This is a genomic window from Pseudomonas sp. SWRI179, from assembly GCF_014268705.1.
In the GTDB taxonomy this organism is placed as follows: Bacteria; Pseudomonadota; Gammaproteobacteria; order Pseudomonadales; family Pseudomonadaceae; genus Aquipseudomonas; species Aquipseudomonas zanjanensis.
In genome coordinates this window covers 115,344-173,014 of the sequence record NZ_JABWRA010000002.1, presented here as the reverse complement: position 1 = coordinate 173,014, position 57,671 = coordinate 115,344, and the positions used below count along the sequence as shown (strand labels likewise).

General features: G+C 63.0%; 45 protein-coding genes (2 of these 45 cut by a window edge). 30 read left to right on the top strand and 15 right to left on the bottom strand.

Features of this window, described 5'->3' with window-relative positions; genetic code table 11:
- Both HU767_RS02105 and HU767_RS02100 read left to right on the top strand, forming a co-directional pair.
- Positions 1-1,576, top strand: partial view of an autotransporter serine protease gene (locus tag HU767_RS02105; RefSeq protein WP_238349402.1) — the 3' portion only. 1,445 nt of this gene lie to the left of the window's left edge; the window shows 1,576 of its 3,021 coding nt (coding positions 1,446-3,021); its start codon lies off the left edge, out of view; it ends in the stop codon at positions 1,574-1,576.
- 243 nt (positions 1,577-1,819) lie between these two features.
- Positions 1,820-3,673 carry a polyurethanase gene (locus HU767_RS02100; RefSeq protein ID WP_186728374.1) on the top strand — a complete coding sequence of 618 codons (1,854 nt, stop codon included), beginning with the start codon at positions 1,820-1,822 and terminating at the stop codon, positions 3,671-3,673.
- A gap of 382 nt (positions 3,674-4,055) precedes the next feature.
- On the opposite strand, the gene HU767_RS02095 is transcribed toward HU767_RS02100, so the two are convergent.
- Positions 4,056-4,280: a YgdI/YgdR family lipoprotein gene (locus HU767_RS02095; RefSeq protein WP_186706770.1), complete on the bottom strand. Its 225-nt coding sequence runs from the start codon at positions 4,278-4,280 to the stop codon at positions 4,056-4,058.
- A gap of 223 nt (positions 4,281-4,503) precedes the next feature.
- Here HU767_RS02095 and HU767_RS02090 point away from each other — a divergent pair, with 223 nt between their 5' ends.
- From HU767_RS02090 to HU767_RS02080, 3 genes are all read left to right on the top strand, one after another.
- Positions 4,504-6,258, top strand: coding sequence for a VRR-NUC domain-containing protein (locus HU767_RS02090; RefSeq protein WP_186728373.1), 1,755 nt, complete (start codon positions 4,504-4,506; stop codon positions 6,256-6,258).
- Positions 6,255-8,597, top strand: coding sequence for an ATP-dependent DNA helicase (locus HU767_RS02085; RefSeq protein WP_186728372.1), 2,343 nt, complete (start codon positions 6,255-6,257; stop codon positions 8,595-8,597). Before HU767_RS02090 ends, HU767_RS02085 begins: the two co-directional genes overlap by 4 nt.
- 192 nt (positions 8,598-8,789) lie before the next feature.
- Positions 8,790-10,718, top strand: a complete 1,929-nt coding sequence (locus HU767_RS02080) for a PAS domain-containing sensor histidine kinase (RefSeq protein WP_186706775.1) — start codon at positions 8,790-8,792, stop codon at positions 10,716-10,718.
- Between the two features lie 131 nt (positions 10,719-10,849).
- Here HU767_RS02080 and HU767_RS02075 read toward each other — a convergent pair whose 3' ends face one another.
- Positions 10,850-11,080 (bottom strand): hypothetical protein, encoded by a 231-nt coding sequence (locus HU767_RS02075; protein ID WP_186706776.1) that lies wholly within the window; start codon positions 11,078-11,080, stop codon positions 10,850-10,852.
- Positions 11,081-11,234: 154 nt separating this feature from the next.
- On the opposite strand from HU767_RS02075, the gene HU767_RS02070 reads away from it, so the two are divergent.
- On the top strand, positions 11,235-11,771 hold the full coding sequence (locus tag HU767_RS02070) for a hypothetical protein (protein ID WP_186706778.1): 537 nt from the start codon (positions 11,235-11,237) through the stop codon (positions 11,769-11,771).
- A gap of 147 nt (positions 11,772-11,918) precedes the next feature.
- On the opposite strand, the gene HU767_RS02065 is transcribed toward HU767_RS02070, so the two are convergent.
- Complete coding sequence (locus HU767_RS02065; protein WP_186728371.1) at positions 11,919-13,256, bottom strand: cation:proton antiporter; 1,338 nt, start codon at positions 13,254-13,256, stop codon at positions 11,919-11,921.
- A gap of 321 nt (positions 13,257-13,577) precedes the next feature.
- Between HU767_RS02065 and HU767_RS02060 the strand changes: the two genes are divergently transcribed.
- From HU767_RS02060 to HU767_RS02035, 6 genes are all read left to right on the top strand, one after another.
- Positions 13,578-14,963, top strand: coding sequence for an iron-containing redox enzyme family protein (locus HU767_RS02060; protein ID WP_186728370.1), 1,386 nt, complete (start codon positions 13,578-13,580; stop codon positions 14,961-14,963).
- Positions 14,964-14,973: 10 nt separating this feature from the next.
- The gene (locus HU767_RS02055; protein ID WP_186706783.1) at positions 14,974-15,987 is read left to right on the top strand and encodes a class I SAM-dependent methyltransferase; all 1,014 of its coding nucleotides are present in this window, start codon (positions 14,974-14,976) and stop codon (positions 15,985-15,987) included.
- The gene (locus HU767_RS02050; RefSeq protein ID WP_186706784.1) at positions 15,959-17,122 is read left to right on the top strand and encodes a carboxylate-amine ligase; all 1,164 of its coding nucleotides are present in this window, start codon (positions 15,959-15,961) and stop codon (positions 17,120-17,122) included. The genes HU767_RS02055 and HU767_RS02050 overlap by 29 nt, the downstream gene beginning before the upstream one ends.
- Complete coding sequence (gene ligD, locus HU767_RS02045) at positions 17,119-19,734, top strand: DNA ligase D (protein WP_186728369.1); 2,616 nt, start codon at positions 17,119-17,121, stop codon at positions 19,732-19,734. The genes HU767_RS02050 and ligD overlap by 4 nt, the downstream gene beginning before the upstream one ends.
- A gap of 319 nt (positions 19,735-20,053) precedes the next feature.
- The gene (locus tag HU767_RS02040; RefSeq protein ID WP_186706788.1) at positions 20,054-21,580 is read left to right on the top strand and encodes an alpha-amylase family glycosyl hydrolase; all 1,527 of its coding nucleotides are present in this window, start codon (positions 20,054-20,056) and stop codon (positions 21,578-21,580) included.
- 10 nt (positions 21,581-21,590) lie between these two features.
- A complete protein-coding gene (locus HU767_RS02035) occupies positions 21,591-23,198 on the top strand; it encodes an alpha-amylase family protein (RefSeq protein ID WP_186728368.1) in 1,608 nt (535 codons plus the stop codon).
- Here HU767_RS02035 and HU767_RS02030 read toward each other — a convergent pair.
- Positions 23,187-24,170, bottom strand: coding sequence for an SDR family oxidoreductase (locus tag HU767_RS02030; RefSeq protein ID WP_186728367.1), 984 nt, complete (start codon positions 24,168-24,170; stop codon positions 23,187-23,189). The genes HU767_RS02035 and HU767_RS02030 overlap by 12 nt on opposite strands.
- A 29-nt stretch (positions 24,171-24,199) precedes the next feature.
- Positions 24,200-24,613, bottom strand: coding sequence for a CBS domain-containing protein (locus HU767_RS02025; RefSeq protein WP_053119301.1), 414 nt, complete (start codon positions 24,611-24,613; stop codon positions 24,200-24,202).
- Positions 24,614-25,171: 558 nt separating this feature from the next.
- Between HU767_RS02025 and nirB the strand changes: the two genes are divergently transcribed.
- The 3 genes from nirB to HU767_RS02010 all read left to right on the top strand — a co-directional run bounded on the left by nirB (position 25,172) and on the right by HU767_RS02010 (position 28,718).
- Positions 25,172-27,733, top strand: a complete 2,562-nt coding sequence (nirB, locus tag HU767_RS02020) for a nitrite reductase large subunit NirB (RefSeq protein WP_186728366.1) — start codon at positions 25,172-25,174, stop codon at positions 27,731-27,733.
- Positions 27,733-28,104 carry a nitrite reductase small subunit NirD gene (nirD, locus tag HU767_RS02015; RefSeq protein WP_186706795.1) on the top strand — a complete coding sequence of 124 codons (372 nt, stop codon included), beginning with the start codon at positions 27,733-27,735 and terminating at the stop codon, positions 28,102-28,104. Before nirB ends, nirD begins: the two co-directional genes overlap by 1 nt.
- A gap of 173 nt (positions 28,105-28,277) precedes the next feature.
- Positions 28,278-28,718 carry a CBS domain-containing protein gene (locus tag HU767_RS02010; RefSeq protein ID WP_186728365.1) on the top strand — a complete coding sequence of 147 codons (441 nt, stop codon included), beginning with the start codon at positions 28,278-28,280 and terminating at the stop codon, positions 28,716-28,718.
- A 198-nt stretch (positions 28,719-28,916) separates the two neighbouring features.
- Here the strand turns inward: HU767_RS02010 and HU767_RS02005 are convergent, their stop codons facing one another.
- Positions 28,917-29,954, bottom strand: a complete 1,038-nt coding sequence (locus HU767_RS02005) for an AraC family transcriptional regulator (protein WP_186728364.1) — start codon at positions 29,952-29,954, stop codon at positions 28,917-28,919.
- Entirely contained in the window at positions 29,951-30,865 is a 915-nt protein-coding gene (locus tag HU767_RS02000; protein ID WP_186706798.1) for a GGDEF domain-containing protein, read from the bottom strand. The genes HU767_RS02005 and HU767_RS02000 overlap by 4 nt, the downstream gene beginning before the upstream one ends.
- Positions 30,866-31,321: 456 nt before the next feature.
- Here HU767_RS02000 and HU767_RS01995 point away from each other — a divergent pair, with 456 nt between their 5' ends.
- The 5 genes from HU767_RS01995 (at position 31,322) to HU767_RS01975 (ending at position 37,979) form a co-directional block, all read left to right on the top strand.
- Positions 31,322-33,850: a TonB-dependent receptor gene (locus HU767_RS01995; RefSeq protein WP_186728363.1), complete on the top strand. Its 2,529-nt coding sequence runs from the start codon at positions 31,322-31,324 to the stop codon at positions 33,848-33,850.
- A 171-nt stretch (positions 33,851-34,021) separates the two neighbouring features.
- Complete coding sequence (locus HU767_RS01990; RefSeq protein WP_186728401.1) at positions 34,022-35,938, top strand: phytase; 1,917 nt, start codon at positions 34,022-34,024, stop codon at positions 35,936-35,938.
- A 64-nt stretch (positions 35,939-36,002) separates the two neighbouring features.
- Positions 36,003-36,710 carry a protein TolQ gene (tolQ, locus tag HU767_RS01985; protein ID WP_186706802.1) on the top strand — a complete coding sequence of 236 codons (708 nt, stop codon included), beginning with the start codon at positions 36,003-36,005 and terminating at the stop codon, positions 36,708-36,710.
- A 13-nt stretch (positions 36,711-36,723) separates the two neighbouring features.
- Positions 36,724-37,170 (top strand): protein TolR, encoded by a 447-nt coding sequence (gene tolR, locus HU767_RS01980; RefSeq protein WP_186706804.1) that lies wholly within the window; start codon positions 36,724-36,726, stop codon positions 37,168-37,170.
- Positions 37,167-37,979, top strand: coding sequence for an energy transducer TonB (locus tag HU767_RS01975; protein WP_186728362.1), 813 nt, complete (start codon positions 37,167-37,169; stop codon positions 37,977-37,979). Before tolR ends, HU767_RS01975 begins: the two co-directional genes overlap by 4 nt.
- Positions 37,980-38,138: 159 nt before the next feature.
- On the opposite strand, the gene HU767_RS01970 is transcribed toward HU767_RS01975, so the two are convergent.
- The 5 genes from HU767_RS01970 to HU767_RS01950 are packed head-to-tail and all read right to left on the bottom strand — an operon-like array spanning position 38,139 to position 43,690.
- Positions 38,139-39,035 carry a helix-turn-helix domain-containing protein gene (locus HU767_RS01970; RefSeq protein ID WP_186706807.1) on the bottom strand — a complete coding sequence of 299 codons (897 nt, stop codon included), beginning with the start codon at positions 39,033-39,035 and terminating at the stop codon, positions 38,139-38,141.
- Between the two features lie 32 nt (positions 39,036-39,067).
- Positions 39,068-39,535: a response regulator gene (locus tag HU767_RS01965; RefSeq protein ID WP_053187808.1), complete on the bottom strand. Its 468-nt coding sequence runs from the start codon at positions 39,533-39,535 to the stop codon at positions 39,068-39,070.
- On the bottom strand, positions 39,532-41,844 hold the full coding sequence (locus HU767_RS01960) for an ATP-binding protein (protein WP_186728361.1): 2,313 nt from the start codon (positions 41,842-41,844) through the stop codon (positions 39,532-39,534). The genes HU767_RS01965 and HU767_RS01960 overlap by 4 nt, the downstream gene beginning before the upstream one ends.
- Positions 41,841-42,509, bottom strand: coding sequence for a response regulator transcription factor (locus tag HU767_RS01955; protein ID WP_186728360.1), 669 nt, complete (start codon positions 42,507-42,509; stop codon positions 41,841-41,843). Before HU767_RS01955 ends, HU767_RS01960 begins: the two co-directional genes overlap by 4 nt.
- A complete protein-coding gene (locus HU767_RS01950) occupies positions 42,506-43,690 on the bottom strand; it encodes a sensor histidine kinase (protein ID WP_186728400.1) in 1,185 nt (394 codons plus the stop codon). The genes HU767_RS01955 and HU767_RS01950 overlap by 4 nt, the downstream gene beginning before the upstream one ends.
- A gap of 171 nt (positions 43,691-43,861) precedes the next feature.
- On the opposite strand from HU767_RS01950, the gene HU767_RS01945 reads away from it, so the two are divergent.
- From HU767_RS01945 to HU767_RS01930, 4 genes are all read left to right on the top strand, one after another.
- Complete coding sequence (locus tag HU767_RS01945; RefSeq protein WP_186728359.1) at positions 43,862-44,383, top strand: SgcJ/EcaC family oxidoreductase; 522 nt, start codon at positions 43,862-43,864, stop codon at positions 44,381-44,383.
- A gap of 233 nt (positions 44,384-44,616) precedes the next feature.
- Positions 44,617-45,126 carry a sigma-70 family RNA polymerase sigma factor gene (locus HU767_RS01940; protein WP_186706814.1) on the top strand — a complete coding sequence of 170 codons (510 nt, stop codon included), beginning with the start codon at positions 44,617-44,619 and terminating at the stop codon, positions 45,124-45,126.
- A complete protein-coding gene (locus HU767_RS01935; protein ID WP_186728358.1) occupies positions 45,126-46,070 on the top strand; it encodes a FecR domain-containing protein in 945 nt (314 codons plus the stop codon). The genes HU767_RS01940 and HU767_RS01935 overlap by 1 nt, the downstream gene beginning before the upstream one ends.
- A gap of 277 nt (positions 46,071-46,347) precedes the next feature.
- Positions 46,348-48,771 carry a TonB-dependent receptor gene (locus tag HU767_RS01930; RefSeq protein WP_186728357.1) on the top strand — a complete coding sequence of 808 codons (2,424 nt, stop codon included), beginning with the start codon at positions 46,348-46,350 and terminating at the stop codon, positions 48,769-48,771.
- Positions 48,772-48,807: 36 nt separating this feature from the next.
- Here HU767_RS01930 and HU767_RS01925 read toward each other — a convergent pair whose 3' ends face one another.
- The 3 genes from HU767_RS01925 to HU767_RS01915 form a co-directional block, all read right to left on the bottom strand.
- Complete coding sequence (locus HU767_RS01925) at positions 48,808-49,209, bottom strand: hypothetical protein (RefSeq protein WP_186706818.1); 402 nt, start codon at positions 49,207-49,209, stop codon at positions 48,808-48,810.
- A gap of 326 nt (positions 49,210-49,535) precedes the next feature.
- Positions 49,536-50,015: a nuclear transport factor 2 family protein gene (locus HU767_RS01920; RefSeq protein WP_186705576.1), complete on the bottom strand. Its 480-nt coding sequence runs from the start codon at positions 50,013-50,015 to the stop codon at positions 49,536-49,538.
- A 44-nt stretch (positions 50,016-50,059) separates the two neighbouring features.
- Positions 50,060-50,623, bottom strand: coding sequence for a TetR/AcrR family transcriptional regulator (locus HU767_RS01915; RefSeq protein ID WP_186705577.1), 564 nt, complete (start codon positions 50,621-50,623; stop codon positions 50,060-50,062).
- Between the two features lie 121 nt (positions 50,624-50,744).
- Here HU767_RS01915 and pssA point away from each other — a divergent pair, with 121 nt between their 5' ends.
- From pssA to HU767_RS01885, 6 genes are all read left to right on the top strand, one after another.
- Complete coding sequence (gene pssA, locus HU767_RS01910; RefSeq protein WP_186705578.1) at positions 50,745-52,088, top strand: CDP-diacylglycerol--serine O-phosphatidyltransferase; 1,344 nt, start codon at positions 50,745-50,747, stop codon at positions 52,086-52,088.
- Positions 52,089-52,099: 11 nt separating this feature from the next.
- Positions 52,100-53,116, top strand: coding sequence for an AraC family transcriptional regulator (locus HU767_RS01905; protein WP_186728356.1), 1,017 nt, complete (start codon positions 52,100-52,102; stop codon positions 53,114-53,116).
- A 337-nt stretch (positions 53,117-53,453) separates the two neighbouring features.
- Entirely contained in the window at positions 53,454-55,112 is a 1,659-nt protein-coding gene (locus HU767_RS01900; protein WP_186728355.1) for an AMP-binding protein, read from the top strand.
- Between the two features lie 16 nt (positions 55,113-55,128).
- Positions 55,129-55,890 carry an SDR family NAD(P)-dependent oxidoreductase gene (locus HU767_RS01895; protein WP_186705581.1) on the top strand — a complete coding sequence of 254 codons (762 nt, stop codon included), beginning with the start codon at positions 55,129-55,131 and terminating at the stop codon, positions 55,888-55,890.
- A gap of 13 nt (positions 55,891-55,903) precedes the next feature.
- Positions 55,904-57,094: an acetyl-CoA C-acyltransferase gene (locus HU767_RS01890; protein ID WP_186705582.1), complete on the top strand. Its 1,191-nt coding sequence runs from the start codon at positions 55,904-55,906 to the stop codon at positions 57,092-57,094.
- 9 nt (positions 57,095-57,103) lie between these two features.
- Positions 57,104-57,671: the 5' portion of an acyl-CoA dehydrogenase gene (locus tag HU767_RS01885; RefSeq protein WP_186728354.1), read on the top strand. The gene runs 560 nt beyond the window's last position; 568 of the gene's 1,128 nt are visible here — the first part of the coding sequence; it begins with the start codon at positions 57,104-57,106; its stop codon lies beyond the right edge, outside the window.

Here is a 57,671-nt window from a genome sequence, read left to right as displayed (position 1 = left end):
CGGGCCGACCCTGGTCAATCAAGGACGATTGGCGATCAATGGTTCGCTGGCATCGGCCGTGACGGTCAACGACGGCGGCGTCCTGGGCGGCAACGGCCGGATCGCCAGCCTGACCGCCAACCGCGGCGGCAGCGTGGCGCCGGGCAACTCCATCGGCACCTTGCAGGTGGCCGGCGACGTGACGTTCCAACCCGGTTCGAACTACGCGGTGGAAGTCTCGCCCAGTTCCAGCGACCTGATTGTGGCTGGCGGCAAGGCGTCCATTGACGGGGCGACGGTGTCGCTGTCCCTGGAAAACAGCCCGACGCTGCTCACGGCCGGCGAAGTGAAAAGTCTGCTGGGTAGACAGTTCAACATCCTGCAGGCTGCCGGTGGCATTGATGGGCGTTTTGCCGAAGTGTTGCCCAACTACGCCTTCCTGGGGGGCGACCTGACGTACAGTGCCAGCGGCATTCAATTGGCCGTCCAGCGTAACGACGCGTCATTTGCCAGCCTTGGCCTGACGCCCAATCAGCGCTCCGTGGCCACTGCCGCCGAGCAATTGGGCGCGGGCAACGGGCTGTACGAGGCGTTGTTGCTGGCACCCAGCGCCGCCGTGGCACAACAGGCGTTCCAGCAGTTGTCCGGCGAAATCCACCCGGCCATCGGCACGCAATTGATCAACGACAGTCGCCATTTGCGTGACGCCGTGGGCGATCGTCTGCGCCAGGACGCGCTCTACGAGGCCGGTACACCGACCGATGCCAGCAGCAATGCCTGGTTCAAGGTGCTGGGCGCTTGGGGCAAGAACGAGGGCGGGCATGATAGCGCCGGCACGACCAGCTCCATCGGCGGCTTGCTGGTCGGTGTCGATGGCCTGATCAGTGAGCAGACGCGACTGGGTTTCGTCACCGGCTACAGCGACACTTCGCTGGGCATGGGCGACGGTACCCATTCCTCGGCCAAGGCTGACAGCTATCACCTGGGTGTCTATCTGGGGCATGAGATCGACGCGCTGCGCCTGACCGTCGGCGGCGCCCACAGCTGGCACCGCATCGACGTCAAGCGCGACCTGCAATGGGGCGACGTCAGTGGCCGGGAGAAAGCCAAGCGTGATGCGCGGACCACCCAACTCTTCACTGAAGCGGCGTACCGCCTCGATGTGCAACCGGTGGCCCTGGAACCGTTCGCCAACCTGGCCTATGTGCACCTGGACAGCGACAGCTTCCATGAGAAAGGCGACAACGCGGCCCTGCACGGTGGTGACGACCGGCGCGATGCAGTGCTTTCGACTCTGGGCATACGGGTCAGCCACACCCTGGCGCTGTCGGATCAACAGCAACTGCAGCTGGCCGGCTCCCTCGGCTGGCAGCACAACCTGAGCAGCACCTCGTCCGAACAGGATTTGGCCTTCGCCGGCAGCAGCAACACCTTCGCGGTGCAGAGCGTGTCGATGGACCGCAACGCCGCCGTGATCGGCGCCCGTGCCGGGCTCGCCGTCGCCAAGGATGTGCGGGTCAACCTGGACTACAACGGCCTGCTCGGCGCCCGGGATAAAACCCACGGCGTGGGCTTGACCCTGGATTGGCAGTTCTGACCAAGAGAAGGCGTTGAACAGGCACTTCTGCAGAAGGAGGGGCTGAACAGGTCCCTCTGTGGCGAGGGAGCTTGCTCCCGCTGGGGTGCGAAGCACCCCCAAACAGGCTGACCGGATCAACCTGGCACACCGCGACAACCGTGTTGGGGCTGCTGCGCAGCCCAGCGGGAGCAAGCTCCCTCGCCACAATGATCCTCCATCAGATGGTTTTAGCATTCCAACAACAAAAAGAGAGCAACCACCATGGGTATCTACGACTACAAGAACTTCGGCACTACCGAATCCAAGGCACTGGTCAGCGACGCAATGGCGATCATGCTGTATTCCTACCACAACCTCGACCACGGCTTTGCCGCCGGGTACCAGCACAACGGCTTCGGTGCAGGCCTGCCGGCGACCCTGGTCACCGCGCTATTGGGGGGCGCTGATTCCCAAGGGGTGATTCCCGGCGTGCCGTGGAATCCCGATTCGGAAAAACTCGCCCTGGAAGCCGTTCAGAAAGCCGGTTGGACACCCATCAGCGCCGAGCAACTGGGCTACGCCGGCAAGGTGGATGCTCGCGGGACGTTCTTTGGCGAAAAGGCCGGCTACACCACCGCGCAGGTCGAGATCCTTGGCAAGTACGACGCAACGGGGCAGTTGCAGGAAATCGGCGTGTCGTTTCGCGGCACCAGTGGCCCACGGGAAAACCTGATTGGCGATTCCATTGGCGACGTGATCAACGACCTGATGGCCGCGCTGGGCCCCAAGGATTATGCGAAAAACTACGCCGGCGAAGCCTTTGGCAGCCTGCTGGAGGACGTCGCGAAGTTTGCCCAGGCCCATGGGCTCACGGGCGCGGACGTGCTGGTCAGCGGCCACAGCCTGGGTGGGCTGGCGGTCAACAGCCTGGCGGACTTGAGCTCCCACCAATGGTCAGGCTTCTATGCCGATGCCAATTACATCGCCTACGCCTCGCCGACCCAGAGCAGTACCGACAAGGTCTTGAACATCGGCTACGAGAACGATCCGGTGTTCCGCGCCCTGGACGGCTCGACGTTCAACCTCGCCTCGGTGGGTGTGCACGATGGGCAACAGGAATCCGCCACCAACAACATCGTCAGTTTCAATGACCACTACGCTTCGGCGGCCTGGAACGTGTTGCCGTTTTCCATCCTCAACATCCCCACCTGGGTTTCCCACCTGCCCAGCGGCTACAGCGATGGCCTGGGCCGGATCATGAACTCGGCGTTCTACGACCTCACCGAAAAAGACTCCACCCTCATTGTCGCCAACCTGTCGGACCCTGCGCGCGCCAACACCTGGGTGCAGGACCTCAACCGCAACGCTGAAATCCACACCGGCAGCACGTTCATCATCGGCAGCGATAACAACGACCTGATCCAGGGCGGCCAGGGCAACGACTACCTGGAAGGTCGCGCCGGCAACGACACCTTTCGCGATGGCGGTGGCAACAACGTGATCGAGGGCGGGCAGGGCAGCAACAGTCTGCAGTTGCAGCAGTCGGTGAAGGATTTCAGTTTCGCCCATGACGGCGCCGGGACGCTGTACATGCGCGATGCCCATGGCGGGATCAGCGTCACCCGCGACATCGGCACCTTGGTCAGTAAAGAGTCCGGATTGTTCTGGGGGCTGCTCAAGGATGAGGTGAGCCACGGCGTCACCGCCAACGGCTTGGTGGCCGGCGCCAACCTGACGGCGTATGCGTCATCGGTCAAGGGCAGCGCGGCCAACGACACCCTGGTGGCGGGTGCGAAGGGGGACTGGCTGTTTGGCCTGGACGGCAACGACGTGCTGGTAGGTGGCGCGGGTCACGACACCTTCGTCGGCGGTGCGGGCAATGACCTGATGCAAGCGGGCGGTGGCGGTGACACCTTCCTGTTCAACGGCTCGTTCGGCCAGGACCGGATCACGGGGTATGAGGCAGGGGACAAACTGGTGTTCCTCGGTGTACCGGGCGCCGGGACAGGTCATGACGACAGCGAGTACCTGTCACAGGTGGGCAATGACACGCTGCTCAAGGTCGGTGACAGTTCCGTGACCCTGGTGGGGGTTGGTCTCGGTCAGGTTGGTGGCGACGGGATCGTGTTCGCTTGATACCGCTATCGCGAGCAGGCTCGCTCCCACAGGGGGGCGGGGGTATGCAGGATTTGTGTTCACCAGCGGCTCGTCTTGTGGGAGCGGGCTTGCTCGCGAAAGCGGTGGGTCAGCTTGCATTGATGTTGGATGTACAGGCCCCTTCGCGAGCAGGGGGGCGGGGCGTATGCAGGATTTGTGTTCACCAGCGGCTCGTCTTGTGGGAGCGGGCTTGCTCGCGAAAGCGGTGTGTCAGTTGACGGTGATGTTGGATGTACAGGCCCCTTCGCGAGCAGGCTCGCTCCCACAGTGGATTATGGGTGTATGCAGCATTTGTGGTCACCACCAGACCTGTGGGAGCGAGCCTGCTCGCGATGGCGGCCTACCAGGCGAATCACTGGAATCAGTCTTCCTTGCGAATGGTGGCCACATCATCGGCGCGGACCCGGACTTGTCTGCCGGAAATATCCTCGAACTCATAGAAACCATCGACGGTGCGGGTGTTGGGAGTGTCCTTGGTCAAATATTGGGTGCCGTTCTGCAAGGTCACCACCGTGGGCGACGCGCAGCCAGCCAGCGCCATAAATGCCACGGCAACCAGGGGCAGGCCCACAAACTTCATGTTCATAACCATAACCTCTCAAATCCAAAGGACACGGAGCAGCTGATTCGACCGCGCCATCATCTTAGTCAACCGCCATTGGTCTCGCTTACCGTAGGAAAGTTCATCGCTAGCTGAAGGATTTCACCTTAAATATAGGAGACCGTTCATCTTTTGCGGTTGCCTGGCTGGTTTACAGCTGCTATCTGTATGCATAACCAGTACCTCGACATCCTTGGCGTTTCTTTCCGTGGCAGCCCGTTCTCTCGACGATCCGTTTTACTACCTGAACAACTTCCAGCAAGTGCTGGCGTGGTTGACCCAGCGTTATGCCGATGTGCTCAGCAGCGCAGAGCAGCGCTTCATCGACGATTTCGCGGCGTTACCCCGTGCCTCCCAAGGCTTGCTGGTGCGGATGGTGATGCGCAAAGGGCTGCGGTTCCGTCATAACAAGCTCAACTACCCGGAAGTCGGCGACATTGGCGTCGCCGTCGAGCCATTGCTGGCGCTTGGTTGGGTCGAGGAACAGGCCCCGGTCGGGCTCGTCGAACTGTTCGAGGTGTTGCTCAAGGCGGAAATCCTCCAATGCCTGGGCCACCTGATCGAACACCCCAAGGCCAAAAAGACCGAATGGCTCCAGGCCCTGGAGGATCACTCCAGCCCACCTCAGCCGTTCCGTGCCTGGTGTCCGCAGCTCGATGATCGGCTGTACAGCCTGACGATCATGGACCTGTGCGACAGGCTGCGCTTGATGTTCTTTGGCAATCTTTACCAGGACTGGTCGGAATTCGTCCTGGCGGACCTGGGCATCTTCACCTACGAAACCGTCGAATTCAGCACCGAGTCACGGGGCTTGCGCAGCCGCGAAGACGTCGATGCCTGCCTGTTCCTGCACGACTGCCAACTGCGCTTCGAAGCCGGCGAGCCCATGGAAGAGATCGTCGCCCAGATCAACGAACTGTCCCTGGATAATCCGTGGCTGGAACGGCGCCGGGGCAAGTTGTTGTTCCAGATCGGCCAGCACGGCGAGCGCATCGGCGATTTTGCCTTGGCCTTGTGCATCTATCGCGATTGCACTTACCCAGGCGCGCGGCTGCGGATGGTCCGGGTGCTGGAGCGCATGGGCGAATATGCCTTGGCCCTTGAACTGGGTGAGGCGGCGGCGCAGGCACCGCAAAGCGCCGCCGAAACCCAGGCCTTGCTGCGGATCGTGCCTCGCCTGCGGCGCAAGCTGGGCGGCCCGCCAGTGCCACGGACAATCGCCCGGGAAGTGGAACGCCTGGACCTGCATCTGCCTCGCGTCGACCCAGGCTTGTCGGTGGAATACCACGTCCAGGCCCATCTGCATGACGAAACCGCGCCGGTGCATTACGTCGAGAACAGCCTGATCAATTCGCTGTTCGGCCTGTTGTGCTGGCCGGCGATCTTCGCGCCGTTGCCGGGCGCGTTTTTCCATCCGTTCCAGCGCGGGCCGGTCGATCTGCTCAACGAGGACTTCCATGCCCGTCGCGCCGAGTTGTTCGCGGTCTGCCTGGCGGAGTTGGACGACGGTCGCTATCGACAGACCATCGGCCGCCGTTACGCCGAAAAGTGGGGCGTGCAATCGCCGTTCGTGTTCTGGGGCGCGTTGTCCGAACCGTTGCTGGAACAGGCCCTCGATTGCCTGCCGGCCGAACATCTCAAGCACTGGTTCCAGCGCCTGCTGCTGGACATCAAGGCCAACCGCGCCGGTATGCCGGACCTGATTCAGTTCTGGCCGCAGCTCAAGACCTACCGCATGATCGAAGTCAAAGGCCCCGGCGATCGCCTGCAAGACAACCAACTGCGCTGGCTGGAGTTCTGTCATGAGCACCAGATGCCCGTCGCTGTCTGTTATGTGCAATGGGCGGAGTCCGCCATCGCGAGCGAGCTCGCCCCCACAGGGGGTGAACCTTGTGGGAATGAGCAGGGGGATGCACCACCGATCCCCTGTGGGAGCGAGCCTGCTCGCGATGGGGCCCCATGACTCCGGCGCAGAGCTACAGCATCGCCGTGCGGGCGCTGTGTGAGTTCACCGCCAAGGTGGGCGACCTGGACCTGCGCTTCACGCCGTCGCCCACGGCCCTGGAAGGCATTGCCGGCCACCGCACCGTCGCTTCGCGGCGCAGCGAGGGGTATCAGGCTGAAGTGGCCCTCGAAGGTCATTACCAGACACTGAAAGTCAAAGGCCGGGCCGACGGCTATGACCCGGCCCACCAGTGCCTTGAAGAAGTGAAGACCTACCGGGGCGACCTGAGCAAACAGCCGGCCAACCACCGCCAGTTGCATTGGGCCCAGGCAAAAATCTATGGCTGGCTGATGTGCCAGAAGCTGCAGTTGCCGCGCATCGACGTGGCCCTGGTGTATTTCGACATCGTCAGCGAAAAGGAAACCCGCTTCGCGCAACGCTTCGAGGCACCGCAGTTGCAAGCCTTTTTCGAGGAACAATGCGCGGCGTTCCTGGCCTGGGCCGAGCAGGAAATGGCCCATCGACAGGCGCGTAACCTCGGCGCCCAGGCGCTGGTATTTCCCCATGCGGGTTTCAGGCCGGGGCAACGGCACTTGGCCGAATCGGTATTCAAGGCGGTCAGCACCGGCCGCTGCCTGATGGCCCAGGCGCCCACCGGCATCGGCAAGACCGTTGGCACCTTGTTCCCGATGCTCAAGGCCCTGGCGCCGCAGCAATTGGACAAGGTCTACTTCCTCACGGCGAAAACCCCGGGACGCAAGCTGGCCCTGGACGCGGCGCGCGTGATCACCGACAGCGCGCCGTCGATGCCGTTGCGGGTGCTGGAAATGATCGCCCGGGACAAAGCCTGCGAACACCCGGACAAAGCCTGCCATGGCGAATCCTGCCCGCTGGCCCGTGGGTTTTATGACCGCCTGCCGGGCGCCCGGGCAGCGGCGAGTCGGGTCGCCATGCTCGATCAGGCGGCGTTGCGCGAAATTGCCCTGGCCCACGAGGTATGCCCGTATTACCTCAGCCAGGAAATGGCCCGTTGGACCGACGTGGTGGTCGCCGACTACAACTATTACTTCGACTTCAGTGCCTTGCTCTTTGGCCTGGCCCAGGCCAATAACTGGACCGTCGCGACACTGGTGGACGAGGCCCATAACCTGGTGGAGCGCGGACGGCAGATGTACAGCGCGACCCTCGACCAGGCCACGCTGAGCGGTGTGCGCAAGACTGCCCCCGAAGCGCTGAAGAAATCCCTGGAACGGGTCAATCGCCAGTGGAACGCTTTGCATGCGCCCCAGGTGGCGGCCTACCAGGCCTATGAAAAACTTCCGGAAAAACTGCTCCAGGCCCTGGCCACCTGCACCACCGCCATTGGCGATTACCTCAACGATCATCCCCAGGGCCTGGACAGCGCACTGCAGGCGTTTTACTTCGACGCCTTGCAGTTCGGCCGGGTGGCGGAAACCTTCGACGAGCACTTCCTGTTCGACATCCACAAGCGTGAGCTCGGCCGCCAGCGCAGCCTTTCGACGCTGTGCCTGCGCAATGTGGTGCCGGCGGCGTTCCTGCGGCCCAGACTGACGGCGGCCCGTAGCACCGTGCTGTTCTCGGCGACCCTGAGCCCTCGGCATTACTACGCGGATTTGCTGGGGACGCCGGGCGACACGGTGTGGATCGACGTGGAGTCGCCGTTCAAGGCCGAGCAGTTGGACGTACAGGTTGTCAGCCGTATTTCCACCCGTTTTGCCCATCGCCAGGCGTCCCTGGAGCCGATCGTCACGTTGATGGCCCGCCAGTTCAGCGAGCGCCCGGGTAACTACCTGGCTTTTTTCAGCAGCTTCGATTACTTGCAGCAAGTGGCCGGGCTGTTTGCCGAGCGATACCCACGGATTGACCTCTGGACGCAATCGCGGGGCATGGGCGAAGCCCCTCGGCAGGCGTTTCTCGAGCGTTTCATGGAGCACAGCCAGGGCATTGGTTTTGCGGTGCTGGGCGGGGCGTTCGGGGAGGGCATCGACTTGCCGGGCTCACGCCTGATCGGCGCCTTCATTGCCACCTTGGGGCTGGCGCAGTTCAACCCGGTCAATGAGCAGATGAAACAGCGCATGGCGGCGATTTTTGGCGACGGCTACGATTACACCTACCTGTATCCGGGATTGCAAAAAGTCGTACAGGCGGCCGGCCGGGTCATCCGTACCCAGCAGGATCGCGGGGTAGTGATGCTGATCGACGATCGGTTTGGCGAGGCCAGGGTGCAGCAACTGTTGCCGCGCTGGTGGTCGGTCACCCCGGAAACACACAAATTCCCCTGTGGGAGCGGGCTTGCTCGCGAAGGCGTCGGTGCATTTGGCGTCAATGTAGACTGACCCACCGCTTTCGCGAGCAAGCCCGCTCCCACAGGCAACGCTGTTCACTTAAGACGGTCTGGATCCCGTGGCGAGGGAGCTTGCTCCCGCCGGGCTGCGTAGCGGCCCCTTCACCTCCTAGGCTCAATAATTTTTCCTAACGCCAGACTTGCTCCATAATCCGCAAAAAATCCACACGGATGCCCCGGCCAGATGCTCGAGAATGACCCAAAGCCCCCGCTTATCAACGAGGAACAGCGCTTTCGCTTGCTCATCGACGCGGTGGTCGACTATGCCATCTACATGACCGACCCTTCGGGCATCATCACCAGCTGGAACTCCGGTGCCAGGCGTTTCAAGGGCTATGAGGAAGCCGAGATCCTTGGCCAGCATTTCTCCCGGTTCTACACCGACCAGGACCGCGCCGCCGGCCTGCCGCAACGGGCGCTGGACACGGCCGTGCGCGAGGGACGTTTCGAAGGCGAGGGTTGGCGGGTGCGCAAGGACGGCACGCTGTTCTGGTCCCATGTGGTGATCGATCCGATCATCGACAGCCAGAGCGGCGCCTTGCTCGGCTTCGCCAAGATCACTCGCGACCTGACCGACCGCAAGATGGCCGAGGAAACCCTCAAGCAAAGCGAGCAGCAGTTTCGCCTGCTGGTGCAAAGCGTCACCGATTACGCCATCTACATGCTCGACCCGGAAGGCCAGGTCACCAACTGGAACCAGGGGGCACAGCGGATCAAGGGCTATCTGCCGGTGGAAGCCATCGGCCGGCACTTCTCGATGTTCTACACCCCCGAGGATCGCGACGCCGGCGAGCCACAGCGGGCGTTGAGCATCGCTGCCAGCGAAGGACGCTTCGAGAAAAAAGGCTGGCGGATGCGCAAGGATGGCACGCGCTTCATGGCCCACGTGGTCATCGATGCGATTCGCAGCGACACCGGCACGTTGCTGGGCTTTGCCAAGATCACCCGCGACATCACCGATGCCACCCAGGCCCAGCAGGCCCTTGAACAGGCCCGCGAGGCGTTGTTTCAATCCCAGAAACTGCAAGCCATCGGCCAGCTCACCGGAGGCATTGCCCATGATTTCAATAACCTGTTGACGGTGATCCTTGGCAATCTGGAAATCGTCCGCAAGCGCATGCCCAGCGAGCCGAAACTCACCCAATTGCTGGAAAACGCGACCCAGGGCGCGCTGCGCGGGGTTTCGCTGACCCAACGCATGCTGGCGTTTGCCCGTCGGCAGAAACTGACCTACGAATCGGTCGAACTGTCGGCCCTGGTGCAGGGCATCAGCGGATTGCTGCAAAGCTCCCTGGGCCCGTCGATCCACATCCAGACCCGTTTCGACGAGGCGCTGTCGCCGGTGCTGGCGGATGTCAACCAATTGGAACTGGCGATTCTCAACCTGGCGACCAATGCCCGGGACGCCATGCCCCATGGCGGCCAGATCATCATCGCCGCCGATGAGCGGCAAGGGGCTGATGCCGCGCCGGACAAGCCGATGGCCCCCGGGCGCTACATTCGCCTGACGATAACCGATGAGGGCGAGGGCATGGACGAAGCCACGCTGGCTTCGGCCGTGGATCCGTTCTTCACCACCAAGGGCGTCGGCAAGGGCACCGGCCTCGGGTTGTCGATGGTGCATGGCTTGGCGGAACAGTTGGGTGGCCGCCTGACGCTCAAGAGCCAGAAAGGTGTCGGGACCACCGCCGAACTGTGGTTGCCAGTGGCCGGCGATTCGGCCCCTGGTAAAGCGGCGATCGAGGACGCGGCACCGCCGGTCCATGAATTGAAGGTGCTGGTAGTCGACGATGACAGCCTGGTGCTGACCAGCACGCGCCTGTTGATCGAAGACCTGGGGCACCGAGTCCTTTGCGCGCCGTCGGGGGCCCAGGCGCTGGAACTGTATGAGCGCAACCTGGACATCGACCTGGTGATCACCGACATGGCCATGCCGCAGATGGACGGCGCGCAGTTGGCGAAATTGTTGCGCGACCGCCAACCGACCCTGCCCATCATCCTGGCCACCGGTTATGCCGAACGCCTGGAAGGTTTCGCCGCGCAACTGCCTCGGTTGATCAAGCCGTTCAAGCAGATCGATTTGATGCAGATCATTGGGCAGACGATGAAATAGCCAGGAAGGTATTCGTCTCCAGTGGCGAGGGAGCTTGCTCCCGCTGGGCTGCGAAGCGGCCCCAAAAGCAGGCGAGCGCTACGCGCCCGAGCGGGAGCAAGCTCCCTCGCCACCAGAGCAGCCGCCTTCGCCTATTCGGTGTTTTTCTTGAACCCACGCAAATTCATCGCACACAGGCAAAACTGCAACACGATCAGCGCATACGCATCGGTATGCAAACCCCAGATCACCCACAAAATATTGCTCGCGATAAAACAACTGAAGCCCGCCACCCGACGTCGGGGTTGGCGTGAGCCGATCAGCCAGGCGGCCAGCACCGTCACGAGCATCGCTGGCCATTGCACCCATCCAAGATAATCCACGCAAACCGTCCTCTTGCCCTTACGCCACTAGAGACCTTTGCCGTTGCGCAGCGTTTCCTCGGATTTCGCCGCACCTGTGGTCCATTGGCTTGAACTTGCCGCGCGCCGGGTTCTTCTAATGAGTCCGAATCATCACCGAGGCACAGCCTGCGCAATGCCCAGAATACTCACCGGGCCAACCCCGGAAGAAGAACTGACGGAACACAACGCCAAACTGTTCGGCTCGCCCAAGGAGCGGCTGGATTTCTACCGCCGGGAGATCCAATACGAAACCAGCATCCTGGCCAACCGAACCGATGCTTACCTGGCCGCCCAGTCCTTCCTGGTGATCGCCTTCGCCTCGTGCATGGCCAACCTGAACCCGGAGTGGGGCAAGTTGTTCACGCTGATCGTGCCGCCATTCCTGGCCTTGCTGGGGTTCCTGAGTTCGCTCAACGCCTGGCCGGGCATCAAGGCGGCCTACGAGATCATCGATCATTGGCATTTCAAGCAGAGCGAACTATTGCGCGCCGAGCCCCTGATGGGCCTGGCCTATGACGAATCGCCCTTGTTCAGCGAGCGCGAATCGACCCACAAGGGGTACCGTAAGTCATTGCTGTTCTCGCTGCGTACACCGTGGATCTTCGCCACGTTCTGGGTGTTGCTGGGGGCGTATTCGATTTATATCCAAGTAAGTGATCCAGGCGGTTGAAACACACCCTTTGAAGTCGGGCATCATTGTGGCGAGGGAGCTTGCTCCCGCTGGGCTGCGCAGCGGCCCCAAGCTTTGCGGTCGCTGCGCAACCGAGCGGGAGCAAGCTCCCTCGCCACAACAGCGTTCATCTCCTTCCACAGTGGCTCAACCCGAGTGCTTACGGCGCTCATACCACGCCAACGTAGGCTGGGTGCTCAACCCATGGACCAGAATGCTCAAGGCCACCACCGACAGGGTGAGGTTGATGCACAGTTGCGCCACGTCTGGCGGCAGATCATGGTTCAAGGCGAAAAACAGATAAAACAGGCTGCCGATCCCGCGAATGCCAAACCAGCCGATCAGCAGCCGTTGCGGTCCGTCGAGCAATCGCCGCCAAGGAATCACCAGCACACTCAACGGGCGAATCACGACGAACAACAGGGCGCCGATCGCCAAGGCCCGCCAATCCCAATGGCTGGCCAGCACAACCCCCAGCAACGTCACCAGGAACACCTCCATCGACCGTTCCACCAGACTGCCGAACGCCAGCATGTCGCTCATCATGACCCCGGCGGCCAGTTGACCATCGTCCAGCGACTCGGTATCGCCTGCGACGGCTTGCTGGGGATCGACGGTTTCGTGGCCCACCACCGGTTGCACCAGGTGCTCCGCCGGCGGTGCCGTTTCATCGGTGGATTTGACCTCGGCCTGACGCAGCCCCAGCCCGGCGGCGAACACCGAGAGAAAACCGTAGCCCTGGATCCACTCGGCCACGACGTAAGCCAGGGCAATTAGCGCCAGGGCCAGATAGTCGTTGGGCGACAAGGTGCTGTCGGCATTCCTGATGCGCATCGACAAGGTCAACTTGCCGATGCCACGGCCCATCCAGTAGCCGACCAGCAGACCGGCCGGCACGGCCCACAGGACGTTGCGCAGCAGCCATTCACCGAGAAAACCGCTGCCGTCTTCACGCAGCATCAACAGGCCGAGGATCACGAAGGGAAACGCCGTGCCGTCGTTCAGTCCCGCTTCGCCCGACAGGCCGAACCGCACCCGATCGTCATCCCGGGCGTCGTTGACCTGCACCAACGCCGCCAATACCGGGTCGGTGGGCGCCAGCATCGCGCCGATCAGCATCGACACGCCCCAGCTCAGGCCCAACAGATAGTGCAGCGCCAGGCACAGGCCGGCGATGCACAGGATCATCACCGGCCCGGCCAGCCCATAGGCCACGCGCCAGGTCCGGTCGTTGAGGGGCAGGCGCAACTTGAGGCCGCTGACGAACAGCGAAAACACCACCGCGACTTCCGTGAGGTGTTCCATCCACACCGACGAGTCGCTGATGTCCAGCCTCAGCACGCCCAACCCCAGCGGCCCGATGGCAACGCCCAGCACCAGGCACATCGCCGAGGTGGTGACCGGCATCCAGCGCAGATAAGAGGCCGTCAGGGCCAGGGTCAGCAACACCCCACCGAGCACCGCTACCCATACTGTGAACGTCATCGTTGCTCCTTGGATAACCCGGTGCCGACTAACCCGTGGCGAGGGAGCTTGCTCCCGCTCGAGTGCGAAGCGCTCGCGGCATTGGGGTCGCTTCGCGACCCAGCGGGAGCAAGCTCCCTCGCCACAACAGCGCTCTCGACATCTACAACTGGGTGGTTCTCAGCATTCGAGGGCTGAAGCGAAACGAGGGTTCCCATCATCTACGCATCGCCCCGTTTATCCGCCTGCCGTTCAACCCAATGGAATTTTTCGCCGTTCCCAGCGCTCAGCAACAAAAGAGACGTTCTGATTCAGCGTCCGCCGAGAACCCAAGAGGCCCTTATGACTGCGCTGACACCCCTCCAATCCCGGCCAGCCACCGTGCACCCTGTCACCCATGGGGGACAGGTGCGCCAATGCTATGAGCGGCTGTTCCAAGGCCCTGACGACGCGGACAAGCAAGCCGTCGCCCAAGCCTTCCTCCAGCAATGCATCGCGAAGGCTGCGGCGCTGCCCCAGGAGATGCCGGACGATCCCATGGCGCTGTCGGCCTGGGTCGAGCACCACAGCGCCGGCGTCGCCCGGCAATACGCGGATTACCTGGAACGGCGCAAAAGCGGCGGCCCGCGAGAGTTCTTCAGCAACAAGGCCCACGCCCTGTACTTCCTGCAAGCCGTTGCGCCGACCAAACGGGTGGACGGCGCCTGGCTGTATGGCGTGGTCAGTCATTGGCACGACCACCGTTTCGAAGGGTTGCTGTGCACCTACCTGGAAGAGCTGGGGGACGGTCATCCGTCACAGAACCACGTGGTGCTTTATCGCAAGCTGCTCGCCGAACACGACCTGTGTGACGCCCCGGACATCGACGATGACCTGTATCTGCAAGGGGCCGTGCAACTGGCCCTGGGTTATGCCGGCGACGAGTACCTGCCGGAGGTCATCGGCTACAACCTGGGCTACGAGCAATTGCCCCTGCATCTACTGATCAGTGCTTATGAGCTGAGCGAGCTGGACATCGATCCGTACTATTTCACCCTCCACGTCACCATCGACAACGCCAGCACCGGCCACGCCCACAAGGCCGTGCAGTCGCTGTTGCAACTGATGCCGATGGAAGCCGACCGGGAGGCCTTCTGGCAGCGAGTCACGCTGGGTTATCGCCTCAATGACCTGGGGCAGGGCAGCCGGGCCATCATCGGCGCGTTCGACCTGGATCGCGAAGTGCTGGACATGCTCGAACGCAAACGCCCATTCGGCCAGCACATGCACTCCGACTACTGCAAGTTCGAAGGCAAGACCGTCAACCAGTGGCTTTCGGAACCGGGCCAGTTGCAAGGGTTCCTGGCGGCGATGCAGAACAAAGGCTGGATCAAGCGTCATGAAGATCCGCAAAGCAGCCGTTTCTGGACGCTGATCGATGGGCCAGGCGCGGCCATGTTCGGGGTGTTCAGCCCCTACGAAAAACAACTGCTGCACGACTGGATTGCCGGGGACTGGCGGGATGAGGGTGCGAAATCCACTGCCCGGCGGGGTTCGGGCGCCGTGTGCGAGCCCGTGACACCGATGGACGATCCCGATGTGCAAAGCCTGGAACAGGCGCTGCAAGGCCGCACGCCGGACGAGCAGATGCACGCGCTGGTGCCCTGGCTTTGTGCCCGCTGCCACAGCCATCCGGCCGGACTGTTGGCGACTCGCCGGTTCATCGAACTCAAATCCGCACTTCGCTAGGGAGCCCTGCATGACTGAGGAAGTACGCCTGTCCGAACCGGACCTTGCGCTGTTACAACTGGGCCGACGCCTGCAAGCCGACGGCTACCGTTTCATCACCCCGACGCCATTGACCCACGAACGGGTCAACCAGCGGCCCGGCAATGAGCGTTCCAAGACCTTGCGGGACGTGTTCGGCTGGTCGCGGCCGTTTGCGCCGGGGCTGATCAGTGCCGATGAACAGCGGCAACTGCAAGACGCCCAGGTGCTGGAAGCACGCGATGGCTTGCTGTATAGCCGGGTGCGCTGGTCGAGCCTGGATGGCTTGCTGTTTGCCCATTCGCAATTTCCTACCCAGGCCAATGATGCGGTGTTTTTCGGCCCTGACAGCTACCGCTTCGCCCAACTGATCCATACTCATCTGCAGCAGAACTTCACCGCCGTGCAGCGCGCCGTGGACATCGGTTGCGGCGCCGGTGTCGGTGCCATCGTGATTGCCCGCGCCCGCCGTGAAGCGCAAGTGCTGGCCGTGGACATCAACCCTCAAGCCCTGCGCCTGTGCGCGGTGAACGCGGCGCTGGCGGAGGTGGCCAACGTCGAGGTCAGCCGCAGCGACGTGCTGCAAGACGTGGTCGGCGACTTCGACCTGATCGTCGCCAACCCGCCGTACATGGCCGATCCCTCCGAGCGCGCCTATCGCCACGGTGGCGGAACATTGGGCGCCGGGCTGTCGCTGCGCATCGTCGAGCAGGCCTTGCCCCGGCTCACACCAGGCGGCTCGCTGGTGCTCTACACCGGCGTGGCGATGGTGGACGGACGCGACCCGTTCCTGGAAGCGCTGGGGCAGTGGCGTGACTCAGCGGATTTCGGCTGGACCTACAAGGAATTGGACCCGGACGTGTTCGGTGAGGAATTGCTCACGCCGGGTTATCAGGACGTGGAAAGGATCGCCGTGGTGGCGTTGGTTGTAACCCGCATTGGCGCAGGTCTCGGCGGGGCTATCGGAGGGACTATCGATGAACAGGCGCATGAAGTTCGGCGTTGAAGAGGAGTATTTCATCACTGATTTGCAAACCCGTTGCATGCCGGGTGAACCCCCCGCGCAAGTGATCGCGGCGTGCCAGGCCGAGCTGGGCAAGCATTTCGCCCATGAAATGTTCCAATGCCAGGTGGAGATGGCCTCGCCCATCTTTCGCAGCCTGCCCGAAGCGGCCGATTACCTGGCCCAGGTGCGCAGCGGCCTGACCAAGCGCTTGGCCGAGCATGGCCTGGGCCTGCTCAGCGCGGGCTCGCATCCGATGGCCACCCAGGTGCTGCAGCCCACCGATGAGCTGCATTTCCAGCAATTGTTCGATGACTATCAGCGGGTGGCGCGGCGCAGCGTGCTTTCGGGCCTGCACGTCCACGTGGAAGTGCCCGCGACCCAGGACCGGGTGCGGGTGATGAATGAGATCCTGCCGTGGTTGCCAATGTTCTTGGCCCTGAGCGCCTCGTCGCCATTCTGGAACGGCGGCAACAGTGGTTTCAGCAGCTATCGACAAGTCGCTTGCGATGAATGGCCGCGCATGGGCGTACCGGAGTATTTCGAAGATGAGTCGGCGTTTGCCGGCTACGTGGACATGCTCATGCGCACCGGTTCCATTCGCCAGGCCAGCGATTGCTGGTGGGTGATACGACCTTCGTCACGTTATCCCACGCTGGAGCTGCGCATTTGCGATGCCTGCCCTCGGGCAGAGGACGTGCTGTGCCTGGTCTCGCTGTTTCGCCTGATGGTGGCCCATGCCGTCACGCTGCGCCGGCCCGGCGCCCACTACAGTCAGATGTCCCAGTGGATCCTCAAGGAAAACCGCTGGCGGGCCAAGCGCCACGGGATTCTCGCGGAGTTTATCGTCGAGGGGCAGGAGCAACCGATGCTGATCGGTGAATGGCTCACCCTGGCGGAGCAGACCTTCGGTGAAACCGCTGCCGAGTTGGGCGTCCAGGACGTGTTCAAGCAGGCCCGCCGGATCGTCCAGGAAGGCTCCAGCGCCGATCGGCAGATCGTGCTCTACGAACAAGGCCTGCTGCTGGGTGATTCGGTCGAACAGGCCTTGAGCCGCGTGGTCGATCAGTTACTCGCGGAAACCGCCGGGATGCCCGTCGCCGATCCTGCGTTGCAGCAAGTGGCAGGTGGTCCATGAGCAGCAAGACCCTGGATGACTACAACCGCATGCGCGATTTCGCCGCCACCCCGGAGCCGGCGGCGAAACGCTCACGAAAATCGGCAAAAAGCGCCCATGCCCTGCAGTTCTGCATTCAAAAGCACGATGCCACGCGGCTGCATTATGACTTCCGGCTGGAACTGGACGGCGCGCTCAAGAGCTGGGCAGTGCCCAAGGGGCCTTCCCTGGATCCAAAGGCCAAGCGCCTGGCCGTGCATGTCGAAGATCATCCGCTGGATTACGCGACGTTCGAGGGCAGCATCCCCGAAGGCCACTACGGCGCCGGTGACGTGATCGTCTGGGACCGGGGCGTCTGGATTCCCCAAGGGGACCCCCACGAGGCCTATGAAAAAGGCCGGCTCAAGTTCGAGCTGCAAGGCGAAAAACTCAGCGGCCTGTGGAACCTGGTGCGTACCCACATGCCCGGCAAGCAGGAGCAATGGTTTCTGATCAAGCATCAGGACTCGGCCGCCCGCCCCGAGAGCGAATACGATGTGGTCCAGGCCGAGCCGGACAGCGTGCTCAGCGATCGCACCATCGTGCCCAAGCGCCGAGGCAAGGCCGCGGCGGCCAGAGCGGTGAAAAAACCGGAAAAAGCCGCCCAGTCGAAATCACCGAAACGCACCTCGAAAACCACCCTCAGCGGCGCAGTCGCCGGGCCGCTGCCGGAAACCCTCAAGCCGGAACTGGCGACGCTGGTGGAAAGTGCGCCTGACGGTGAATGGTTGTATGAGATCAAGTTCGACGGTTACCGGGTCATGGCACGCATCGAGAACGGCGATGTCAGGCTGCTGACCCGCAACGGCCATGACTGGACCCACAAGTTGCCAAGACAGGCCGAAGCCTTGGCCGCGCTGGGGCTGGAATCGGCCTGGCTCGACGGCGAGATGGTGGTGGCCAACGAGGAGGGCGTGCCGGACTTCCAGGCCCTGCAAAACGCCTTCGAGGCCGGCAGCAGCGGCAAGATCGCCTATTACCTGTTCGACATGCCTTATCTCAATGGCATGGACTTGCGCAAAGTGCCGGTGCAAGAACGCCGGGCCGCATTGGCCGCGGTACTGGAACCCAACGAAAACCCCTTGCTGCGGTTCTCCGATGCGTTTGAGGAAACCCCCGATGCGCTGCTCAACAGCGCCTGCCAGATGAGGATGGAAGGGCTGATCGGCAAGCGCGTCGGCAGTGCCTATGTGTCCAGGCGCAGCAATGACTGGATCAAGCTCAAGTGCAAGAATCGCCAGGAATTCGTGGTGGTGGGCTTCAGCGATCCCAAGGGCGCGCGAAGTGCCTTTGGTGCCTTACTGCTGGGGCTGCACGATGCCGACAGCGGCCAGTTGCGCTACGCCGGCAAGGTCGGCACCGGGTTCAACGAAACCACCCTTAAAAGCATCTACCAGCAACTGTTGCCCCTGGAGACGAAAAAGCCCCCCGTGGTGAATCCGCCCACCGGCTACGAAGCCAAGGGCGTGCACTGGCTCGAACCGACGTTGTTGGCCGAGGTGGCTTTTGCCGAAATGACCAAGGAAGGCTCGGTGCGCCATGCGGTTTTCCATGGCTTGCGTGACGACAAGCCGGCCGAGGCCATTACCCAGGAGCTTGCCAAACCCGTGAAGAAAACCACCGCGAAGAAGAAAACCAGCACCCAGGACGCGCCTGAGGCGACGCCGGCCAAGGGCAAGTCGAAGACAAAAGCCAAGGCGCCGGCCATGGACGGCAAAGTGCGTATCACCCACCCGGACCGGGTCATCGACGCCAGCAGCGGCACCACCAAGCTGCAATTGGCCGAGTACTACGCCAGCGTGGCGGAATTTATCCTGCCGGAACTGGCGGAGCGCCCGGTGGCCCTGGTCCGGGCGCCGGAAGGCATCGCCGGCGAGCTGTTTTTCCAGAAGAACCCCGAGCGCCTGGCGATTCCCGGTATCACCAGCCTGGACAAGGACCTGACCGGGCAACCGGTGATGATCATCAACAATGCCGAAGCGCTGATCGGCGCGGTGCAGATGAGTACGGTGGAACTGCACACTTGGAATGCCACGTCCGTCGACCTGGACAAGCCCGACCGCTTCGTCCTCGACCTTGACCCGGACCCGGCGCTGCCCTGGAAAAGCATGGTCGAGGCGACGCAACTCACGTTAACGGTGCTCGATGAGCTGGGGCTCAAGGCGTTCCTCAAGACCAGCGGCGGCAAGGGCATCCATGTGGTGGTGCCGTTGACGCGCAAGCTGGGTTGGGATGAGGTGAAGGGCTTTAGCCATGCGATTGTCAGTCATATGGCCAAGTTATTGCCGGACCGGTTTTCGGCGGTATCCGGGCCGAAGAACCGGGTAGGGCGGATCTTTATCGATTATCTGCGTAATGGGCTGGGGGCTACCACCATCTGCGCATATGCCGCTCGGACTCGGGAAGGGCTGCCGGTGTCGGTGCCGATTTTTCGAGAGGAGGTGGCTGAGCTCAAGGGGGCCAATCTTTGGAATGTGCACAATGTTCATGAGCGTCTGGCGGAGGTTGGGCACGAGCCTTGGGCTGGGCTCAAGAAGACCCGGCAGAGTATTACGGCGCAGATGCGTCGGCGTATTGGTATGCGCAAGACTTGAGGTTACGTGTTGGTGTGTATATCCGTTTCTTCGGCAACGGCTCCCGGTCGTACACCCATCAGGTCAGTGGGAGCAAAGCTTGCTCGCGAGGCGGCCTTACAGCTGGCCTTATTCATCGAGTACATATCCACTCCTGCGGTAACGGATATGTCCCAGTCAAAAAAACCGGCACCCGAGTCAACACCCGTTTCCTTGCCTCCCTCAAGAAAAAACGAACCCCGAACGCTTTATCCGGTTCTTAATCTATGTTCCGCGATAAACGGGGCGTCCGGCGGGGCTGCGGTCTTGCCCACCAAACACTGCGATCAAAGGAGGCGACATGCCCAACTCCTTCCCTTCGCCCTGGTGGAAGAACGCTGTGATCTACCAGGTTTATCCACGTTCCTTTGCCGATGCCAACGGCGACGGCATCGGCGATCTTTCCGGCTTGACCGCACGCCTGGATCATCTGCAACACCTGGGCGTCGATGCGTTGTGGCTGTCCCCGGTCTTTCGTTCCCCCATGTGCGACGCGGGCTACGACATTTGCGACTACACCGATGTCGACCCGCTGTTCGGCACCCTGGCTCACCTGGATGAATTGATCGCCCAAGCCCACGCGCGAGGCCTGAAGGTGTTGCTGGATTTCGTGCCCAACCACACTTCGGACCAACATCCCTGGTTCATCGAGTCGCGCGCAAGCCGCGACAACCCCAGGCGCGACTGGTACATCTGGCGCGACCAGCCAAACAACTGGCGTGCCTCGATCGATGGCGGCAGTGCCTGGACCTGGGACGAAACGAGCCAGCAGTACTACCTGCATTTTTTCCTGCCGCAACAACCCGACCTCAACTGGCACAACCCCGACGTGGTGGCGGCCATGCACCAGGTGTTGCATTTCTGGCTGGAGCGAGGCGTGGACGGGTTCCGTGTCGATGTCGTGCATTGCGTCGGCAAGGACCCGAGCTTTGCCGATGATCCGCGCTGCATGGCCGGTGAAACCATGGTCAAGATCAACGACCAGCCGTACAGCCATGAAGTGTTGCGCGGTTTGCGCCGGTTGGTGGACAGCTACCCCGGCGAGCGGGTGTTGATCGGCGAGGTGAACATTCGCTCCACGGCCCAGGTGGCGGCCTATTACGGTGCCAGTGACGAACTGCACATGTCGTTCAATTTCCCGCCTTTGGACGCCCCCTGGGACCCGGTGGTGTTCCGCATGTGCATACGCGAGGTGGAAAACGATCTTGGCCCGTTGCAGGCCTGGCCAACCTGGGTGCTGTCCAATCACGACAATAGCCGACACCGCAGCCGCTACGGCGGTTCGCTGCGCCGGGCCCAAGCCGCTGCGGTCCTGCTGCTGACGCTGCGCGGCACGCCGTTTATCTATCAAGGCGAAGAGCTGGGTCTGGAAGACACCGTGGTCACGGCCCAGACCCGCGTCGACCCAGGCGGCCGGGACGGCAGCCGGGCGCCGTTGCCCTGGACCGTCCAGGCGCCCCATGGCTGGGCCGGGGCCGCGCCGTGGTTGCCCTTTGCGCCACAAGCCGACGTGTTGGCCGTTGAGGCGCAGGAACGAACAGCCGATTCCACCCTGGCGCTGTACCGGCGCCTGCTGGCCTGTCGTCGCGCCAGCCTGGCGTTGCGCCTGGGCGCCTGGGAAGAACTGCCATCGCACCCACAAGTGCTGGCCTATCGTCGTCACTGTGAGGGCGATGAGCGGCTGGTCTGCATCAACTTCGCCGACAGCGAACATACGTTCCCCCTGGCCGACGCCTGGCAGGTCGAAATCGCCAGCGACGGGGCGGGCGAAGGTCAAGTATTCAGTGGCCGACTGGCTGCCGAGCAGGCCGTGATCCTGTGCCGATGAGGAGTGACCGATGAAAGCCAACTGGCACCGAAAGACTCTGATTTACCAGATCGATCCGTCCTTGTTTTCCGACAGCAATGGCGACGGCCGCGGCGACCTGAAGGGCATCATCCAGCGCTTGGATTATCTGAAGGCACTGGGCGTTGGCGCTCTCTGGCTGATGCCGGTCTACCGCTCGCCATTCAAGGACGCGGGTTATGACGTCAGCGATTTCATGGCCCTGGACCCACGCTTCGGCAGCGAAGAAGACCTGCGCCAGTTGATTGTCCAGGCTGGGGAGCGCGGCATGCGCGTCATCCTTGAACTGGTGGCGCAACACACCAGCGACCAACATCCCTGGTTCCAGAGGGCGCGGCGCGACAAGGACAGCGTCTACCGGGATTATTACGTGTGGTCCGACATGCCGGTGGACGACGGCAACCAACCGATCTTTCCGTCGGTGGAAGACAGCATCTGGCAATGGGACGAACAAGCCGGGCAGTACTACCGCCATCTGTTCTATCGCCATGAGCCGGACCTCAACCTGGCGAACCCGCGGGTGGTCGAGGAAATCGAGCGCATCATGGTCCACTGGCTCGAACTGGGCATTGCCGGTTTTCGCCTGGATGCCGCTTCGCATCTGGTGGAACAGGCCGGTGGCGAAGATGAAGAGCAGGGCGTCTGGGTACTGGACCGGCTGTTCAAATGCATGACTGCCATCAATCCTGAAGGCGTGTTGCTGGGGGAGGTGGACGTCGAACCGGAGCGCTACCGCCATTATTTCGGGAACGGCGAGCGCTTGGGACTGGTGCTGGATTTCTGGGTCAACAACCATGTGTTCCTGGCGCTGGCCCGCGGCCAGGCCGAACCTTTGCAACGCGCGATCACCCGGCGTCCCGCACCGCCGGACGGTGCCAGCTATGCGGTGTGGCTGCGCAACCATGACGAACTTGACCTGGAGCGCTTGAGCGAAGAAGAACGTGAGGAAGTGATGCAAGTCTTCGCCCCGGAGCCGGACATGCGCCTGTATGGCCGGGGCATTCGCCGACGCCTGGCGCCGATGCTGGACGGCGATGTGCGCCATCAGGCGCTGGCCCAGGCGCTATTACTGTCGCTGCCCGGCACGCCCATCGTGCGTTACGGTGAGGAAATCGGCATGGGCGACGATTTGTCCCGTCCCGAGCGGCTCTCGGTGCGCACGCCCATGCAGTGGAACAGCCAGGCCAACGCTGGCTTTTCATCGGCCCAGCGCCTCGTCGCTCCGGTGATCGATCAAGGCGCCTTCGCCTACACCCAGCTCAATGTCGAGGACCAGCTGAATGCCCCGGATTCGTTGTTGGGCCGGGTGCGGCCATTGCTGTTGGCCCGTGCCGGCCTGCCCGAAGTAGGCGACGGCGAAGCCCGGCTGCTGACGGTCGATCACCCGGCGGTTTTCGCCGTGGCCCATGTGGGCGAGGCCACCTCGGTGATGTTGGCCAACCTGAGCAACGACACGCTGACCGTGAAGCTGGACGGCCTGGATTTGCACGGCTTCAAGGAAATCATTTCGGACAGCCAATACCCGGCCGCCTTGGATCGGCAACTGACCTTGAATGGCTATGGCTATCGTTGGTGGCGCCGCACCGGATCAGAACAATAACAACACCACCGCCAGCACTCCACCGGTTGCCAGCAACAGCGCCGACACTTGGGTGGAACTGAGGGCCAGCGCCGTATCCCGCGAACGACCGGAGAACCGCCCACGGGTGCGGTGCAGGGACTCCTGCGATTCGAACAGATTGTCCGGCCGTTGGCTGTTGTCATCTTCGTCGGTCATTTGTCCGGCATAGGCGCTGCGAGCCATCAGGCGGTCCAACAGCCCCGGCAACAGGCAAGTGCCGACGATGGCCTTCACGGAGGCGGCGCCGAGCCACAGCTCCCGGGGTGTGCGCTTGACCACGCTGAAAATCGCCCGGGCGGCCACATCCGGATCGTGAATCGGCGGCACCGGCTGCACGCGCTTGCTCAACTTGTTGCGTGCCCAATCGAACTGCGGTGTGTTGATCGCCGGCAGTTGCACCATGCACACCCGGATGTCGCTGTGGTCGTGGAGCAGTTCGCTGCGCAGTGAATCGGTGAAGCCCCGCACCGCGAACTTGGCCGCGCAGTACGCTGCTTGCAGTGGAATGGCGCGGTAGGCCAGCGCGGAGCCGACCTGGATGATCACGCCGCGATTACGCGGGGCCATGAGCTCCAGCGCCGCCAGGGTGCCGTGCACGGTGCCCAGGTAGGTCACGTCCGTAACCCGGTGGATCTCCTCGGCACTCAGTTGGCGAATGGGAGAGAACACAGTGACCATCGCGCAATTGACCCAGACGCCGATCGGGCCGAGTTCTCGCTCCATTCGCTGGGCGGCGTCGGCTACCGCCTGGGCATCGGCCACGTCGACGCTGATTGTCAGGCAGGTCGCCCCCAATTGCGCCAACTCTTCTGCCGTGGCCGCCAGCGCCTGTTCGCCCCGGGCCAGCAGCCCGACCCGGTAGCCGGCGACGGCAAACCGATGCGCCGTGGCGCGGCCGACGCCGGCGGTGGAACCACAGATCACCACGACAGGTGGGCTTTGTTCCTCCATGGCGCTCGCTCCGCAGTTCCTTGGCTGAATCAGTGAGGTCGCGCAACGCCGCGCAGCAGGTTGGCGCTGAGCTTGTCGGCGTTGCAACTGGCGACATTGGCCAGCGAGACCATGCCCACCAGGCGCTTGTCGCGATTGACCACCGGCAGGCGGCGTTTTTCGATCTGGGCCATGTTCTTGGCCACATGGTCGATCTCTTCGTCGTCGAAGCAGTAGCGCACCTCATCGCTCATGATCCGGCTGACGGGCGTGTCCAGGTCCATGCCGTCGGCCATGGCCCGGACCACCAGGTCGCGGTCGGTGATCATCCCGGCCATGCGGTCGTCCTGGTTGATGATCAAGGCGCCGATGTCGGCTTGGCGCATGATCTGCGCCACTTCGCTCAGGGGGGTATCGGGGGAGATCGTGCGTACTTCCCGACTCATGATTTCATTGATTTTCATCGTGGAATCTCCTTTGTCTCGGGTTTGACAGCGAGCTATGGCCCGGGCGTCATGAGTGGCTTTACGGCGACCGGACGGGCTCCTCACTTATTGTGAAAATCGGGGTTGGCGATGGTTCAGGATTTTTGCTGGAGGGGTTGAAAGGCTGCACTTTTATGAAGCCGCTCGTGCAGGGTCGCACCATCGCAAGGCAGTTGTTGGCGCTTGCGAGACCGAAGCGAATACCGCTCGGCTTGCGGTGACTGGGCGGGCGTCTTCGCGGGCAAGCCCGCTCCCACAGGGGATTGTCGGTGGAGGGGAGTGCGTGGATAGGGTTGCCGATGAGGTTTGGCACGCTCGCTGCAAGAGGCTATCCAGGCCCGCCGCGAACACAGTCGAGTGGGCAGCCCCGTCGGTCAACGAAGATCGAGTGCCAACAGGCCGGGGGATAACGGTAGGTCGGGGCGCAGTCGCCGGGCCGATACCGCACAGAACAGGCAAAGACGCCTGGAACCGCAAGGTTTCAGGCGTCTTTTTTTTGCTTTCAAAATCGTGATGGGCTTTTGTCGGGTGCTTTTTATGAATTCCAACGTTGCTTCCCTGAACAAGCTGCAAACGCTGATCGTGATCGGCAATGGCATGGTCGGCCATCACTGCGTCGAACAATTGATCGAGCGCGGTGCCCTCAATCATTACCGCGTGCATGTGTTCAGCGAAGAGCCGATGCGTGCCTATGACCGCGTGCATCTGTCCGAGTATTTCTCCGGGCGTGATGCCGAGTCCCTGGCCTTGGGCGAAGCGTCGTTGTACCAGACCCCCGGCGTCACGTTGCACCTGGGTGTACCGGTGCTGGAAATCGACCGCCAGGCCCGTGAAGTCGTGACAGCCGGCGAGCGTGTCAGCTACGACAAGCTGGTGCTCGCGACCGGTTCCTATCCCTTCGTGCCGCCGATCCAGGGCGCTGAAGGCGATTCGTGCCTGGTCTATCGCACCCTGGAAGACTTGGACGCGATCCGCGCCGCCGCCAGCAATGCCCGCCGTGGCGTGGTGGTGGGGGGTGGTTTGCTGGGCCTGGAAGCGGCCAACGCCCTCAAGACCCTCGGCCTGGAAGCCCATGTGGTGGAATTCGCCCCACGGCTGATGCCGGTGCAGTTGGATCCGCAGGGTGGCTTGGCCCTCAAGGCGCGCATCGAAAGCCTGGGCGTCGGCGTGCACCTGTCCAAGGGCACCCAGTCCATCAGCGCCGGTGAGCAGTACCGTTATCGGATGAATTTCGGTGACGACGATTTCCTGGAAACCGACCTTGTCGTGTTCTCTGCCGGTATCCGCGCCCAGGATGCCCTGGCTCGCCAGAGCGACCTGCAGATCGGCCCACGCGGTGGCGTGGTGATCGATGATCATTGCCAGAGCAGCGATCCGGACATCTACGCCATCGGCGAGTGCGCGGCCTGGAACGGCAGCATTTTCGGCCTGGTCGCCCCCGGCTACCAGATGGCCCGCAATGTCGCGGCAACGCTGTGCGGCGCAAGCGCTGAAGCCTTCACCGGTGCCGACATGTCCACCAAGCTCAAGTTGCTCGGTGTGGACGTTGGCTCCATCGGCGATGCCCATGGCAACACGCCCGGTTCGCGCAGCTTCCAATTCATCGATGAAACCAGTGCCAGCTACCGGCGCCTGGTGGTGGACGCCGCCGGCAAGCGCGTGATCGGCGCAGTGCTGGTGGGTGACAACAGCTACTACGACACCTTGCTGCAATACATGCAGAACGGCATCGTCTTGCCCAAGGATGCCGCCAGCCTGATCCTGCCATCGTCCGAGGGCGCTCCGACCCTGGGGCCGGCGACGCTGCCCGAAACCGCGACCATTTGCTCGTGCCACAACGTCACCAAGGGCTCGATCTGCTCGGCCATCGACGGCGGTTGCACGGATCTTGGCCAGCTCAAATGCGACACCAAGGCCGGCACCGGTTGCGGTGGCTGCGCGGCGCTGGTCAAGCAGGTGTTCGAGCATGAATTGATTGCCCGTGGCGTCAGCGTCGACAAGAGCCTGTGCGAGCATTTCGCCTACACCCGCCAGGAGCTGTATGCGCTGGTGCGGGTGGAAGGCATCATCAGTTTCGAAGAATTGTTGGCCAAGCACGGCCGTGGCCACACCGGCTGCGACCTGTGCAAACCGGCGGTGGGCTCGATCCTGGCGTCGTGCTGGAACCAGCCGATCATGGACCCGTCCCTGGTGCCGTTGCAGGACACCAACGACACCTTCATGGCGAACATGCAGAAAAACGGCACCTACTCAGTGGTACCGCGCATCGCCGGTGGGGAGATCACCGCTGACAAACTGATCGCCATCGGTGTGGTCGCCAAGAAATACGACCTCTACACCAAGATCACCGGCGGCCAGCGCATCGACCTGTTCGGCGCCCAGTTGCACCAGTTGCCGGACATCTGGTCCGAGCTGATCGAAGCCGGCTTCGAAACCGGTCACGCCTACGGCAAATCCACGCGCACGGTGAAATCCTGCGTGGGCAGCACCTGGTGCCGCTATGGCGTGCAAGACAGCGTGCAAATGGCGCTGACCCTCGAAGACCGCTACAAAGGCCTGCGCTCGCCGCACAAACTCAAGTTCGCGGTGTCCGGTTGCACCCGCGAGTGTGCCGAGGCCCAGAGCAAGGACGTCGGCGTGATCGCCACGGAGAAGGGCTGGAACCTCTACGTGGCCGGCAACGGCGGCATGCGTCCACGCCATGCCGAGCTGTTCGCCACGGACCTGGACGACGCCACGCTGATCCGCTACATCGACCGCTTCCTGATGTTCTACATCCGCACCGCCGACAAACTGCAACGCACATCGGTCTGGCGCGAAAGCCTGGAGGGCGGCCTGGACTACCTCAAGGACGTCATCATCCACGACAGCCTGGGCCTGGGCGCCGAGCTCGAAGCGCAGATGCAACGGGTGGTCGACCGCTACGAATGCGAATGGGCCAATGCCCTGAAGGACCCGGAGAAGCTCAAGCGTTTCCGCACCTTCGTCAACGACAAGCGCGGCGATCCGGATGTTCATTTCGTCCGCGAGCGCGGCCAGCGTCGGCCAGTGCATGCCCATGAACTCCACCTGATTCCCGTTACCGAGGAGGTGCTCTGATGAGCCAGTCAAATGTCGTTCGTATCGCTCAAGAATCCCTGCAATGGCGCGCCCTGTGCAGCCGCGAGGATCTCGTGCCCAACTCCGGCGTGGTCGCCTGGCACGATGGCAGCCAAGTGGCGTTGCTCTATCTGCCGGAGCATGAGGACAAGCCGCTGTACGCCATCGACAACCGCGACCCAAAGTCCGGCGCGAACGTCATCGGTCGCGGACTGTTGGGCAGCATCAAGGGTGACCTGGTGATTGCCTCGCCGATGTACAAGCAGCATTTCCGTCTGGAAGACGGCCATTGCCTGGAATACCCGGAACAAAGCCTGCGGGTGTGGCCGGTGCGGCTCAACGGTGATGTGGTGGAGATTGGTGAAGACTGATCCGTGCCATGGTTGCTGTTGTGGTGCTCTAGCAGTGCTCTTGTGGCGAGGGAGCTTGCTCCCGCTGGACCGCACAGCGGTCCCAAAATCTTGCGGTCGCTGCGCAACCGAGCGGGAGCAAGCTCCCTCGCCACGAACAGTGGGTCACTTCTTATTGAAATGGGGGATGAACAATGAAAACCGCCGCCCAACTGGTCCGGCTCAAGAGCGTGCAGAACCAGCAGGTCCACAGCATCGCCCCCGAGCAGACGGTGCTCGAAGCCCTGCAAATCATGGCCGAGAAAAATGTCGGCGCATTACCCGTGATCGAGGACGGCCAGGTGGTAGGGGTGTTCAGCGAGCGGGACTATGCACGCAAGATGGTGCTCAAGGGACGCTCATCGGTGGGCACGACCGTGCGCACCATCATGAGCGCCCCGGTGATCACCGCCGACAGCCAGCAGAGCATCGACCGCTGCATGGAAGTCATGACCGACAGCCATTTGCGGCACCTGCCGGTGCTGGAAAACGGGCAGTTGATCGGCCTGTTGTCCATCGGCGACCTGGTGAAAGAGGCGATTGTCGAGCAGGCGGATTTGATCCGGCAGTTGGAGCATTACATTCGCGGGCATTGAACCCAATTTTTCGAACACAACGGCACTTGTGGCGAGGGAGCTTGCTCCCGCTGGGCTGCGCAGCGGCCCCAAGCTTTTGCGGTTGCTGAGCAACCGAGCGGGAGCAAGCTCCCTCGCCACAACAGCAGTTCACCGCAAGCCTACTTGCATCCACCCCAATCCAGTGTGGGAGCGAGCTCGCTCGCGATGAGGCCCCCTTCAGCCCAACATCAGCAATTGCCGGATCAGATTCGGCGTACTGCCGGTCCAGCGCTTGAACGAGCGACGAAAGTTCGCCGTGTCGTTGAAGCGCAGGTACTGCGCCACTTCCTCGTTGCTGAACCCCTTGACTTGATACAGATACAAGGCCACATGGGTGTACACCCGGTCCACCTGTTGCTGGAACCCGGTGTGGTGCTTGTGCAATTTGCGCTTGAGGGTCGCGGGGCTCATGGCGAAGGCCTGGGCGGTCTGTTCCAGGCTTGGCGTCTGCTGCACATGGGCGTGCAGGTAGTCGTAGAGGCAATCCAGGAAACTTGAGGCGAAACCCAGTTGATCGAGCTGATCCCGGGCTTCGATCCGCGCCACCTGGCCGGCGGTGGCCGAGACGTTGGGCCAGGGCTGGGCAAGGCAGTGGCGGGGCAGGCGCATCAGGTCCAGCGGGCGGTCGAATTGGGTGTGCTCACCCAGGTGCACCCAATATTGTTCGACGTAACGCGGCTCGCCGTGGCGAAAACTGCACTGCCAGGGCAGGCGTTCGCCGCTGAGCCAGGCACTCATCGCCACCATCGAGGTCATGCTCGCTTCCAGCACGAAGCGCCATTGTTCGTCGGCACCGCAGCTGTCCAGCCAATGGACATAGGCGTAGTGCTCGTCCAGTAGCAGCCGAGGGGCCGCCAACGGGCTGAGCAGCGCCTGCTGGTCGATCAGGGTCTGCAGGGCCTGATGCAAGTTCTGCGCGTGACGCAGGGCGTGGCTCGCGGGGCCGTAATGCCCCGGCAACAGCCGCTGGCCAAACAGGAAGCTGCTGTCGCTGGCATCCAGCAGGCGCCGGCTGTTGTCGATCAGGCCGAGGAACTGCTGCGGGCTGATGCGGCTCTGTCCGGCGAGGATATCGTCATGGAACAGCCCGGTGCCGCGCAGGAGGCGATGGCTGTCGATGTCCCGCGACAGTGCCAGGTCGATCAGCGCCGCAGGTTGATAGTGTCCCGGAATGAAGCGGCTGTCGGTTTCGTACCAGCAGGTCTTGAGCGTCATGCGCTTTTCGCCAACGTGGTCCGGGACTGGGCGAGCGCCAGGTTCAGGCGTTTGAGCAAGGCGTCGGGGGATTCGTCGAACGCCATCACCACCGCTGTGCTGGCGGCCAGTTGGAGCCGCTCGCCGTGTTGTCGGGTCTTGTGAGCCAGGCTGCGCACCGCGATTTCCAGTTCCAGGGCCAGGCGTCGGGCCTGGCTTTCGCCAGTGTCGGGCAGCAGCACCACGAAGCGATCACCGGCCAGGCGGCACAGCAGGTCCTGGCGGCGCAGGTTCAAGACCAGTAACTGACTGATCGCCTGCAATACCGCATCGCCTTCGCCGTGGCCGAAACGCTGGTTGATAGCGGTGAAATTATCCAGGTCCAAGGCCAGCAGCGACAGCGGTTGTTGGCGACGGCGGCTGTCCTCCAGGCTGGCGGACAGCTCATGCTTGAGAAAATCAGCGCCACCCAACGGGGTGAGCTTGTCGAACAGACGGTGCTCACGGAACAGTCGCTCGCGCTTCTCCATCTGACCATTGATTGCCAATTGTTCGCGGTGCCAGTGGTAGATGCCGAGGGTCAGCAGGATCATGCCCAGCGGCATCGGTCCGGATTCGAGCCAGTGATCCCAGGTGATGCTGTCGGGCAGGCGGATGAACTCGTCGAGACTGTCGATCCACCAGGAAAAGAAGATGCAGCCCAGACCCAGGACCAGGTAATTGGTGACCCGGCCGGCGGGGCGGCTTTTGAGTACCAACCCCAGCCAGACCAGCGCCAGCAGCGCCGAGCCACCTTCACCGAGGATGTCCAGCCAGACCCATTCGGCGATGGGTTTGAGTTCGCCGCTGGCCAAGTGCAGGAGCAACCCGAAGTTGGCCGCCAGCAGGAGCAGGGCGAGTTTGAAACGGTGCGGGCGGAGCACGGAGAACATGGCCGGAATCCTTTGCCAGAAGCGGAATGCGGCCCAGCACAGCAGATGAATGTGACAGTGCGGTGACGGCGAGTGATGGGGTGGGGGAGGTCGAATCAGCTCATCGGTTATCCGGTTTTTTTGCCGCAATCCTTGTGGCGAGGGAGCTTGCTCCCGCTGGGGTGCGAAGCACCCCTCCAAAAAACCAAGCGCCACGATACTTACAGGCACGCCGCATCGTCCGATTTGCGGCTGCTGCGCAGCCGAGCGGGAGCAAGCTCCCTCGCCACGAGGAACACACCCGTCGTAAAAGAGGGTCGTATCAGCTCATTGTGTGCCACGAATCCACTCAAAACCTACCCGCTTGGCTTCTGCGGCCCCTGCCTGTCACAGAACCGTCATTCCCCACCCCTAGCGTGCCCTCCCAGTTGCCGGGCCATTGCCTGGCGGATTTCCGGATTCCTGGGGAGGATCACCATGTATCACCGCACAAGCACCGCCGGGCTCGTCGGTTTCACCATCACCGCGTTGGCCATGGCGATTGCCAGTGAGCGACTGAGCGCCGCGGAGCAGGCGGCCGGTGCCACGGAACACGTTGAAGTGGTCGGCCAGGCGGCCAGTATCGACCAGGCCCTCAAGGAGCAGCGCAGCGCCGACAGCATCAAGAGCGTGGTGCACGCCGACGGCGTGGCGCAGTTGCCCGATGAAAACGTCGCCGAAGCGGTGCAGCGCCTGCCCGGTGTCAGCGTCGAGCGCGACCAGGGCGAAGGCCGGTTTGTCAGCGTGCGCGGCCTCGGGCCGGACCTCAACAGCGTGACCATCAACGGCACCCTGGTACCGGCGCCGGAAAGCGAGCGTCGCGCCGTTGCCCTGGACGTGTTGCCCTCGGAGCTGGTGCAGTCGTTGTCGGTGATCAAGACCCTGACGCCAGACATGGACGCCAACTCCCTGGGCGGAACGGTGGACGTCAAGAGCCTCTCGGCCTTCGATCACAAGGGCCTGTTCTATACCGGCAGCGGCGAAGCCAGCTACGACAAGAACACCGGCCAGACCAGCCCGAAATTTTCCGGCGCCATCAGCGACCGTTTCAGTCTTGGCGATGGCATCGACAACTTCGGCGTGGCCGCGGCACTGAGTTGGCAGAAACGTGACTTCGGCTCGGACAACGTCGAAACCGGCGGCGCCTGGGACTTCGAACAAGGCTCACGCCTCGAAGAGTTCGAACAGCGCGACTACGACATCCGTCGCGAGCGGACCGGCGGCGGCTTGAACTTCGATTACAAGCCCGATGACGTCAGCAGCTATTACCTGCGCACGCTCTACAGTCGCTACAAGGACAGCGAAACCCGCAACGCCACCAGCATCGCTTTCGAAGACCCGCAGGCCGCCGGTGAACTGGGCGACGCCGAGGGCCAGCGCAGGCTCAAGCAACGGGAAGAAACCCAGGAAATCCAATCCTACGTGCTCGGCGGCGAGCGGATGTTCGGTCTGTGGACCCTGAGCGGCCAGGGTGGCTACAGCCAATCCAGCGAAGACAGCCCAGGCCACATTGCCGGTGCCACCTTCGAAGGTGTCGATGGTTTCAACGGCGGTTTCCATGACAACGACAAGCCACGGCCGATCATAGGCGCAGGCTTCTACGATCCGGCCAACTTCAGCCTCGACAAGGTGGACTGGGAAGAGCAAAAAACCACCGACACCGAGAAAAACCTGCGCCTGGACCTGGCCCGGGACTATGACCTCGGGGGGTATGCCTCCCAGGTCAAGTTCGGCGGCAAAGTCAGCCGGCGGGACAAGGACAACGACCTCGATGCCTGGGTCTACGAGGACTTCGACGACCTGGGTTTCACCGACGAGCAACTGAACCTTGGGCAGTTCCAGAAAGGCAACGTGGATTACCGCCTCGGGCGCTTCGGCCCGGGCATCAGCGCCGATGCCATCAAGCAGTTGTTGGGCGGCCTCAATCGCGATGATTTTTTTGACGAGCAAGAGTCGCGTGTCAACGACTTCAAGATGAGCGAGGACATCAACGCCGGCTACCTGATGAACACCGTCGACATCGATGACTGGCGTTTCATCGCCGGCATGCGCTACGAAGGCACCGAGTTCGAAGCCAAGGGCACCGGCGCCACCGACGGGGTATTTACCGATACCGAGACCCGACGCAAGTACCACCACTGGCTGCCGGGCCTGCATGCACGCTACCAACTGGACAAGAACACCCAGGTGCGTGCGGCGTGGACCAAATCCGTGGTGCGTCCGACCTTCGGGCAACTGGCGCCGGGTTTTGTCATCGATGATGACGAGGCCACTTTCGGCAACCCGGACCTCAAGCCGCTGGAATCGAGCAACCTGGACCTGGGCATCGAGCACTTCATGGGCCACGCCGGCACGGTCTCGGCCTTTGTGTTCTACAAGGACATCAAGAACTTCGTCTACAACACCGACCTGGCCGGCACTGGCGCCTGGACTGATTTCGCCGAGGCCCACAGTTACGCCAACGGCGACAGCGCCAAGCTGTATGGCCTGGAATTGGCCTACTCGCAAAAATTCGATTGGCTGCCGGCACCCTGGAACGGCCTGCTGCTCGGCGCCAACACCACCTTCAGCCGTTCAGATGCCGAGATCGAGGGTTTCGACCAGGCCAGTGGCACCCAGCGCAAGCGCAGCATCGACTTGCCGAACCAATCGGACACGGTCGGCAACCTGATGTTGGGTTGGGAAAACGACAAGCTGAGCCTGCGGCTGTCGGCCAACTACAAGTCCGCGTACCTGTTCGAGCTGGCATCCATCAGCGACCGCGACCATGACCTGCACGTCGACGCCCAGACCTTCGTCGATTTCAGCGCGCGTTATTCGCTGACCAAGAACCTGCAAGTCAGCCTCGAGGCCCAGAACCTCACCGACGAATCGTATTTCGTCTACACCGGCCACCGCTCCTACAACGGCCAGTACGAAGAGTACGGCCCGACGTACAAGCTGGGGCTGACGTTTACCCATTTCTGACCACCGATGCCAATCCCTGTGGCGAGGGAGCTTGCTCCCGCTTGGGTGCGTAGCGCCCACAAGAAAGGTCTGCTGCGCAGCCCAGCGGGAGCAAGCTCCCTCGCCACAGAAAATGGCGAACCTGCGATTTCTGAGTTCGGCCCAACGACAAGGATTTTCCCGTTGAACACGATGTTGTCTTTACCCAAGCACTGCCTGCTGACAATGCTGATCAGCCTGGCATCGGTCACCGCCCTGGCCGCTTCCCCAGCGCCCAAGCTGAAGCTGCAACCCTGGCCCCAAGCCCAGCAACTGTCGCTCAATGCCCTGGGATTCTTGCCCGGCGCTGCAACGACCGAGCGGCTGGCCAGTGCCCGCGAAGGCTTGTTCTTGCTCGATGACCAAGGTCGCGAATTGACGCGCCTGAAAGGCGCCTTCGACGGCATCGACAGCCGTGCGCTTGGCGCGAACGTGCTGGTGGCCAGCCTCGACAGCACGCGCCAGCAAGCGTTGGTCGTCAGCCTCGATCCACACAACCGCCAGTGGGGTACGCCGTTGTACCTGCCCACGCGGGACTTCCCGGTAAACGGTCTGTGCCTGTACCGCGACGAAGCGAGCAACCTGTTTGTGTTCCTGGTGGGTGAGGAGGGCAAGGGTGAGCAATGGCTGGTGGGCGCTGGCGAGCAACTGGGCGCGACGGCCCAACGGGTGCGTGGCGTGCCGCTGCCGCCGGATGCGAAGACCTGCCAGGTGCAGGACGACAGCCAGCAATTGTTCGTCAACGAAGAACGGGGCGGCTGGTGGGCCTACCCGGCATCCTCCGAAGCCGAGACCGTGCGGTTGCCGGTGGCGATGCGTGCGCCGTTCGGTGATATCCAGCAGGCGGCCGGCGCCCTGGCCGTAGTGTCCGGCGGTGTGATGGGCCTTGACCCCAACGCCGCGCAGTTGCATCTGTATCAGCAGGACGGTGAACGCTGGGCACCTCGCGCCAAGCTGTCGTTACCAGGCCTGAAGGAGCCGGAAAGCCTTGCGGCACGCCGGACGAAAACCGGTATCGAAGTGCTGCTGCGCGACGATGACGACGGACACCTGTACCAAGGTGAACTCGGCTGGCAACCCAGCCCCGCGCCGTTGGCGCCGGTCCTGCCGAGTGTCGCCGCCATCGCCCAGAGTGAACCGGTGGCCCGTCAGGGGGATGCCGCGGATGACCCGGCGATCTGGATACATCCGACTACGCCCGGGTTGAGCCGGGTATTGGGTACCAACAAGAAGCAAGGCCTGCTGGCCTACGACCTGCAAGGCAAGTTGCTGCAAGAGCTGCCGGTCGGGCGCCTGAACAACGTCGATGTGCGGCCTGGCTTCAAGCTGGGCACGCAAACCGTCGACCTGGCGGTGGCCAGCAACCGTGATCGCAACAGCTTGAGCCTGTTCAGCATCGACCGTGCCAGCGGCGAGTTGCGTGAAGCGGGGGAGATTGCGACGTCCTTGAAGGAAATCTACGGCATCTGCCTGTTCCAACCGGCCGAAGGTGAACTGTATGCCTTCGCCAACGGCAAGGACGGGCGCTTCGAGCAGTACCGCCTCAGCGCGCCGGCCGGCGTAGTGCGCGGTCAGTTGGTGCGCCAGTTCAGCGTCGCCAGCCAGCCCGAAGGGTGCGTGGCCGATGAGCAGCGCCAGCGCTTGTTTCTGGGTGAGGAGGACGTGGGCGTCTGGACAGTGGATGCCCGGGCCGAACAGCCGGCCACGTTGAACAGTGTGATCAAGGTCGGCCCGCCGTTGCACGCCGACGTCGAAGGCATGGCCTTGTATCAGGCCGAGGGCCGCGACTACCTGGTGATCTCCAGCCAGGGCAACGACAGCTACCTGGTGCTCGATGCCGAGCCGCCCTTCGCCGTGCGCGGCGCCTTCCGAGTCGGCCTGAACGCGGCCGCAGGGATTGATGGCGCCTCGGAAACCGATGGCTTGGAAGTGACCTCGGCGAACCTCGGCGGGCCGTGGAGCCAGGGGATGCTGGTGGTCCAGGACGGCCGCAAGCGCATGCCCGAGCAGACCCAGAACTTCAAGTTCGTGCCCTGGGCCGACGTCGCGAAAGCGCTCCATCTGCCTTGAGCGTCGCTGTCATCAACCGGTCACGAACATTTCATCGAATAACCGCCAGACAGGAGTTTCAACCATGCAAGCCACTTTGGAACACATGACGATCTGGGGCCTGATCAGTGACGCGAGTCTGCTGGTCAAGGCGGTCATGCTCACGTTGTTGCTGGCCTCGTTATTGAGCTGGTACCTGATTATCCAGCGCAGCGCCGTGCTGCAGCGCTACGAGCGTCAGCTTAACGGTTTCATGCAGCGTTTTCGCGGCGCACAGGACCTGTTGCCCTTGTACCGGGAACACGCACAAGTGCGCGAAGAAGCCGGTGGCGTCACGCCGATTTTCCAGGCGGGTTTGCTGGCTTTCACTCAGCTCAACCAGCCTTCCAGCACGCCCGAGGTGGTGCTGGAAGGCGTCGAGCGCTCGCTGCAGGTGGCGATCAGCGAACAAGAAGTCCACTTGGAGAAGGGGCTGCAGTTTCTTGCCACCGTCGGCTCGGTCAGTCCTTACATCGGCTTGTTCGGCACGGTATGGGGGATCATGAATGCGTTTATCGGCCTGTCCCAAGTGCAGCAGGCCAGTCTCTCCACGGTGGCTCCGGGCATCGCCGAGGCGTTGATCGCAACGGCCATCGGCTTGTTCGCCGCGATCCCGGCGGTGATTGCCTATAACCGTTTCGCGGCCCGTGGCCAGACGCTGCTGACCCGTTACTACGCGTTTGGCAACGAGCTGCAGGCGCGTCTGCACCGCAAGCTGCACGGTGCCCCGGCGAACATGGCCGCGGCCGCTTGAAAGGAGAGGGCAAATGCTCGTCAAGCCACAACGAAAGCACGGCCCCAAGGCCGAAATGAACGTGGTGCCGTACATCGACGTGATGTTGGTACTGCTGGTGATTTTCATGGTCACCGCGCCGATGCTGACCCAGGGTGTGAAGATCGAACTGCCCAAGGTCGCCAGCGAAGCGTTGGCCACCGACAGTCGCCAGCAAATCCTCACCCTGTCGGTCAAGGCCGAGGGCGGTTACTACTGGAACCTGGGCGGTGAACTGGACACCCACCACCAGACCGACAGCGCCGTAGACCTGGAGCAGATGCGCGCCAAGGTGGCGCAGGTCGTGGCCGAGCGCAGCGATACCCAGGTGTACATCCGTGCCGACGAGCATGCCGATTACGGCCGGGTCGTCGCGGCCATGGCCGCGTTGCAGCAGGGCGGCGTGAGCAACCTGGGACTGGTGACCGAGGCGCCGCAATGACGGCGATGATCATGCACAGTCCTTCCTTGAGTGTGCCTGCGCTGGGTCGCAGCTTCTGGAAAAACAGCCTGGCGGCAGGACTCGCCGTGGCTTTACATGCCGCGATAATCGGGTCGTTGGTGTTGGGATGGCGCGTGGAGAAGCCCGCCGCCGAAACGCCGCGGGTGCTGCGCACGCAACTGGTGATGCTGCCGGCGGCAGCAGTACCCAAAGCGCCCGTATCGGCGGCTGTGACCCCTGTTGCACCCGCCGCGGTCGAATCTGTCCCGCCACCCATGGATGCGCCGCGCCCTGTCCCGACCAAGCCAGTGGCGGATCCGCGAGTCCAGGCGCAGAAGCTGGAACAGTCGAAACTGGCCCGCAAACGGGTCGAGGAGCAAAGGCGCGAGCAACAGGCCCAGCAGCGCGAACGCCAGGAAAGCGAACGACGCAGGCAAGACGCCGAGCGGCAGGCTGCCGAACAGCAGCACCAGGCCCGGCAAGCGCAGGAGCTTGCCCAACAACGCCACGCTGAGCAGGCGCGCCAGGCCGCCGCCGACAGCCGCAGCTATCAACCGCTGAGCAAGCAAGCCCCGGATTATCCGCAACGCGCCCTGGACAAGGGCCTGGAGGGCGATTGCACGGTGGAATACAGCGTGATGCCGGACGGGCGGATCGACAGCCCCAAGGTCATCGACGGTTGCCATCCATTGTTCATCCGGCCGTCCCTGGCCGCTGCCCAGGCGTTTCGTTATCAGCCACGAATCATCGATGGCAAGGCGGTGACGGTGCCAGCGGTGCGCAATACGTTTCACTACCGGATCAAGTAAGCGCCGTATCTCGACATCGGCCAAGAGCACCCCTGTGCCGAGGGAGCTTGCTCCCGCTCGGTTGCGCAGCGACCGCAAGACTTTGGGACCGCTGCGCGCTGGAGCGCCAGCTCGGTCCAGCGGGAGCAAGCTCCCTCGCCACAGGGGATGTGGTGGTCCTTACTTACGGTAATGACTCGGCGCCACGCCCACTTCGCGGCGGAAGATCTGCGAGAAGTGACTGGCGCTGCCATACCCGACTTCCAGGCCGATATCGATGACGCTGCGCTCGGTTTCCATCAGCAATTGGCGGGCCCGGGCCATTCTCAGCTGGATGAAGTACTGCGAGGGTGAGCGGCCGGTGGCGCGCTTGAACTGGCGGCTGAAGTGGTACTCGCTCAGGTCAATGGCCTGGGCCAGGTCAGCGAGGCAGAAAGGTTCGGCCAGACATTGCTCCATCAAGCCGATGACGCGCTTGAGCTTGAAGGCGGGCAGGGCGTTGCGGCCGGACATGTCCTCTGCCTCGGCATCGAGGTAATGCCGCGCCAAATGCACCGCCACACATTGCGCCACACCCTGGATCAGCAAGGCACTGGGTTCACCGCGTCGGGTCAACTCTGCCCGAATTTGTTCGAGCAAGGCCGAAAGGACTTCGTCCTGCCCCCCAGAGACCTCCCGCAGCTGAATCGCACCGCTACCGCCGGCTTCGGCAATGGCGCGTTCCAGCAACGCCAGGCCCAAGTACACATGCATGACCACGAACGGCTCAGGGCTGGTCACTTGCCAGCGCATCTCATATGGATCAGGGGAGGTGGTCAGGAAAAAATCCGCGCGGCGCACCGTATTCGCTTCCCACTCGCCGTGGCCGGCGCGTTCCTCGACGATGGCCTCCCCGGATAACACCCAGACGAGCAACGGCTCGGCCACCGCCGGCACGACGACGTGGGCTTCGCTGCGCTCACGGACAAAGATCTCCACCAGGATCTCCTTGCTCGATACGCCGTCGGAAGTGGCCAGGCGTTCGCCGCGAATGTGCGCTTGCAGGCCGTTTGCCGATGTTCGTTCGGTGATTCCCATGCTTCGATGGCCTCGCTGAAACGGCCGCCAGGCTAGGCCGGGTCGGCGGCGGGACGGTGCTGGCGCAACAGTTCGATCTGCTGGGACGGGATCAACTCGCGCAACGCTTTATAGAGCGCGCGGGTTTCCAGCAGGTTCCAGATGCGCAGCATGGTTTCCAGCGCATCCAGGGGTTTGCTGATGAAATCCCGGGCACCGAGGGCCAGGGCCCGCAGGCGGGTGTCACGGGTCGCGTCGGCGGTGAGGACCAGGATCGGCAGGTAATCGTTGGCCGGGATGCGCCGGTTCAGTTGCTCCAGCACGGCAAAGCCGTCGAACGCCGGCATGTGCAGGTCGAGGATGACCAGATCCGGCTCGAAGCTGTTGAACAGGTCCAGCGTGCGCAACGGTTCGGTGCTGCTCAGCACGTTGTGCAACCCTTCGCGGGCCAGCAGTTGCTCCATCAGGTCCAGGTTGGGGCGCTGATCGTCGACGATCAGAATGCGCAAGTCGCGATTCATGCGGGCTCCGGTAGATAGTGTTCGAGGTGGCCGAGGAAGGCCTGGATATGGATAGGTTTGGTCAGGATCGCCGTGGCCCCGGCGTCACGCAGGGCACGATGGGTCAGGTCGCTGGCATCGGCGGTGATCATCAGCACGGGCGTGGCCGCAGTGGCCGGGGACTGGCGCAGGCGCCGCAGAACTTCCAGGCCTTCCAGGTCCGGCAGGGTGACGTCCAGCAGGATCAGTTGCGGGCTGTGCTGGCGGGCCAGGTCCAGGCCCATCTGGCCTTGCATGCTCGACAATAACTGGATGCCGGGCCGACGCTGCATCAGGGTCTCGATCAATGCGAGGCTCGACAGGTTGTCTTCGATGCAGAGGATTTTGCCGTGATAGTCCACGGGGGCGCGCGTCACGGCCAAGGCGGCGATGGGTGGCAAGTGCGTGCCGATCACCTGGGTGGCGGGCAGTTGCAGGGTAAAGCAACAGCCGTGCCCGGGCTCACTGTGGACCTGCAGGTTGCCCTGCATCATCTCCAGCAGGTTCTTGCTCAAGGACAAGCCAAGTCCGGTGCCTTCGACCTGCGGATCGGCGCCCAGGCGTTCGAAGGGTTTGAACAGTTGGCCCAGCTGTTCCGGGGCGATGCCATGGCCGGTATCGTGGACGGCGATGCTCACCTGATGGGGCTGGACGTTCACTTCGATGCGCACCTCGCCGCCGGGTCGGTTGTACTTGATGGCGTTGGACAACAAATTGAGCAACACCTGTACCAGGCGCTGGCGGTCGGCAAGCACACCGCTGTCGTCGGGCAGTGCGGGTAGGTCGACCAAGTGGATCCCGGCGTCGGCGGCCATGGGTGAAACCAGCGTCAAGGCTTCGTGCAGCACCGTCGCCAGGGCGATCGGTTCGATGTTCAAGGGCAGGCGCCCGGCCTCGATCCGGGCGATGTCCAGCACCTCGTTGATCAACGCCAGCAAGTGCTGGCCGGCCCGCAGGATGTGGCTGACCTGGGGGCGTTGACCGGCGGTGGAATCCATGTCCAGCAGTTGCGCGAAACCGAGGATGGCGTTCAAGGGCGTGCGTAGTTCGTGGCTCATGCGCGACAGGAACTCGCTCTTGGCCCGGCTGGCGCTTTCCGCTTCCTCGCGGGCGGTGCGCAAGGCGATTTCGGCGGCGCGTCGGTCGGTGATGTCGCGGGTGATCTTGGAAAAACCGCGCAACGCGCCCGTGGCATCGTATTGGGCAGTGATGACCACGCTGGCCCAGAAGCGGCTGCCGTCCTTGCGACAACGCCAGCCTTCTTCCATGTAGTGGCCGTCGCGGGTGGCTTCGCGCAGGGCCAGGTCCGGGTGCGCCGGGCATTCCTCGGGCAAGTAGAACAGGGAGAAATGCTGGCCGAGGATTTCCTGCTCGGTGTAGCCTTTGATCCGCTGCGCGCCAGCGTTCCAGGTGGTGACGTAGCCTTGGGCATCCAGGGCGAAGATCCCATAGTCCTTCACCCCGTCGATGATCAGCCGCAAGCGTTCTTCGTTATCGCGCAGGGCCCGCTCGCGTTCGGCGAGCAACTGCCCGGCCTCCACCAGGCGCGTGCCGAGTTGGCCGATTTCGTCCTGCTCCGGCGGTTGTGGCAACAACGGTTGGCCCAAGGCCAGGCGCTGGGCGTTGCCTTGCACCTGCTGGACCCGGGCGACGATGCCCTTGGACAGAAACAGCACCGCAACGATGGCCCCCAGCAACCCGCACACCGCCGCCAGCAACGTGGCGAACAACAGCCGCATGCGCGTGGCCGAGGCGGCGGCGCTGCGCTCGGCCAGCAGGCCATCCTCGCGTATGCGCATGGCGCTGATCTGCTCGCGCAGTACGTCCAGCACCTGCTTGTTTTCGATCAGGATCGCGGTGATGGCCTCGGGGTCGTCGCGCTTGCCGTTGCGCAAGGCGACCAAGCCGTCGAGCTTGTCGGCGATCAGCGGGGTGATGGTCTTGAGGTGCTCGCGCATCCTGGCATCGCGAATGTTCTGGTCCAGGCGCTGCAAGGCAGCCTGGATCAGCGGAGTGGCCTGTTCGTAGCTGGGCAGGAAATCTTCGCGCCGGGTCAGCAGGTAACCGCGCACGCTGGCCGCGGCCTCGGCCAGCAGGGTATGGACCGTCTGGATATCACCCTGGACCAGCAGCACCCGGCGTACATCTTCTTCGGCCCGTGCGGTCTGGCGTTCAGTGATATAGATCAGCACCAGCGACAGCAACAGCACCACCAGGGGCAGGGAAATCACCACCAGGGCCTTGCCCCGCAATGGCAGGTCGGCCCAGCGGCGGGCGGCGAGAAACCTCATGGCCATTGCCCGGCGGGTTGCGCCACCAATCCCAGGGCCACGCCGCGCACGGCGGCCTGGGTTCGGTCGGCGGCGCCCAGCTTGCCGATGACGCGCTCGACATGGGCCTTGGCGGTGCCGGGCGCGATGCCCAGTTTTTCACCGATTTCACGATTGCTGAAACCGCTGGCCACCAGCCCCAATACCTGGCGCTCGCGGGCGGTCAGGGCCTGGACCTGTGGGGCGTTACCGGCACCGCGCTCGGCCATGCGGCGCAGCAGGCGCGCGCTGACCGAGCTGTTCAGCGCCTCGTCCCCTTGGGCAACCCGCTTGAGGGCATCGAGCATTTCATCGCGACTGGCATCCTTGAGCAGGTAGCCGACCGCACCCGCACCAATGGCGGCTTCGAGATGGTCGGGGCTGTCGTCCATGGTGAAGATCACCACTTTGACCCCGGGCTGGCGCTGCTGAAGGATTCGCGCCGCGCCCAAACCGTTGAGGACCGGCATGCGGATGTCGAGAATTGCGATATCCGGTTGTAGCCGCTCGCATAGGTCGAGGGCTTCCTGGCCGTCCCGGGCCTGGCCGACGACTTCAAATCCTGGGCTGTCGGCGAGCATGCTGATAAAACCGGTGCGGGTCACTTCGTGGTCATCGGCCAGCAGCAGGCGCAAAGGGCGGTTCATGGCTGTACTCCGGGGGACGGTAGCGGCACGCTGGCGAGCAAGCGAGTGCCACCGCCGGGTTGGCTGCAACAGGCTAGATGGCCGCCCAGCAAGTTGGCGCGCTCCTGCATGGCGGCCAACCCCAGGTGGCAGCTGCCGTTGGTCTCGACGGGTTGTTCCAGGGCAAAGCCACGCCCATCGTCTTCTACTCGCAGGCACGCGTGGCCATCTTTCACCGCCAGCCCCAAGTGCACATGGCTGGCCTGGGCGTGCTTGAGGATGTTGTTGATACCCTCCTGGGCGATGCGAAACAGAGCGATCTCGGAATTGCCCGGCAGACGCGCGCTGCTGTGTTCGGCCCAGCTTACGCTCAGGCCCGCGTCGCGCAGGCGATCGGCTTCCTTGTCGACGGCTTTGTACAGGCCGAAATCATCCAGCACGTGAGGGCGCAGGCCCCCGATCAACTGCCGCCCCTCGCCGACGCAGCCCTGGGCCAGGTCGAGGATGGCCTGCAACTCGCTCGCCAGCGCCGGTGGCAGGGATGGACAGCGACCAGCGAAACCCTGCAAACGCTGGTGCAACCCGGCCAGGTTTTGCGCAAGGCCGTCGTGCAGGTCGTAGGCCACGCGCTTGCGTTCGTCTTCCTGGGCGCTGAACAAGCGGTGGACCAACTCGGACATGGTCCGCTCGCGGGCTTGCAGGGCTTCGACCAGGCGACTGTTTTCCAGATGCGCCGCCAACAGCGTCGCCAGCAATTGCAGCGACTCGATGTCTTCGTTGTCTGGCGCGCCGAGGGCGACGCTGTTGCCCAGCAGTAAGGCCCCGAACGTCACGCCATCGGAGGTCCGCAATGGAATCCGCAGGACCTGGGGCAGGGTGCTGCCGGGGGATTCGAGCCAGTGTGGGCCGGGTGTCTGCGGCTGGGCCAGCTTGGCGAGCAGGTCGACGCGTTCCGCGCTGCCGTGGCTGGCGAGGGTGCGCAACGTGTTATCCGGTGCCCACTCCAGCAGCAGGCCGTGGTCCATCGCCATGAACGCGCACGCCCGTTGCAGTGCCCGCTGACGCATGGCCGGCAGCGGCAACTGCATCAGTTCATGGCCGGTGCCCAGCAACAGCCCCAGGCGCGCGGCGCGGCTTTGCGACTGGCGATACTGACTGCGGATGGCCAGGGCACTGCCGGGATCATGGGGTGGGCTTTGCATGGGGAACTCCAGCGTGAAAAAGATCGGACGGTTCGCGGTGGCGCCATTAAAACGTGTCACCGGCAACGGGCCTATCTGCCGAATGGCATAGGCGATTGGCACCGGTTGGCCGATGGCGAAGGTGGGGAAGGCCGGCAAAGTGGGCTCATTGAAACCCAAAGGAGCCTTCTGATGAAAATGAAAACCTGTGCCATCGCTGCTTTTTTCCTGCTGACCGCGCCGCTTGTCCAGGCTGTCGAGGCCACACCCTACGTGTATCGCACCGTGGCCGAACAGCCCAAGAACGTGAATGATCGAGAAATCGCCGCACTGTTCGACCGCTGGAACGCCGCGCTGCAAACCGGTAGCGCCACTGCCGTGACCGGTCTCTATGCCCCGGATGCGATTTTGCAACCGACCGTTTCCAACAAGGTGCGCAATACGCCGGCGCTGATCCAGGATTACTTCGAGCACTTCCTGGCGGGCAAGCCGGTGGGGCAAATCAACTACCGCGAGATCCGTCACCTGGGGCCTGACGCGGCGATGGACAGCGGCGTCTATACCTTCACCTTGACCCAGGCCGATGGTTCCAAGCGCGAAGTCCAGGCGCGCTACACCTTTCTTTACGAGCGCCTCGATGGCCATTGGAAGATCATCAACCACCACTCTTCGGCCATGCCGGAAGTGCCGAAGACGTTGCATGCCAGTCACTGATGACACTGGCTCGCAAAAGACCTGCCTGTGGAAGCAAAGCTTGCTCCCACAAAAGCTCCCACAGGGCAGGGTGTTCCTGAATTTCCCCCTGTGGCGAGGGAGCTTGCTCCCGCTGGGCTGCGTAGCAGCCCCAACAATCCCCTTTTAGACACACTTTGCATAAACAACTTGGATTCATGCGCGAACATTAATTAGAATCAGTCTCATTTAAGACCTTGCGCAGGCTTCTGGACATGTGTGATGCAGTTACGCCGACGGAGCAATCCCTCCATGCGTTGTACCGTGACCACGGGAGTTGGCTGGAAGGCTGGTTGCGACGGCGCATGGGCAATGCCTGGGATGCGGCGGACCTGCGCCAGGATACCTTCCTGCGGGTGCTTTCCAGCGCCCAGCCTTTGGCTGACCTGCAAGAACCCCGGGCTTACCTGCTGACTGTCGGCAAGCGCCTGCTGAGCAACTTCTACACCCGACGCAACCTGGAGCAGGCGTACCTCGACGCGTTGGCGAACCTGCCTGAAGCCTGCGCGCCGTCGCCGGAACAGCGTTGGCTGCTGCTGGAAACCCTGCAAGCCCTGGACGAATTGCTCGATGGCCTGCCGCCCTTGGTGCGGCGGGCTTTTCTTTGGAGTCAGCTCGAAGGCCTGGGTTATCGCGAGATCGCCGAGCGCCTGCAAGTCTCCGAGCGCACCGTGAAGCGCTATATGGCCCAGGCCTACGAGCACTGCCTGTTGGTGGACTTCTGATGTCGTCGACGCCATCACCCGAGGCCCGTGAAGCGGCACGGGCGGCTGCCCGCTGGTTGACCCTGATGGAATTCGACGGGGATACGTTCGACTCGGCGGCCCTGCAACGCTGGCGCGACAGCAGCGCTCACCACGAGGCGGCCTGGCAGAAGGCCCAGCGATTGCGCCAGCGCTTTGCCGGGGTGCCAGCCTCCCTGGGCATGGCCACCCTGGACCGTCCGGCGCTGGCCCGGCGCGCGGTGCTCAAGCGTGCATTGGGCGTCGCTGCATTGGTCCCGGCTGCCTGGCTGTTGGGGCGAGAGCTGCCGTTGGAGGTCTGGCGCGCCGACTTGCACACCGCCACGGGGGAGCAACGGCGCTGGACGTTGGTCGATGGCAGTGCGCTGCAACTGAACACCGACAGTGCCGTCGACCTGGATCTCAACGCTCGGCGCCTGGTGTTGGTGCGCGGGGAGATGGCCCTCAAGCTCGCCGGGAGCACGCCGCTGTCCGTTCAGTCCCCCTATGGGCTCATCACCCTCAATCGTGGCGAAGTCTGCCTGCACTTGGGTGAGGGCGACTGCCGGGTGTCGGTGCTTAGCGGCTCGGCGCAACTGCAACCCTTGCGCGGGCCTTCGCTGAGCTTGGAAGGGGGCCAGCAGGTCAACTTCCAGGCCTCAGGCGCGGGGCCGGTGCGGGCGTTCGACGCGGCCCAGCTGGGTTGGCGTGACGGGGTACTGGTTGCGCAGGACCAGCCGCTGGGGCATTTCCTGCGGGAGCTGGACCGTTATCGTCCTGGCGTTTTGCGCTGGGACGAAACCCTGGAACCGCTGCGTATCACTGGCAGCTTCCGCCTGGACAACACTGATCGAATCCTCACGCTGCTTGCCGCCAGCCTGCCGTTGGACGTGCACATGCGTACTCGTTACTGGGTGACGTTGACGCCGCGCAAAAAACTGGCCTGAGGCCGGTACGCAATAAAGACGAGTAGTCATACCCCTGTGGCGAGGGAGCTTGCTCCCGCTGGGTTGCGCAGCAACCCCAAACCAGCCCCCGTGGTGTGTCAGGTTGATGTTATTCGCTTCATTTTGGGGGCGCTTCGCACCCCAGCGGGAGCAAGCTCCCTCGCCACAGATGGGGGTGGCTTTGCACGTTTCGCCAGGAATCGAGCCTGAGGCCTGTCCCCTTTTTTTGTCTCGCTTGTCATTCAAGGCAACTGAACAAAAACGAGAGCGCTTTCCAATGTCCGCAGTTGTACCTTTGCGTTTGCGCCCGGCCTTTGCCGGCTGGCGTCCGCTGTTGAACCTGAGCCTCATGCTGAGCCTGGTTGCCAGCCCTTTTTTCATCTCATCGAGCCGGGCCGAAGAAGTCGCCCGGCGCAGTTACCAGGTGCCGGCTGGCAGCCTTGGCGCGGCGTTGACCCGGTTTGCCGGGCTGGCCGGGGTCAACCTCTCGGTGGACCCAGCCTTGGTGAGCGGGCGCAACAGCGCCGGGCTCTCGGGGGAGTTTGATGTGGAAGAGGGGTTTGCCCGGCTGTTGCGAGGCTCGGGCCTGCAATTGCAGCCGGTGGGGGAGCAGGCGTACATCCTGATGCCCGCGCCGGAAGGCGGCAGCCTGCAACTGGCACCCACCTCGATTTTCGGCGCCGCGGCGGCGACGGACAGTCCGGTGTATGCCGGCGGCCAGGTGGCACGGCGCGGTTCCCAAGGCTTGCTGGGCTCGCGGGATTTCATGGAAACGCCGTTCAGCATGACCACCTACACCAGCACTACGGTCAAGAACCAGCAGGCGCGGACCCTGGGCGACCTGATCGCCAGCGACCCCTCGGTCCGCGCCACCAACCCGGCGGGGGGGCGCTACGAGCAGTTCACCATTCGTGGGTTCAGCCTGTTCAACAGCGATGTCGCCTACAACGGCCTCTACGGCATCCTGCCGACCTACACCATCGATATGGAGATGGCCGAACGCGTCGATATCCTCAAGGGGCCGAGCCAGCTCATCAACGGTGTCTCGCCGCGGGGCAGCGTGGGGGGCGGGATCAACGTGGTGCCCAAGCGCGCCACCGACAAGCCCATCACCTCATTTACCGGTAGCTACGCCTCCAATAACCAGCTGGGCGGGGCGGTGGATGTCGGTCGGCGCTTTGGTGAGGAGGACAAGTTCGGTATCCGCTTCAACGGCGTGAAGCAGGCGGGCGACACCGAATGGGATCACCAGAGCGTGGACCGCGAGATGGCGGTGCTGGGCCTGGATTTTCGCGGGGAACGCCTGCGACTGTCGACCGACATTGGCCACACCGAACGTAACACCGACGCGCCCCAGGAACGTGTGCAGGTTGCCGACGTCGCGCCAGTGCCGCATGCCAGCGATGTAGATCGTAACTACGCGCAGCCTTGGAGCAAGGCGCGTACCAAAGATACCTTCGGCGCGGTGAATGCCGAATTCGATGTCAACGACACCGTCATGCTGTACGGCGGCGTGGGGGCGCGCAAAAGCAATCATGAGTTCCTTCGGCATGCCGTTTCGGTCCTCAATGAGGCTGGAGATTTTCGCGTCCAACCCCGAGATTTCACCCGCGACGAGAATGTCCGCACGGCCAATGCTGGGGCGCGAAACTGGTTTCATACGGGTCCGGTAAGCCATGAGGTCAACCTGGTCGCCAGCTATTTCTACATGGACTTCACCAATGGCGGCGCTCGCTATGGTCAGTCCAACAGCAATCTGTATGATCCAGTGGAAACACCGACTCCGAGTGTAATCACCCGGCCTGATCCCAAGGTCTATACCGAGAACCACTTCAGTGGAGTGGCGTTGTCGGACACATTGGGCTTCTTCGATGACCGACTGCTGCTGACCCTTGGTGCCCGCTGGCAGCGAGTCGAAGTTGACGACTGGTCGAACGGCGTCAAAGGCCGTACTGCCTACGACGAAGAAAAGGTTTCCCCGTCGGGCGGCGTCCTGTTCAAGGCGACAGACAAGCTGTCGTTGTATGCCAACTACATGGAAGGCCTGAGCCAGGGCAAGATCGCGCCGTCGACCTCGGTGAACGAGGATGAGATTTTTCCGCCGTTCATCAGCCGTCAGGTCGAGGTGGGCGCCAAGTATGACGCCGGCCCGTTCGCCGTCACCGCCGCGGTGTTCCGGATCAAGCAACCGGCCTACGCGACCGACGCCACGACTCGCGTCTTCGGCCCCAACGGCAAACGCGAAAACACCGGCGTGGAGTTGAGCGTGTTCGGTGAACCGCTCAAGGGCACCCGTTTGCTCGGCGGTGTGATGTTCATCGACAGCGAACTGACCGACACCACCAATGGCGCCTTCGATGGCAACCGCGCACCGGCCACGCCCAAGTACAACGTCAACCTCGGTGCCGAATGGGACGTGCCGACTGTCCAGGGCCTGACATTGACCAGCCGAGGCATCTACTCCAGCGCGCAGTACCTGGACCAGTCCAACACCAAGGAAATCGATGCCTGGACGCGTTTCGACGTGGGCGCTCGCTACGGCTTCAAGATCGACGAGAAGAACATCACCCTGCGGGCCAACATCGAAAACGTGGCCGACAAGCGCTACTGGAGTTCGGCCGGCGCGTCGGATGACAGTGAGCCTGGGCTGACGCTGTCGACCCCGCGCACCTACCTGCTGTCCGCGACGGTGGATTTCTAGGTCGAGGTGCCGCTCCAGGGAGGGAGCTGGTCGGGTTCAGGTATCGCGAAACAGGTCGTGGGCATCCAGCAGTCGCCAGGCGATCTCGGGGCGTTTTTCCAGGCCGCGGCGGATGGCGGCAGGGATCGACTGGCGGATCTTGCGACACAGGCCGGGCTGGTCCTGGAATTCGATGGCGATGCCGCGCATGGTCCGCACTTCGTTGTGGCCGGGCTCGACGCTCAAGCGGATACCCAGGTTCTCGTACAAGCGATGTTGCAGGCGCTGGAGTTCATCGAGGCTCTGGATGTTCTCCAGGCGTTCGAGCAGGCGTTTTTCTTCCTGGCGGTTCAGGCAAAGGATGCGCAGGTCGCTGCCGGGCGCTTGCAGCAACGCATCACGCCCGCAATCGCAGACGCCGGGCGGGCAGGGGGGACGGATCGGGATCGACGCGGTCATGGGCTCCACAAAAAATGCTGCACAACGAAACAGCAGGCTTATCGCCGACCCAGGCAATGTGATGCCTGGCGGCATGTGGGTCAAGCCCGGTGGAGGGGCCGCTGGTCTGGCGCTGCTGTGCACTCCACAGCGCTATTGTGGGAGCGGGCTTGCTCGCGAAAGCTGTGTATCAGTTTGCAGTGATGTTGGATGTGCCGGCCTCTTCGCGAGCAAGCCCGCTCCCACAGGGGATCCAAGTCGGACACAACAGGTGTGTTCGCAAAAATCCAAATTGTGGGAGCGAGCTTGCTCGCGATGGGTGGTTCAGTTGGCGACATGCCAGGGAACTACAACCCCAACTCAGACAACCCCGGATGATCATCCGGCCGGCGACCCAGGGGCCAATGGAACTTGCGCTCGCTCTCCTTGATTGGCATGTCGTTGATGCAGGCGTAGCGGTTGAACATCAGGCCTTGCTCGTCGAACTCCCAGTTTTCGTTGCCGTAGGAACGGAACCAGTTGCCCGAGTCGTCGTGCCATTCATAGGCGTAGCGCACGGCGATGCGGTTATCGGTGAAGGCCCAGAGTTCCTTGATCAACCGATAATCCAACTCCTTGGCCCACTTGCGAATCAGGAATGCCTTGGCTTCTTCGCGGTTATGAGCGAATTCGGCGCGGTTGCGCCATTGGGTATCCAGTGTGTAGGCCAGGGATACTTTTTGTGGGTCGCGAGCGTTCCAGCCATCTTCGGCCAGGCGAACTTTCTCGATCGCCGATTCACGGGTGAACGGCGGCAACGGCGGACGAACTTCAGAAGAGGCAGACATGGCGGATCTCCAGTGAGGTGATGAATTGCACAGGGGCTTACGGGTCAGGCGTGTAACAACTTCTTCAACATGTCCTGGGCGTGGTCAGCCGCGCTGTGGTCGCCCATGACCAGCGCCACGGTAATAGCGCCATCGATGAGGATCAGCAGTTGGCGGGCCAGGGCATCCGGGCTCTCGACACCTTGTTCGACACACAGCCGGGTCACGTAGTCGAGCAACTTCTGTTTGTGCATCTTCGCCACCTGGCGGACCGGATCTTGCGGATCACCGGTTTCGCCGCTGGTATTGATGAAGGCACAGCCGCGAAAACCGTCGCTGTCGAACCAGCCCTTGAGCACGGTGAACAGGTTGAGCAGCCGTGCGGTGGGGGTGGGCGCCTTGTCCACCTCGGTGCTGAACCATTGCATCCAGCGCTCGTCCCGTCGCTTGAGGGCGGCCACGATCAGGTCGTCCTTGTTGGCGAAGTAGCGATAGACACTTTTCCTGGAGACGCCGGCGGTTTTCACCAGAAGGTCCATGCCGGTGGCAGCGATGCCACTTCTATAGATCAACTTTTCGGCGACATCGAGAATGATGTCTCGTGTTTCATTACCAGTGATATCGTTCATGAGCTGAAAGTAGAATGATCGTTCTCCTTGGTCAAGTCTTTTTTTCTTGACGACAGGAAGACCCGAACCCATCCATGGTGTAAGCTCATCCGTTCTTCGGAATCGACCTTTTGCGAGCCCTATGCCGTCGCTCTTCAAACGCTCCCTGCTGCCCAAGCTGCGCAGCTTTGCACTGACCGCCGACGCGGTGACCATCCTCGATGGCGCTGCTCAATTCCGCCGTTGCCTGCTGGAGAAAATCGCCCAGGCCACCCAGCGCATCTACATCGTCGCCCTGTACCTGCAACAGGACGAGGCCGGCCAGGAAATCCTCGATGCCCTGCATGCCGCCAAAGCGGCGCGTCCGGAACTGGACGTGGTCGTGGTCGTGGACTGGCTACGGGCCCAGCGCGGGCTGATCGGCGCCAAGAAGCAGCCGGGCAACTCGGCGTGGTATCAGGAGCAGACGCGCACCCATGCCAGCGAAGTGCCGATCTACGGCGTGCCGGTGCAGACCCGCGAGTTGTTCGGCGTGCTGCATCTGAAAGGTTTCGTGATCGATGACTGCGTGCTCTACAGCGGCGCCAGCCTGAATAACGTCTACCTGCACAAGTTCGACAAATACCGCTACGACCGCTATCACCTGTTGCAGAACACGGCATTGGCCGATTCGATGCACCACCTGGTGCAGCATGGCCTGGTCACTTCCCGGGCCGTGCATCGCCTGGACCTGCCGAACCTGCCCAGCACCCGCAGTTTGCGCAAGGACATCGGTGACCTGCGCAGTCGCTTGAAGTACGCGACCTATGACACCAGCGCCGGCAGCCTCGACAAAAGCGGCCTGTCAGTGAGCCCATTGCTGGGCGTGGGCAAGAACAATCCCCTGAGCCGGGTGATCGGTGAACTGATCGCCAGCAGCCGCCAGCAACTGACGATCTGCACCCCATATTTCAACCTGCCCCTGGCCGTGACCCGGGAGCTCAACCGCGCCCTGGCACGCGGGGTCAAGATCGACATCATCGTCGGTGACAAGACCGCCAACGACTTCTACATTCCGCCAAGCGAGCCGTTCAAGATCATCGCGGCGCTGCCGTACCTCTACGAAATCAGCCTGCGCCGCTTCGCCAAGCGGCATCAGCGGGCGATCGACAGCGGTCAATTGAACCTGCACTTGTGGCGCGACGGGGACAACACCTATCACCTCAAGGGCATGTGGGTCGACGAGCGCTACACCTTGCTGACCGGCAACAACCTCAACCCCCGGGCCTTTCGCCTGGACCTGGAAAACGCACTGTTGCTGGACGACCCCAAGGGCGAGCTGCTTGCGCCGCGCCAGGCCGAACTCGAGCAGATCTACCGCCACACCCAGCGGATAGAGCGTTACCTGGACCTGGAAACCCTGCCGGACTACCCCGAGGCCGTGGCCAGGTTCCTGAAGCGGGTCAGCCGGGTGCGGATCGAACGGCTGCTCTACCGGATCCTGTGAACATCCGCGCCATGTCGGAAAAAGACACCATTTCCATCCAGTTGGTACGTGAGGCGCTGCTGCAAAGCTGCGCCCCCGGAGCGGCTACCGATGAGGTCCTGAGCAAGGTCGGCATAGCCCCGGCGTTGCTCGACGATCCCCTGGCGCGGGTCCCGGCCCATGCCTATGCGCGGCTCTGGCGTTTACTGGCCCGGCGGTTGGATGACGAGTTTTTCGGCATGGACCCGCGCAAGCTCAAGTCCGGCAGCCTGGCGTTTCTCTGCCAGTGCGCCATGGCCCAGCCCACGCTGGCGACGGGGTTGACGGCGGGGCTGGGGTTTCTGTCGCTGATGCTCGAACACCTGCCGGCTCAATGGGTGCGCCAGCAAAGCCTGGCGGAGATCGTGCTGCTGGAAGATGACCAGGCGCCGCGCCGCGCCTTTACTTATTTCACCTACTGGATGATCGTCCATGGCGTGGCCTGTTGGCTGGCCGGGCGGCGTATTCCCATTCTGTCCGTCGAACTGCGCTGTCCGGCGCCGGATTTCTGCGACGACTACCGCGTGATGTTTTCCCAGAACCTGCGCTTTGACCGGCCACGCACGCGGATGATTTTCGCCGCCGAATGCCTCGACCTGCCTATCCGGCGCAACGCCGATGAGCTCAAGCGCTTCCTGGCCCAGGCTCCGGCCAACATCCTGGTCAAATACCGCAACCCGCAAAGCCTGGCCAGCCGCATCCGCCACGACCTGCGGCAACTGCCCGCCGACCAGTGGCCGGAAACCGAGGCCTTGGCCCATCAGTTGTGCGTGTCCGCCTCGACCCTGCGTCGACGCCTGGCGGAAGAGGGCCAGACCTACCAAGGGCTCAAGGACAGCGTGCGCAAGGACCTGGCGATCACCTGGCTGGCCGAGCCCTCCATCAGTTTCGTCGAAATCGCCTCGCGCCTGGGTTTCGCCGATGCCAGTTCCTTCTACAAGGCGTTTCGCAAATGGTCCGGGTCCAACCCGGGGCATTATCGCAGTCTGATTCTCAACGAGACCGACTGACCTATTGCCGGGTCGCGCCGGATCCTGTGGGAGCGGGCTTGCTCGCGAAGAGGCCGGCACATCCAACATCACTGTGGCTGACACACCGCTTTCGCGAGCAAGCCCGCTCCCACATGGATATCAGGGTGGTCACAGAATCGAGGCTCCGCCATCAATCACTGTGGGAGCGAGCCTGCTCGCGATAGGGCCATTACAGGCAACACATCCCTCCAACCATGGCCAAACCAGTCAAGCAACTTGATGGCTTTGACCATTGCCGCCACCGCCCTTCGGCGCGAGTATTTACCCGCTCTTCAAGGTTCCCCCACCCAATAAAAAGTACAGAGGGATTCTGGTCATGCGCGATTATTCGTCCGCCACGTCGCAGTTCGATTACCTGCACACCGTCAACGCCGCACTGCACGGCTCGCTCGAGGCGCTCAATGCCTGCGTCGAGTGTTGCGATCGGCATGCGTTGCCGGGGCGCATCGCCTTGTTCTGGGAGGGCCGTGACGGCAGCGAGGCCACCTGGACGTACCGCGACCTGCAGGACAACGCCGCGCGGTTCGCCAATTTCCTGCGTGCCCAAGGCGTCGGCAAGGGTGACAAAGTGGCCGGCCTGCTGCCGCGCACCGCTGAACTGCTGATCGTGGTCCTCGCCACCTGGCGTATCGGCGCGGTGTATCAACCGTTGTTCACTGCGTTCGGCCCCAAGGCCATCGAGCACCGACTCGGCAGCTCAGGGGCGCGCATTGTCGTCACCGATGCGGTCAACCGTCCCAAGCTCAACGAAGTCGCCGGTTGCCCCACCGTCGTGACGGTCGGCGGCGAAAAGGGCCAGGGCATCGTGCACGGCGACTACAGTTTCTGGGCCGAAGTGGCGAATCATTCCAGCCAATGCGAACCGCTGATGCTCACCGGTGAAGACCCGTTCCTGCTGATGTTCACCTCTGGCACCACGGGGCCTGCCAAAGCGCTGTCGGTGCCGCTCAAGGCCATCGTGGCGTTCCAAAGCTACATGCGTGACGCGGTGGACCTGCGCCCGGAAGACGCCTTCTGGAACGTCGCCGACCCGGGTTGGGCCTACGGCATCTATTTTGGCGTGACCGGACCGCTGGCCATGGGGCATCCGATCACTTTCTACGATGGCCCGTTCACCCTCGAAAGCACCTGTCGGATCATCAATAAATACGGCATCACCAACCTGACCGGCTCGCCCACGGCCTATCGCTTGTTGATCGCCGGCGGCGAGCAGTTCGCCCGCTCGATCAAGGGCAAGCTGCGCATCGTCAGCAGCGCCGGCGAGCCGTTGAACCCCGAGGTGATCCGGTGGTTCGCCGACAACCTCAGCGTGGTGATCCATGACCATTACGGCCAGACCGAACTGGGCATGGTGCTGTGCAATCACCACGGGCTGGAACATCCCGTTCACCTGGGCGCGGCCGGTTTCGCCTCGCCGGGCCATCGCATCGTCGTGCTGGATGAAAACCAGCGCGAACTGGGCGTGGGCCAGCCGGGCATTCTCGCGGTGGACCGCAGCCAGTCGCCCATGTGCTGGTTCGCCGGTTACGAAGGCGGACCGACCAAGGCCTTCGTCGGTGACTACTACCTGAGTGGTGACACCGTGGAGCTGAACCCGGACGGCAGCATCAGCTTCGTCGGCCGCAGCGACGACGTGATCACCACCTCCGGTTACCGGGTCGGTCCGTTCGATGTGGAAAGCGCGCTGATCGAACATCCAGCCGTGGTAGAAGCCGCGGTGATCGGCAAGCCGGACCCGGAGCGTACGGAGTTGGTGAAGGCCTTCGTGGTGCTTGGCGCCCAATACCGCGCCTCAGCGGAGCTGGCCGAGGAGCTGCGCCTGCACGTGCGCCAGCGCCTGGCGGCCCATGCCTATCCCCGTGAAATCGAATTTGTCAGCGACTTGCCGAAAACCCCAAGCGGCAAGTTGCAGCGCTTTATCTTGCGCAACCAGGAAATCGCCAAGGCCCAAGAGGCGCAGAACGTTTCAGCTTGAATCCAAGGAAACCATGATGCAGATCGACAACAAGATTTTCCTCGTCAGCGGCGGTGCTTCCGGCCTCGGCGCGGCCACCGGTGAAATGCTGGTCAAGGCCGGCGCCCAGGTGATGCTGGTGGACCTCAACGCCGACGCCGTGGCTGCCCAGGCGCAAAAACTGGGGTGCCAGAGCGTGGTGGCCGATATCAGCAACGAGGCGGCGGCTGAAGCGGCGGTCAAGGCCACGGTCGATGCGTTCGGTGGTCTGAATGGCTTGGTGAATTGCGCCGGTATCGTGCGCGGCGAGAAGATCCTCGGCAAGAACGGCCCCCACGCACTGGCCAGCTTCAGCCAGGTGATCAATGTCAACCTGATCGGCAGCTTCAACCTGCTGCGCCTGGCCGCCGCGGCCATTGCCGAAACCGAGGCCAACGCGGACGGCGAGCGCGGGGTGATCATCAACACCGCTTCCGTGGCGGCCTTCGACGGGCAGATCGGCCAGGCGGCTTACGCGGCCTCCAAAGGCGCCATCGCCAGCCTGACACTGCCGGCCGCTCGTGAGTTGGCGCGCTTCGGTATTCGGGTAATGACCATTGCGCCGGGAATTTTCGAAACCCCGATGATGGCCGGCATGACCCCGGAAGTGCGCGACTCCCTGGCCGCCGGCGTGCCGTTCCCACCGCGCCTGGGCAAACCTTCCGAGTACGCGGCGCTGGTCAGGCATATCATTGAAAACAGCATGCTCAACGGCGAGGTGATCCGTCTCGACGGCGCCTTGCGTATGGCAGCCAAATAAGTCAGGAGGATTCATGATGTCCAACGATCCTATTGTTATTGTCAGCGCCGTCCGCACCCCCATGGGCGGTTTCCAGGGCGAACTGAAAAGCCTCACCGCGCCACAACTGGGTGCCGCCGCCATCAAGGCCGCCGTGGAGCGTGCCGGTGTCGCGCCGGAGGCGGTTGAAGAGGTGCTGTTCGGTTGCGTGCTCGCCGCCGGCCAAGGCCAAGCCCCGGCGCGTCAAGCCGCGCTGGGCGCCGGGCTCGACAAGTCGACCCGCTGCACCACGCTCAACAAGATGTGCGGTTCGGGCATGGAAGCGGCAATCCTGGCCCATGACATGCTCATCGCCGGCAGTGCCGAGGTGGTGGTGGCCGGCGGCATGGAGAGCATGTCCAACGCGCCGTACCTGCTGGACCGTGCCCGCAGCGGTTACCGCATGGGCCATGGCCGGGTGCTTGACCACATGTTCCTCGACGGCCTGGAAGACGCCTACGACAAAGGTCGGCTGATGGGCACCTTCGCCGAAGATTGCGCCGAGGCCAACGGTTTCAGCCGCGAGGCCCAGGATGCCTTCGCCATTGCCTCCACCACCCGCGCCCAGCAGGCGATCAAGGACGGCAGTTTCGACGCCGAGATCGTGCCGTTGCAGGTCATGGTCGGCAAGGAACAAGTGACCATTCGCCACGACGAGCAGCCACCGAAAGCGCGGATCGACAAGATCGCCTCGCTCAAGCCGGCGTTCCGCGACGGCGGTACGGTGACGGCGGCCAACGCCAGTTCCATTTCCGATGGCGCCGCCGCCCTGGTGCTGATGCGCCAAAGCCAGGCAGCCGAGCGTGGTCTCAAGCCGTTGGCGGTGATCCACGGTCACGCGGCGTTCGCCGATACCCCGAGCCTGTTTCCCACTGCGCCGATTGGTGCCGTGAAGAAATTGATGCAAAAGACCGGATGGTCGCTGGATCAAGTCGATCTGTTTGAGGTCAACGAAGCCTTCGCCGTGGTGGGGCTGGTGACCATGGACAAGCTGGAAATCGCCCATGACAAGGTCAACGTCCACGGCGGTGCCTGTGCGTTGGGCCACCCGATTGGCGCGTCTGGCGCACGGATCCTGGTGACGCTGCTGTCGGCCCTGCGCCAGAAAGGCTTGAAGCGCGGCGTCGCGGCGATCTGCATCGGCGGCGGCGAAGCCACGGCCATGGCCGTCGAATGCTTGTATTAAGGAATCACCATGCTCCCGACTGAAGAACATACCCAAATCCGTGACATGGCCCGGCAGTTCGCCGAGGAGCGGCTGAAACCGTTCGCCGCCGAATGGGACCGTGAACACCGTTTCCCCCGGGAAGCCATCGGCGAAATGGCCGAACTGGGCTTTTTCGGCATGCTGGTGCCGGAGCAGTGGGGCGGTTGTGACACCGGTTACCTGGCCTATGCCATGACCCTGGAGGAAATCGCCGCTGGCGATGGCGCATGCTCGACCATCATGAGCGTGCACAATTCGGTGGGCTGCGTGCCGATCCTCAAGTTCGGCACCGATGAGCAGAAGGCGAAATTCCTCACGCCCCTGGCCAGCGGCGCGATGCTGGGCGCGTTCGCCCTGACCGAGCCCCAGGCCGGGTCGGACGCCAGCAGCCTGAAGACACGAGCGCGGCTGGAGGGTGATCATTACGTGCTCAACGGTTGCAAGCAGTTCATCACCTCCGGGCAGAACGCCGGGGTGGTGATCGTGTTCGCGGTGACCGATCCGAGCGCCGGCAAGCGGGGCATCAGTGCCTTCATCGTGCCGACCGATTCGCCGG

What these genes read in the sequence shown, in the direction of transcription:
- HU767_RS02100 (WP_186728374.1), top strand. Translation starts at nt 1,820, where the DNA reads ATGGGTATCTACGACTACAAGAACTTCGGCACTACCGAATCCAAGGCA.
- HU767_RS02095 (WP_186706770.1), bottom strand. Translation starts at nt 4,280, where the DNA reads ATGAACATGAAGTTTGTGGGCCTGCCCCTGGTTGCCGTGGCATTTATG.
- HU767_RS02085 (WP_186728372.1), top strand. Translation starts at nt 6,255, where the DNA reads ATGACTCCGGCGCAGAGCTACAGCATCGCCGTGCGGGCGCTGTGTGAG.
- HU767_RS02080 (WP_186706775.1), top strand. Translation starts at nt 8,790, where the DNA reads ATGCTCGAGAATGACCCAAAGCCCCCGCTTATCAACGAGGAACAGCGC.
- HU767_RS02070 (WP_186706778.1), top strand. Translation starts at nt 11,235, where the DNA reads ATGCCCAGAATACTCACCGGGCCAACCCCGGAAGAAGAACTGACGGAA.
- HU767_RS02065 (WP_186728371.1), bottom strand. Translation starts at nt 13,256, where the DNA reads ATGACGTTCACAGTATGGGTAGCGGTGCTCGGTGGGGTGTTGCTGACC.
- HU767_RS02060 (WP_186728370.1), top strand. Translation starts at nt 13,578, where the DNA reads ATGACTGCGCTGACACCCCTCCAATCCCGGCCAGCCACCGTGCACCCT.
- HU767_RS02055 (WP_186706783.1), top strand. Translation starts at nt 14,974, where the DNA reads ATGACTGAGGAAGTACGCCTGTCCGAACCGGACCTTGCGCTGTTACAA.
- HU767_RS02050 (WP_186706784.1), top strand. Translation starts at nt 15,959, where the DNA reads ATGAACAGGCGCATGAAGTTCGGCGTTGAAGAGGAGTATTTCATCACT.
- ligD (WP_186728369.1), top strand. Translation starts at nt 17,119, where the DNA reads ATGAGCAGCAAGACCCTGGATGACTACAACCGCATGCGCGATTTCGCC.
- HU767_RS02040 (WP_186706788.1), top strand. Translation starts at nt 20,054, where the DNA reads ATGCCCAACTCCTTCCCTTCGCCCTGGTGGAAGAACGCTGTGATCTAC.
- HU767_RS02035 (WP_186728368.1), top strand. Translation starts at nt 21,591, where the DNA reads ATGAAAGCCAACTGGCACCGAAAGACTCTGATTTACCAGATCGATCCG.
- HU767_RS02030 (WP_186728367.1), bottom strand. Translation starts at nt 24,170, where the DNA reads ATGGAGGAACAAAGCCCACCTGTCGTGGTGATCTGTGGTTCCACCGCC.
- HU767_RS02025 (WP_053119301.1), bottom strand. Translation starts at nt 24,613, where the DNA reads ATGAAAATCAATGAAATCATGAGTCGGGAAGTACGCACGATCTCCCCC.
- nirB (WP_186728366.1), top strand. Translation starts at nt 25,172, where the DNA reads ATGAATTCCAACGTTGCTTCCCTGAACAAGCTGCAAACGCTGATCGTG.
- nirD (WP_186706795.1), top strand. Translation starts at nt 27,733, where the DNA reads ATGAGCCAGTCAAATGTCGTTCGTATCGCTCAAGAATCCCTGCAATGG.
- HU767_RS02010 (WP_186728365.1), top strand. Translation starts at nt 28,278, where the DNA reads ATGAAAACCGCCGCCCAACTGGTCCGGCTCAAGAGCGTGCAGAACCAG.
- HU767_RS02005 (WP_186728364.1), bottom strand. Translation starts at nt 29,954, where the DNA reads ATGACGCTCAAGACCTGCTGGTACGAAACCGACAGCCGCTTCATTCCG.
- HU767_RS02000 (WP_186706798.1), bottom strand. Translation starts at nt 30,865, where the DNA reads ATGTTCTCCGTGCTCCGCCCGCACCGTTTCAAACTCGCCCTGCTCCTG.
- HU767_RS01995 (WP_186728363.1), top strand. Translation starts at nt 31,322, where the DNA reads ATGTATCACCGCACAAGCACCGCCGGGCTCGTCGGTTTCACCATCACC.
- HU767_RS01990 (WP_186728401.1), top strand. Translation starts at nt 34,022, where the DNA reads ATGTTGTCTTTACCCAAGCACTGCCTGCTGACAATGCTGATCAGCCTG.
- tolQ (WP_186706802.1), top strand. Translation starts at nt 36,003, where the DNA reads ATGCAAGCCACTTTGGAACACATGACGATCTGGGGCCTGATCAGTGAC.
- tolR (WP_186706804.1), top strand. Translation starts at nt 36,724, where the DNA reads ATGCTCGTCAAGCCACAACGAAAGCACGGCCCCAAGGCCGAAATGAAC.
- HU767_RS01975 (WP_186728362.1), top strand. Translation starts at nt 37,167, where the DNA reads ATGACGGCGATGATCATGCACAGTCCTTCCTTGAGTGTGCCTGCGCTG.
- HU767_RS01970 (WP_186706807.1), bottom strand. Translation starts at nt 39,035, where the DNA reads ATGGGAATCACCGAACGAACATCGGCAAACGGCCTGCAAGCGCACATT.
- HU767_RS01965 (WP_053187808.1), bottom strand. Translation starts at nt 39,535, where the DNA reads ATGAATCGCGACTTGCGCATTCTGATCGTCGACGATCAGCGCCCCAAC.
- HU767_RS01960 (WP_186728361.1), bottom strand. Translation starts at nt 41,844, where the DNA reads ATGAGGTTTCTCGCCGCCCGCCGCTGGGCCGACCTGCCATTGCGGGGC.
- HU767_RS01955 (WP_186728360.1), bottom strand. Translation starts at nt 42,509, where the DNA reads ATGAACCGCCCTTTGCGCCTGCTGCTGGCCGATGACCACGAAGTGACC.
- HU767_RS01950 (WP_186728400.1), bottom strand. Translation starts at nt 43,690, where the DNA reads ATGCAAAGCCCACCCCATGATCCCGGCAGTGCCCTGGCCATCCGCAGT.
- HU767_RS01945 (WP_186728359.1), top strand. Translation starts at nt 43,862, where the DNA reads ATGAAAATGAAAACCTGTGCCATCGCTGCTTTTTTCCTGCTGACCGCG.
- HU767_RS01940 (WP_186706814.1), top strand. Translation starts at nt 44,617, where the DNA reads ATGTGTGATGCAGTTACGCCGACGGAGCAATCCCTCCATGCGTTGTAC.
- HU767_RS01935 (WP_186728358.1), top strand. Translation starts at nt 45,126, where the DNA reads ATGTCGTCGACGCCATCACCCGAGGCCCGTGAAGCGGCACGGGCGGCT.
- HU767_RS01930 (WP_186728357.1), top strand. Translation starts at nt 46,348, where the DNA reads ATGTCCGCAGTTGTACCTTTGCGTTTGCGCCCGGCCTTTGCCGGCTGG.
- HU767_RS01925 (WP_186706818.1), bottom strand. Translation starts at nt 49,209, where the DNA reads ATGACCGCGTCGATCCCGATCCGTCCCCCCTGCCCGCCCGGCGTCTGC.
- HU767_RS01920 (WP_186705576.1), bottom strand. Translation starts at nt 50,015, where the DNA reads ATGTCTGCCTCTTCTGAAGTTCGTCCGCCGTTGCCGCCGTTCACCCGT.
- HU767_RS01915 (WP_186705577.1), bottom strand. Translation starts at nt 50,623, where the DNA reads ATGAACGATATCACTGGTAATGAAACACGAGACATCATTCTCGATGTC.
- pssA (WP_186705578.1), top strand. Translation starts at nt 50,745, where the DNA reads ATGCCGTCGCTCTTCAAACGCTCCCTGCTGCCCAAGCTGCGCAGCTTT.
- HU767_RS01905 (WP_186728356.1), top strand. Translation starts at nt 52,100, where the DNA reads ATGTCGGAAAAAGACACCATTTCCATCCAGTTGGTACGTGAGGCGCTG.
- HU767_RS01900 (WP_186728355.1), top strand. Translation starts at nt 53,454, where the DNA reads ATGCGCGATTATTCGTCCGCCACGTCGCAGTTCGATTACCTGCACACC.
- HU767_RS01895 (WP_186705581.1), top strand. Translation starts at nt 55,129, where the DNA reads ATGCAGATCGACAACAAGATTTTCCTCGTCAGCGGCGGTGCTTCCGGC.
- HU767_RS01890 (WP_186705582.1), top strand. Translation starts at nt 55,904, where the DNA reads ATGATGTCCAACGATCCTATTGTTATTGTCAGCGCCGTCCGCACCCCC.